This window comes from Sphingomonas sp. Leaf4 (assembly GCF_920939515.1).
Classification (GTDB): domain Bacteria; phylum Pseudomonadota; class Alphaproteobacteria; order Sphingomonadales; family Sphingomonadaceae; genus Sphingomonas.
Genome location: NZ_CAKLBB010000001.1, coordinates 1 through 56,197 on the forward strand (window position 1 = coordinate 1; position 56,197 = coordinate 56,197).

53 protein-coding genes, 1 tRNA gene and 1 pseudogene (1 of these 55 cut by a window edge) are annotated in these 56,197 nt (G+C 67.8%); 34 read left to right on the forward strand and 21 right to left on the reverse strand.

Features of this window, described 5'->3' with window-relative positions; all coding sequences use genetic code 11:
- The coding region (locus LRA89_RS00005; RefSeq protein WP_329958497.1) for a transposase at positions 1-205 on the forward strand (205 nt) is incomplete at its 5' end.
- Between the two features lie 414 nt (positions 206-619).
- Here the strand turns inward: LRA89_RS00005 and LRA89_RS00010 are convergent.
- Together LRA89_RS00010 and LRA89_RS00015 are read right to left on the reverse strand one after the other, a co-directional pair.
- On the reverse strand, positions 620-1,375 hold the full coding sequence (locus LRA89_RS00010; protein ID WP_230635416.1) for a GPI inositol-deacylase: 756 nt from the start codon (positions 1,373-1,375) through the stop codon (positions 620-622).
- Positions 1,366-2,022 (reverse strand): TIGR02117 family protein, encoded by a 657-nt coding sequence (locus LRA89_RS00015; protein ID WP_230635418.1) that lies wholly within the window; start codon positions 2,020-2,022, stop codon positions 1,366-1,368. The genes LRA89_RS00010 and LRA89_RS00015 overlap by 10 nt, the downstream gene beginning before the upstream one ends.
- Before the next feature lie 21 nt (positions 2,023-2,043).
- Between LRA89_RS00015 and phhA the strand changes: the two genes are divergently transcribed.
- Complete coding sequence (gene phhA / locus LRA89_RS00020; protein WP_230635420.1) at positions 2,044-2,913, forward strand: phenylalanine 4-monooxygenase; 870 nt, start codon at positions 2,044-2,046, stop codon at positions 2,911-2,913.
- A 308-nt stretch (positions 2,914-3,221) separates the two neighbouring features.
- Here the strand turns inward: phhA and LRA89_RS00025 are convergent, their stop codons facing one another.
- The 3 genes from LRA89_RS00025 to LRA89_RS00035 form a co-directional block, all read right to left on the reverse strand.
- Complete coding sequence (locus LRA89_RS00025; RefSeq protein ID WP_230635422.1) at positions 3,222-4,157, reverse strand: 50S ribosomal protein L11 methyltransferase; 936 nt, start codon at positions 4,155-4,157, stop codon at positions 3,222-3,224.
- Positions 4,154-4,849, reverse strand: coding sequence for an SDR family NAD(P)-dependent oxidoreductase (locus LRA89_RS00030; protein ID WP_230635424.1), 696 nt, complete (start codon positions 4,847-4,849; stop codon positions 4,154-4,156). The genes LRA89_RS00025 and LRA89_RS00030 overlap by 4 nt, the downstream gene beginning before the upstream one ends.
- Positions 4,850-5,089: 240 nt before the next feature.
- Positions 5,090-6,439: a methyl-accepting chemotaxis protein gene (locus tag LRA89_RS00035; protein WP_056498450.1), complete on the reverse strand. Its 1,350-nt coding sequence runs from the start codon at positions 6,437-6,439 to the stop codon at positions 5,090-5,092.
- Positions 6,440-6,679: 240 nt separating this feature from the next.
- Here LRA89_RS00035 and sdhC point away from each other — a divergent pair, with 240 nt between their 5' ends.
- From sdhC to LRA89_RS00065, 6 genes are all read left to right on the forward strand, one after another.
- Positions 6,680-7,090, forward strand: a complete 411-nt coding sequence (gene sdhC, locus LRA89_RS00040) for a succinate dehydrogenase, cytochrome b556 subunit (protein WP_055757506.1) — start codon at positions 6,680-6,682, stop codon at positions 7,088-7,090.
- The gene (gene sdhD / locus LRA89_RS00045) at positions 7,090-7,476 is read left to right on the forward strand and encodes a succinate dehydrogenase, hydrophobic membrane anchor protein (protein WP_055757507.1); all 387 of its coding nucleotides are present in this window, start codon (positions 7,090-7,092) and stop codon (positions 7,474-7,476) included. Before sdhC ends, sdhD begins: the two co-directional genes overlap by 1 nt.
- Positions 7,476-9,281: a succinate dehydrogenase flavoprotein subunit gene (gene sdhA / locus LRA89_RS00050; protein WP_055757509.1), complete on the forward strand. Its 1,806-nt coding sequence runs from the start codon at positions 7,476-7,478 to the stop codon at positions 9,279-9,281. Before sdhD ends, sdhA begins: the two co-directional genes overlap by 1 nt.
- 471 nt (positions 9,282-9,752) lie before the next feature.
- The gene (locus tag LRA89_RS00055) at positions 9,753-10,322 is read left to right on the forward strand and encodes an ATP-dependent Clp protease proteolytic subunit (RefSeq protein WP_056498457.1); all 570 of its coding nucleotides are present in this window, start codon (positions 9,753-9,755) and stop codon (positions 10,320-10,322) included.
- A 66-nt stretch (positions 10,323-10,388) separates the two neighbouring features.
- Positions 10,389-11,300: an XdhC family protein gene (locus LRA89_RS00060; protein ID WP_230635426.1), complete on the forward strand. Its 912-nt coding sequence runs from the start codon at positions 10,389-10,391 to the stop codon at positions 11,298-11,300.
- Positions 11,290-11,934, forward strand: a complete 645-nt coding sequence (locus tag LRA89_RS00065; protein WP_230635428.1) for a nucleotidyltransferase family protein — start codon at positions 11,290-11,292, stop codon at positions 11,932-11,934. Before LRA89_RS00060 ends, LRA89_RS00065 begins: the two co-directional genes overlap by 11 nt.
- A 66-nt stretch (positions 11,935-12,000) precedes the next feature.
- On the opposite strand, the gene LRA89_RS00070 is transcribed toward LRA89_RS00065, so the two are convergent.
- Positions 12,001-12,858 carry a peptidylprolyl isomerase gene (locus LRA89_RS00070; protein ID WP_230635430.1) on the reverse strand — a complete coding sequence of 286 codons (858 nt, stop codon included), beginning with the start codon at positions 12,856-12,858 and terminating at the stop codon, positions 12,001-12,003.
- Positions 12,859-12,948: 90 nt separating this feature from the next.
- Here LRA89_RS00070 and LRA89_RS00075 point away from each other — a divergent pair.
- Together LRA89_RS00075 and LRA89_RS00080 are read left to right on the forward strand one after the other, a co-directional pair.
- A tRNA-Ser gene (locus LRA89_RS00075) sits at positions 12,949-13,039 on the forward strand.
- Positions 13,040-13,337: 298 nt separating this feature from the next.
- A pseudogene (locus tag LRA89_RS00080) lies at positions 13,338-13,454 on the forward strand (ATPase); the annotation flags it as partial.
- Between the two features lie 246 nt (positions 13,455-13,700).
- On the opposite strand, the gene LRA89_RS00085 reads toward LRA89_RS00080, so the two are convergent.
- Positions 13,701-16,574 (reverse strand): TonB-dependent receptor domain-containing protein, encoded by a 2,874-nt coding sequence (locus LRA89_RS00085; RefSeq protein WP_230635432.1) that lies wholly within the window; start codon positions 16,572-16,574, stop codon positions 13,701-13,703.
- Positions 16,575-16,760: 186 nt separating this feature from the next.
- Between LRA89_RS00085 and LRA89_RS00090 the strand changes: the two genes are divergently transcribed.
- From LRA89_RS00090 to eutC, 5 genes are read left to right on the forward strand one after another with little or no spacing between them, the layout of a single operon-like run.
- The gene (locus tag LRA89_RS00090; RefSeq protein ID WP_230768852.1) at positions 16,761-19,202 is read left to right on the forward strand and encodes a S9 family peptidase; all 2,442 of its coding nucleotides are present in this window, start codon (positions 16,761-16,763) and stop codon (positions 19,200-19,202) included.
- Positions 19,199-20,419 (forward strand): MFS transporter, encoded by a 1,221-nt coding sequence (locus LRA89_RS00095; RefSeq protein WP_230635434.1) that lies wholly within the window; start codon positions 19,199-19,201, stop codon positions 20,417-20,419. The genes LRA89_RS00090 and LRA89_RS00095 overlap by 4 nt, the downstream gene beginning before the upstream one ends.
- A 43-nt stretch (positions 20,420-20,462) precedes the next feature.
- Positions 20,463-21,350, forward strand: a complete 888-nt coding sequence (locus LRA89_RS00100; protein ID WP_230635436.1) for a proline iminopeptidase-family hydrolase — start codon at positions 20,463-20,465, stop codon at positions 21,348-21,350.
- Entirely contained in the window at positions 21,350-22,753 is a 1,404-nt protein-coding gene (locus LRA89_RS00105; RefSeq protein ID WP_230768853.1) for an ethanolamine ammonia-lyase subunit EutB, read from the forward strand. The genes LRA89_RS00100 and LRA89_RS00105 overlap by 1 nt, the downstream gene beginning before the upstream one ends.
- Positions 22,750-23,502 (forward strand): ethanolamine ammonia-lyase subunit EutC, encoded by a 753-nt coding sequence (gene eutC, locus LRA89_RS00110; protein WP_230635438.1) that lies wholly within the window; start codon positions 22,750-22,752, stop codon positions 23,500-23,502. Before LRA89_RS00105 ends, eutC begins: the two co-directional genes overlap by 4 nt.
- Positions 23,503-23,579: 77 nt before the next feature.
- Here the strand turns inward: eutC and LRA89_RS00115 are convergent, their stop codons facing one another.
- Entirely contained in the window at positions 23,580-24,257 is a 678-nt protein-coding gene (locus tag LRA89_RS00115; protein WP_230635440.1) for a FadR/GntR family transcriptional regulator, read from the reverse strand.
- 236 nt (positions 24,258-24,493) lie between these two features.
- On the opposite strand from LRA89_RS00115, the gene LRA89_RS00120 reads away from it, so the two are divergent.
- Positions 24,494-24,742: a helix-turn-helix domain-containing protein gene (locus LRA89_RS00120; RefSeq protein ID WP_055757535.1), complete on the forward strand. Its 249-nt coding sequence runs from the start codon at positions 24,494-24,496 to the stop codon at positions 24,740-24,742.
- Positions 24,743-24,795: 53 nt separating this feature from the next.
- Here LRA89_RS00120 and LRA89_RS00125 read toward each other — a convergent pair whose 3' ends face one another.
- The 3 genes from LRA89_RS00125 to LRA89_RS00135 are packed head-to-tail and all read right to left on the reverse strand — an operon-like array spanning position 24,796 to position 32,525.
- Positions 24,796-28,242: a glycosyl hydrolase 2 galactose-binding domain-containing protein gene (locus LRA89_RS00125; RefSeq protein WP_230635442.1), complete on the reverse strand. Its 3,447-nt coding sequence runs from the start codon at positions 28,240-28,242 to the stop codon at positions 24,796-24,798.
- Positions 28,242-29,564, reverse strand: a complete 1,323-nt coding sequence (locus tag LRA89_RS00130) for a GntP family permease (protein ID WP_230635444.1) — start codon at positions 29,562-29,564, stop codon at positions 28,242-28,244. The genes LRA89_RS00125 and LRA89_RS00130 overlap by 1 nt, the downstream gene beginning before the upstream one ends.
- Before the next feature lie 45 nt (positions 29,565-29,609).
- Complete coding sequence (locus tag LRA89_RS00135) at positions 29,610-32,525, reverse strand: TonB-dependent receptor domain-containing protein (protein ID WP_230768854.1); 2,916 nt, start codon at positions 32,523-32,525, stop codon at positions 29,610-29,612.
- Between the two features lie 479 nt (positions 32,526-33,004).
- Here LRA89_RS00135 and LRA89_RS00140 point away from each other — a divergent pair, with 479 nt between their 5' ends.
- The 12 genes from LRA89_RS00140 (at position 33,005) to LRA89_RS00195 (ending at position 41,365) form a co-directional block, all read left to right on the forward strand.
- Positions 33,005-33,451, forward strand: a complete 447-nt coding sequence (locus LRA89_RS00140) for an Rrf2 family transcriptional regulator (protein WP_055757541.1) — start codon at positions 33,005-33,007, stop codon at positions 33,449-33,451.
- Positions 33,452-33,590: 139 nt separating this feature from the next.
- Entirely contained in the window at positions 33,591-34,235 is a 645-nt protein-coding gene (locus LRA89_RS00145; protein ID WP_055758640.1) for an NADPH-dependent F420 reductase, read from the forward strand.
- Positions 34,236-34,318: 83 nt separating this feature from the next.
- A complete protein-coding gene (locus LRA89_RS00150) occupies positions 34,319-34,735 on the forward strand; it encodes a nuclear transport factor 2 family protein (protein ID WP_230635446.1) in 417 nt (138 codons plus the stop codon).
- Between the two features lie 130 nt (positions 34,736-34,865).
- Complete coding sequence (locus tag LRA89_RS00155; RefSeq protein ID WP_230635448.1) at positions 34,866-35,432, forward strand: carboxymuconolactone decarboxylase family protein; 567 nt, start codon at positions 34,866-34,868, stop codon at positions 35,430-35,432.
- Between the two features lie 4 nt (positions 35,433-35,436).
- On the forward strand, positions 35,437-36,642 hold the full coding sequence (locus LRA89_RS00160) for a DUF3734 domain-containing protein (protein WP_230635450.1): 1,206 nt from the start codon (positions 35,437-35,439) through the stop codon (positions 36,640-36,642).
- Positions 36,639-37,421 (forward strand): 3-hydroxybutyrate dehydrogenase, encoded by a 783-nt coding sequence (locus LRA89_RS00165; protein ID WP_230635452.1) that lies wholly within the window; start codon positions 36,639-36,641, stop codon positions 37,419-37,421. The genes LRA89_RS00160 and LRA89_RS00165 overlap by 4 nt, the downstream gene beginning before the upstream one ends.
- A gap of 22 nt (positions 37,422-37,443) precedes the next feature.
- Complete coding sequence (locus LRA89_RS00170) at positions 37,444-37,932, forward strand: hypothetical protein (RefSeq protein WP_230635454.1); 489 nt, start codon at positions 37,444-37,446, stop codon at positions 37,930-37,932.
- A gap of 207 nt (positions 37,933-38,139) precedes the next feature.
- The gene (locus LRA89_RS00175; protein ID WP_230635456.1) at positions 38,140-38,754 is read left to right on the forward strand and encodes a YceI family protein; all 615 of its coding nucleotides are present in this window, start codon (positions 38,140-38,142) and stop codon (positions 38,752-38,754) included.
- 65 nt (positions 38,755-38,819) lie between these two features.
- Complete coding sequence (locus LRA89_RS00180) at positions 38,820-39,395, forward strand: cytochrome b (protein WP_230635457.1); 576 nt, start codon at positions 38,820-38,822, stop codon at positions 39,393-39,395.
- 13 nt (positions 39,396-39,408) lie between these two features.
- Positions 39,409-39,969, forward strand: a complete 561-nt coding sequence (locus LRA89_RS00185) for a YceI family protein (protein ID WP_230635459.1) — start codon at positions 39,409-39,411, stop codon at positions 39,967-39,969.
- A 10-nt stretch (positions 39,970-39,979) separates the two neighbouring features.
- A complete protein-coding gene (locus LRA89_RS00190) occupies positions 39,980-40,729 on the forward strand; it encodes an SDR family oxidoreductase (RefSeq protein WP_230635460.1) in 750 nt (249 codons plus the stop codon).
- A gap of 24 nt (positions 40,730-40,753) precedes the next feature.
- Positions 40,754-41,365, forward strand: a complete 612-nt coding sequence (locus LRA89_RS00195) for an NAD(P)-dependent oxidoreductase (RefSeq protein WP_230635461.1) — start codon at positions 40,754-40,756, stop codon at positions 41,363-41,365.
- 54 nt (positions 41,366-41,419) lie between these two features.
- Here the strand turns inward: LRA89_RS00195 and LRA89_RS00200 are convergent, their stop codons facing one another.
- From LRA89_RS00200 to LRA89_RS00210, 3 genes are read right to left on the reverse strand one after another with little or no spacing between them, the layout of a single operon-like run.
- A complete protein-coding gene (locus LRA89_RS00200) occupies positions 41,420-41,818 on the reverse strand; it encodes a nuclear transport factor 2 family protein (RefSeq protein WP_230635463.1) in 399 nt (132 codons plus the stop codon).
- A gap of 3 nt (positions 41,819-41,821) precedes the next feature.
- Positions 41,822-42,637, reverse strand: coding sequence for an MBL fold metallo-hydrolase (locus LRA89_RS00205; protein WP_230635465.1), 816 nt, complete (start codon positions 42,635-42,637; stop codon positions 41,822-41,824).
- Between the two features lie 31 nt (positions 42,638-42,668).
- Entirely contained in the window at positions 42,669-43,295 is a 627-nt protein-coding gene (locus LRA89_RS00210; protein WP_082467277.1) for a DsbA family protein, read from the reverse strand.
- Between the two features lie 77 nt (positions 43,296-43,372).
- On the opposite strand from LRA89_RS00210, the gene LRA89_RS00215 reads away from it, so the two are divergent.
- Positions 43,373-44,299 carry a LysR family transcriptional regulator gene (locus LRA89_RS00215; RefSeq protein WP_230635466.1) on the forward strand — a complete coding sequence of 309 codons (927 nt, stop codon included), beginning with the start codon at positions 43,373-43,375 and terminating at the stop codon, positions 44,297-44,299.
- A gap of 21 nt (positions 44,300-44,320) precedes the next feature.
- On the opposite strand, the gene LRA89_RS00220 is transcribed toward LRA89_RS00215, so the two are convergent.
- From LRA89_RS00220 to LRA89_RS00240, 5 genes are all read right to left on the reverse strand, one after another.
- Complete coding sequence (locus LRA89_RS00220; RefSeq protein WP_230635468.1) at positions 44,321-45,058, reverse strand: SDR family NAD(P)-dependent oxidoreductase; 738 nt, start codon at positions 45,056-45,058, stop codon at positions 44,321-44,323.
- Positions 45,059-45,120: 62 nt separating this feature from the next.
- Positions 45,121-46,146, reverse strand: a complete 1,026-nt coding sequence (locus LRA89_RS00225; RefSeq protein ID WP_230635470.1) for an Atu2307/SP_0267 family LLM class monooxygenase — start codon at positions 46,144-46,146, stop codon at positions 45,121-45,123.
- A 16-nt stretch (positions 46,147-46,162) separates the two neighbouring features.
- The gene (locus LRA89_RS00230; protein ID WP_230635471.1) at positions 46,163-46,771 is read right to left on the reverse strand and encodes an FMN-dependent NADH-azoreductase; all 609 of its coding nucleotides are present in this window, start codon (positions 46,769-46,771) and stop codon (positions 46,163-46,165) included.
- A 26-nt stretch (positions 46,772-46,797) separates the two neighbouring features.
- Positions 46,798-47,712: a pirin family protein gene (locus tag LRA89_RS00235; RefSeq protein WP_230635473.1), complete on the reverse strand. Its 915-nt coding sequence runs from the start codon at positions 47,710-47,712 to the stop codon at positions 46,798-46,800.
- A gap of 29 nt (positions 47,713-47,741) precedes the next feature.
- The gene (locus LRA89_RS00240; protein ID WP_230635475.1) at positions 47,742-48,047 is read right to left on the reverse strand and encodes a hypothetical protein; all 306 of its coding nucleotides are present in this window, start codon (positions 48,045-48,047) and stop codon (positions 47,742-47,744) included.
- A gap of 184 nt (positions 48,048-48,231) precedes the next feature.
- On the opposite strand from LRA89_RS00240, the gene LRA89_RS00245 reads away from it, so the two are divergent.
- A complete protein-coding gene (locus tag LRA89_RS00245; protein ID WP_230635477.1) occupies positions 48,232-49,146 on the forward strand; it encodes a LysR family transcriptional regulator in 915 nt (304 codons plus the stop codon).
- 153 nt (positions 49,147-49,299) lie between these two features.
- Here LRA89_RS00245 and LRA89_RS00250 read toward each other — a convergent pair whose 3' ends face one another.
- Positions 49,300-49,533, reverse strand: a complete 234-nt coding sequence (locus tag LRA89_RS00250) for a hypothetical protein (RefSeq protein ID WP_230635478.1) — start codon at positions 49,531-49,533, stop codon at positions 49,300-49,302.
- Between the two features lie 23 nt (positions 49,534-49,556).
- The gene (locus LRA89_RS00255) at positions 49,557-49,931 is read right to left on the reverse strand and encodes a hypothetical protein (protein WP_230635479.1); all 375 of its coding nucleotides are present in this window, start codon (positions 49,929-49,931) and stop codon (positions 49,557-49,559) included.
- 294 nt (positions 49,932-50,225) lie between these two features.
- Here LRA89_RS00255 and LRA89_RS00260 point away from each other — a divergent pair, with 294 nt between their 5' ends.
- The 4 genes from LRA89_RS00260 to LRA89_RS00275 all read left to right on the forward strand — a co-directional run.
- Positions 50,226-50,855: a TetR/AcrR family transcriptional regulator gene (locus LRA89_RS00260; RefSeq protein ID WP_443024919.1), complete on the forward strand. Its 630-nt coding sequence runs from the start codon at positions 50,226-50,228 to the stop codon at positions 50,853-50,855.
- A gap of 141 nt (positions 50,856-50,996) precedes the next feature.
- Positions 50,997-53,312 (forward strand): TonB-dependent receptor, encoded by a 2,316-nt coding sequence (locus LRA89_RS00265; protein ID WP_230635483.1) that lies wholly within the window; start codon positions 50,997-50,999, stop codon positions 53,310-53,312.
- A 3-nt stretch (positions 53,313-53,315) separates the two neighbouring features.
- Entirely contained in the window at positions 53,316-54,614 is a 1,299-nt protein-coding gene (locus LRA89_RS00270; RefSeq protein WP_230635485.1) for a spinster family MFS transporter, read from the forward strand.
- A protein-coding gene (locus tag LRA89_RS00275) for a carboxylesterase/lipase family protein (protein ID WP_230635486.1) crosses the window boundary here: on the forward strand, positions 54,611-56,197 show its 5' portion. 45 nt of this gene lie beyond the right edge of the window; the window shows 1,587 of its 1,632 coding nt (coding positions 1-1,587); the start codon lies at positions 54,611-54,613; the stop codon falls past the right edge of the window. The genes LRA89_RS00270 and LRA89_RS00275 overlap by 4 nt, the downstream gene beginning before the upstream one ends.

Sequence of the window (56,197 nt, forward strand, 5' to 3'; positions counted from 1 at the left end):
CGGCGCGGCGGTCATCATCTCGCAGCACCCACGGCGCATAGGCGCGCGCAAGATCGACCCCGCCATCTACGCGTGGCGGCACCTCATTGAAAACTTCTTTTGCAAGCTCAAGGAGTTCAAACGCATCGCCATGCGTGCCTGCAAAACAGATCGCAGCTTCGAGGCCATGATCTACCTCGTCGCAGCCGTCATCAACTCACGTTGAATCCCCACAGGCCCTAGGCGCGCCCGGCCGGCGGCGCGGAAAGCGCCGTTCGACGACACGGGCTTTGCCCGTGGCGGGGCTTGGGTCGGTCGGAACGGCTGTCCGGGCAGGAGCCGCTATCGTCGGCGTGTATGGATTCCGGCCTTCGCCGGAATGACGGGTGGGGTCGGGCGCGTTGCGGCGGGGCGGTCCTCCGGGTTTCAATTCCCGCCAAAGTTTACAAAGTTTACACTCGCCATGGTTGGTTCCGGACGGCAGTGGCGTGGCGGTTGCGGGCCGACCCACCCCCGACCCCTCCCTTGTCAGGGAGGGGAGATGCGCGGGCAAAGTTTACAAAGTTTACACTAACGGCGCAGTTGTTGCGAACCATTCGCGGGTACGACCATCGACGATGTCCAAAGAGCGCGGCGGGGTTCAGTCCGCCGTCCCCGCCACGATGGCCGATGTCGCCGCTGTAGGACAGTTCGCGCCAAGCGCCTGCGCCACCGCGCGTAGGATCGCGGGGCGGGTTTGGACGCCGTAATGGCTGCTCGGCACATGGACCGCGTGGCAGCCGGGTTCGCCCGCGACATGGCAGCACAGGCCGTTGACGAGGCCATCGCTGGCGCTCCAGATCGCGGTGGCGGGGACGGGCAGGGGGCGGCGGACCTCGTCGGCGAGCGCGAGGAGCGCGGGATCGTCGACCGATTCGCCGCTGATCCATTCGTAGAGCCGCCACACCCGGGTTGCGCGCGCCGGGCCGGCATAGGGGCTGGCGACCGTCACCACCTGTTCGACCGACGCGGGCACGCGATGCGCGGCGAGGCGGGCCATGATGCCGCCCATGCTGACCCCGACGAGTGCGACCGGGCGGCCGCTCGCCTGCGCCAGATGGTCGATCCGCGCGAACAGGGCGGCGCCATCCGCGCCGATGCTGCGCTGGCCGAAGTTGCGGCCCAGTCCCCAGCCGTGCGGAGCATGGCCGAGGCCGCGCAGGAACCGCCCCATCAGCAGCATCGAGCGATCACTGTTGAACAGGCCGGGCAGGAGCAGCACCGGACCACCGTCGCCGCGCGGCGCACCGTCCAGCGCGGCGCGCCACCGGAACGGGGTGCCGGCCAGCGCCCATGCGGCGCGGGGCGTTTCGGCGAGGAACTGCCGGAGCGAGGGCGGCCCGTGAATCACAGCCATGCCGTAACCGTCACCGGAAACGGCGTCCATGCCCCCATCGGCACGCCGGACGCGCGCAGCGCAGCGCCGGTCCAGCTATTGCAGGTCATGACGGCGCTGTAGCGGCCGCGCGCGGGATAGAAGGCGTCGGATGGGCCATAGCCGGCGATCGGCGCATGGCCCGTCGCGAAGCTGGCGCGGATGTGCGCGGCGAGGCGGCGGTACTGGTCGGGCGACAGGGTGAGCGGATAGACACCGCGCTGTCCGGCGGGATCGGGCAGAGCGTCGACGTGCATCACCACCGCGTCGCTGCCGATCGCGGCGGCGAGGATGGTGGCGGGCTTCACATCGGCCCACGTCGGCGTGCCGAGATAGAAACCGCGCTCGCCCCAGCCGAACGAGCGCCAGGCGTGGCCGGCATGGCGCGAATCGGCGAGGTCGCCCGGCCGTACCAGATCATCGAAATTCACGTCGCCGATGCGCGCGGGCACGACGATGCCGGTGTGGATGCCGTTATCCTCGACATAGATGCGGATGCCGCGCGCCGGGGTGGTGCCGCCGGCAGGAATCGCGCCGCCGGCCAGCCCGGCGAGCAGGTAGATGCCGGGAAGGAGCAACAGGCCGCCGAGCATACCCGAACTCCGGCGCAGCAGTTTCCGTATCGTCATGGCGCATGCTACAATGCGGGAATGGCAAGCGAAACCCATGTACTCGACCGCCCGCCCGAGGGCGCCAACGCCGACTGGACCATCCCGCAGGGATGGGACGGCTATAGTGCGCAGGATCATGCGACCTGGGACACGTTGTATGCGCGGCAGATGGCGTTGCTGCCCGGCCGCGCCTCGGCGGCGTTCCTGCGCGGGCTGGATGCGCTGAAGCTTTCGGAATCGGGGATTCCCGATTTCGAGGAACTGTCGGACCGGCTGGAGGCGCTGACCGGATGGCGGGTGGTGGCGGTGCCCGGGCTGGTGCCCGACGACGTGTTCTTCACCCATATGGCCAACCGCCGCTTCGTCGCGGGCAATTTCATCCGCCGGCCCGATCAGTTGGACTATCTGCAGGAACCCGACGTGTTCCATGACGTGTTCGGTCATGTGCCGATGCTGGCCGATCCGGTGTTCGCCGATTATCTCGCCGCCTATGGCCGGGGAGGTCTGCGCGCGCTGGGACTGGGGTCGCTCAAGCAACTGGCGCGGCTGTACTGGTACACGGTCGAATTCGGGCTGGTGCAGGAGGATGGCGAGTTGCGCATCTATGGCGCGGGGATCGTGTCGAGTGCGTCGGAAACGCGCTTCTCGCTGGAGGATGCCAGTCCCAACCGGGTGATGCTCGACCTCGCGCGGGTGATGCGCACCGAGTATCGGATCGACGATTTCCAGCAGACCTATTTCGTCATCCCCTCGTTCGAGGAATTGCTGCGGCTGACGATCGAGACCGATTTCGCGCCGGTTTACGCCGCGATCGGGCATGCGCCAGCGGTGGCGGTGGATGTGGTGTTGCCCGAGGATGTGGTGGTGACGCGGGGCACGCAGGCGTACGCTCTGGGGAAGGTTGGGTAGGGTTCACGCGGAGGCGCGGAGACGCGGAGGGGGTGTGCGGCAGTCGTTGTGTGCCTGCTCTATGTCCCCTCGTCATTCCCGCGAAGGCGGGAATCCATAGCCGCAGCGGTTGCGCTTCCTGCCGCGACGTCGGCGTGTATGGGCTCCCGCCTGCGCGGGAGCGACGATTTGGGTCGGGTGGATCGGCCACTTGCGCGCTCCCCTCCCTGACAAGGGAGGGGCTGGGGGTGGGTCGGCCTGGGGCTGGCGGAACCGTCCCTCGCGGGCCGACCCACCCCCGACCCCTCCCTTCCAGGGAGGGGAGAAGGCTATAAGTCCAGTGCCCAGCCGTCGCGGCCCTTGGGGTCGATCGGGGCGGTGGGGATGTAGCGTTCCCGGCCGGCGGTGAGGCGGAGCACGCTCCAGTCGCCGCGGCGGTCGACCTCTTCCAGTACCGTGCCGCAGGCGGCATAGGCGGCGACGACCGCGTCGCGCTGGGTCTCCAGCAGGCCGGCCAGCACGATCGTCGCGCCCGGCGCGGCGATGGCGGCGACTTCGGGGGCCATCGAGATCAGCGGACCGGCGAGGATGTTGGCGATCAGCAGGTCGTAGGGCGCGGCGTCGGTGATCGCTTGCGCCAGTGCGCCGTCGGCGACGATCAGCTCGACGCGCTCGGAGCGGTTCAGCGCGGCGTTTGCGGCGGTGACGTCGATCGCCACCGGATCGATGTCGGTCGCGATCACCCGTGCCTGTGGCCACAATTCGCGCGCGGCGAAGGCGAGCAGGCCGGTGCCGGTGCCCAGATCGATAACGTTCGCGAACGACCGGTCCGCCAGCGAATCGAGCATGGCGAGGCAGCCGCTGGTCGTTTCGTGATGGCCGGTGCCGAACGCGCGGCCGGCGTCGATCAGGAACGGCCGGGTGCCCGCCGGGTGATCGCCGTCCCACGCGGCGGTGTGGACGAAGAAGCGGCCGACGTGGAGCGGTTCGAGCCCCGCCTGGCTCATCGTCACCCAGTCCTCGTCGCCCAGTTCGGTGAGCGTCGGCACCGCATTGGCGGCGCTCGGCACCAGCGCGGCGATCGCGGCGACCGCCTGCTCGTCGGGCCAGCCCTCGAAATAGGCGTCGAGCCGCCACGTCTCGGTATCGTCCTCGACCGTCTCGGTGGTCATCAGCACGGGCGCGGGATCAAACCCGTAATCCTCGGCGGCGTCAATCGCCTCGGCCTCGGCGCGGGTGCAGGGGAGGGTGAGTTTCCAGCTCATCGCACGTAGCTCGCGCCGTTCACGTCGAGTACCGCGCCGGTCATCGACGGCGGGGCGTCCGTCGCGCAGAAGCGGGCGATGGCGGCGACCTCGTCCGGCATGGCGACGCGGCCGAGCGGAATGTCGGCGAGCAGCTTGTCGCCGCCCCGGCTTTCCAGATAATCCTCGGCCATGCCGGTCATGGTGAAGCCGGGGCAGATGGCGAAGGCGAGGATGCCGTCCTTGGCATAGGCGCGGGCGATGGTCTTGGTCATCGCGACCATGCCGGCCTTGGATGCGGCATAATGCCAGTGCGCCGGGCTGTCGCCGCGATGCGCCGCGCGGCTGGCGATATTGACGATGCGGCCGGGAGTGCCGCTTGCCTGCCAGTGGGTGACGGCGAGGCGGCTCAGTTCGGCGGCGGCGGTGAGGTTGATGCGCAGCGTGCGCTCCCAGCCGGCGACCCAGTCGGCATGGGGCAGGTCGACCGGGTTGGCGTCGAACACGCCGGCGTTGTTGACGAGTACGTCGATCCGCCCGTCGAGGGCGTCGAGCGCGCGCGCCCAGAGGTCGGCGGGGGCGGCGGGATCGGCGAAGTCGGCGGCGAGCGGCCCGCTGGTCGACTGGACGGCGAGAGCGTGGTCGGGGCGGAGCGTGTCCGCGATCGCCGCGCCGATCCCGCGCGACCCGCCGGTGAGGAGGATGTTGGCCATGGGGCGGGGGTGTAGGGGGAAACCGCAGGGCTTGGAACCGGAGAGTGCGGTTCTGCGACCTTGTCGTCACCCCGGACTTGTTCCGGGGTCCACTTCGCCGCGCACGATACCCAAGAAGGCGCAAGCGACATCGCCGGTGGAACCGTGGACCCCGGAACAGGTCCGGGGTGACGATAGTGGTACAGGTGTCGCGTCGATCACATCCCCCATCCCCGCCTTTGCCGGGAGGAGGGTCGCGCCTTACGCCGCTACCTTGCCGATGAAGTCGACCGCGCTCGATTTCAGTGCGCCCAGTTCCTGGTCGAGCGAGGTGAAGCCGTCGCCCACCCGGTCGATTTCGGAGGCGACGGTTTCGGTGTCCTCGCGGATCGCGGCGATCGTCGACGACATCGAATCGGCGGCGAGCGCGGTTTCGTCGACGGCGGCGGTGATCGCGGTGACGGTCTGCGCCTGCACCTCCATCGCGTGGCGGATGCGGATCGCGCTTTCCTGCACCTCGGTCACGGTCGCGCGGATCGAGGCGTTGGTTTCCACGGTCGAGCGGGTCGCGGCCTGGATCGCGGCGATCTTTGCGGCGATGTCGTCGGTCGCGCGCGCGGTCTGGCTGGCGAGGCTCTTCACCTCCTGCGCCACCACCGCGAAGCCGCGACCGGCATCGCCCGCGCGCGCCGCCTCGATCGTGGCGTTCAGCGCCAGCAGGTTGGTCTGCCCGGCGATGTCGCGGATCAGGCCGAGGATCGATTCGATCGACTTGGCGTGATCGGAGAGGGTTTCGGACATGCCGACGGCGGTGCCCGCCTGTTTCGAGGCGCGGGTGGCGATCTCGGCCGCCGCCTCGACCTCGGTGCGCGCATCCTCGATCGCGCGGATCAGGCCGGCGGAGGTCGCCGCCGCCTCGCGCATCGCGACCGCCGACTGTTCGGCGGCGGCGGCGACTTCGGATGCCTTGCCGAGCATTCCGCGCGCGCTGGCCGAGGTGCGCCCGGCATGGACGCGCAGCGAATCGCTTTCCGAACTGGCGCGTTCGACCGTCGCGCCGATGTTGTCGCGGAATTCATGCGCCAGCCGGTCGCGCCCGACCTGGAGATCATGCTGGAAATAGGCGTTGTAGAGCGAGACGAAAATATCGATCTCGATCGAGCGCAGGCGGAAGAGCAGTTCGGCCGCCTCGCGGAAGGTTTCCTCGTCGGTGATCGCCCGGCGCAGCACGTCGAAGGTGGCGCGCGCCCCGGCATCGGTCATCGACAGCACGGCGGTGAGCGACACGTCGCGCGAGAAGGCGGTGGCGATGGTACGCTCGATCGACTGGACCCAGGCGATGCCGGTCAGGTCGGTGAAGCGGTTGCGCAGATAGTTCACGCCTAGCTGCACCATGCGGTCGAAGTCGGTGTGCAGGCTGGGCAGCGCGCCGACGCGCTGCGCCTGATCGAAATGGCTGGTGGCGATGCTGCGCGCTTCGGGTTCGATGACGCTCCACAGCGCGCGCGAGCCGAGCACGTCGTCCTCGCTGATGTTGAAGATGCGCAGGCGTTCCTGCAGGTCGATCGTCCCGCTCACGCTTTCGGCTGCCGGAAGCTGTCTGGTCGCCACCTGTCCTGATCCCCTGTGCCCGCCCACGCAACCGTGGGACATCTGCTCCTTGCCGGAGTACCGCCGGAAGGGTTAACAGCGCGTTGCGTCGCTTGCCTCGAGCGGGCCGGCACCGCGCTGATCGGGCGTTGCCGGAGCAGTCCATAGAGTACCGGACTCGCGCAACGACCCTTGCATCGGGGACGCGGGTGCGTAGATAGGCCACAATATTTCAAGGCCCCGAGCCAAAGGAATCCGAATTTGGCAACCGTCCGCCCCAAGAACCGTCCCACCTCGCCCCATCTTCAGGTCTGGCGCTGGGGTCCGAACATGCTGGTGTCGATCCTGCACCGCGCGACCGGCGTGGCGATGGGCACCGTCGGCCTTGCGCTGTTCGTGTGGTGGCTGGCGGCGCTGTCGGGCGGCGAGGAGAGCTATGCCCGCTTCCTGTCGTGGTTCACCGGGCCGCTCGCCCCGGTCGGCTATCTGTTCGGCATCGGGCTCAGCTATGCGCTGTTCCAGCATGTCGGCAACGGCGTGCGTCACTTCTTCATGGATGTCGGCGCGAATTTCGAATTGAAGGGCAACCGGCAGAGCGCCATCGCGACGATCGTGTTCGGCGTCGCGGCGACCGTCCTGCTGTGGGCGTGGCTGATCGTGGGGAAGCAGTAATGGGCAATGGTACGAGCATCGGTCGCGTCCGCGGCCTGGGGTCGGCCAAGACCGGCGCGCATCATTTCTGGCAGCAACGGCTGACCGCCGGCGCCAACCTGCTGCTGATGACGTGGCTGATCCTCAGTCTCGCGCTGTTGCCGGGCCATGATTACAAGACGATGGTCGACTGGGTCGGATCGGCATGGGGCGCGGTGCCGCTCCTCCTCCTCGTCACCTCGGTCGTCTATCACGCCAAGCTGGGGCTCCAGACGGTGATCGAGGATTACCAGCATGACGAGACCAAGGTCGTGCTGATGATCGCGCTGAACTTCGTCTATGGCGCGGCCTGGCTGCTCGCCGTCTTCTCGATCCTCAAGATCGCTTTCACCGGGACGCCCGCATAATGGCCACCGACGCTTACAAGATCATCGACCACACCTATGACGCGGTGGTCGTGGGGGCAGGCGGATCGGGCCTGCGCGCCACCATGGGCATCGCCGAGGCGGGCTTGAAGACCGCGTGCATCACCAAGGTGTTCCCGACCCGGTCGCACACCGTCGCGGCGCAGGGCGGCATCGCCGCCAGCCTCGGCAACAATTCGCCCGATCACTGGTCGTGGCACATGTACGATACCGTCAAGGGATCGGACTGGCTGGGCGATCAGGACGCGATCGAATATATGGTGCGCGAGGCACCGGCGGCGGTCATCGAGCTGGAACATGCCGGCGTGCCGTTCAGCCGCAACGAGGACGGGACGATCTACCAGCGTCCGTTCGGCGGCCATATGCAGAACATGGGCGAAGGCCCCCCGGTGCAGCGCACCTGCGCCGCCGCCGACCGTACCGGCCACGCCATGCTCCACGCGCTGTACCAGCAGTCGCTGAAGTATGACGCCGACTTCTTCATCGAATATTTCGCGCTCGACCTCATCATGGAGGACGGCGTGTGCCGCGGCGTCATCGCTTTGTGCATGGAGGACGGATCGATCCACCGCTTCCGCGCCCATTCGGTGGTGCTGGCGACCGGCGGCTATGGCCGCTGCTATTATTCCGCCACCTCGGCGCATAGCTGCACCGGCGACGGCGGCGGCATGGTGCTGCGCGCCGGCCTGCCGCTGCAGGACATGGAATTCGTGCAGTTCCACCCGACCGGCATCTATGGCGCGGGCGTCCTCATCACCGAGGGTGCGCGCGGCGAGGGCGGATACCTGACCAACAAGGACGGCGAGCGGTTCATGGAACGCTACGCCCCCTCGGCCAAGGATCTCGCGTCGCGCGACGTCGTCAGCCGGTCGATGGCGATGGAGATGCGCGAAGGGCGCGGCGTCGGCAAGGACGGCGACCATATCTTCCTGCACCTCGACCATATCGATCCCAAGGTGCTGGCCGAGCGCCTGCCGGGCATCACCGAAACCGGCAAGATCTTTGCCGGCGTCGACCTGACGCGCCAGCCGCTGCCGGTGACGCCGACGGTCCATTACAACATGGGCGGCATTCCGTGTAACTATCATGGCGAGGTCGTGACCCGGCGTGGCGACGATGCCGACGCGGTCGTGCCGGGGCTGTTCGCGGTCGGCGAAGCCGCCTGCGTGTCGGTTCATGGCGCCAACCGTCTGGGGTCCAACTCGCTGATCGATCTGGTGGTGTTCGGCCGCGCGACCGGCCTGCGCCTCAAGGAGACGTTGAAGCCCGGCACGCCGCACAAGCCGCTGCCCGAGGGGTCGGCCGATCTGGCGCTGGCGCGACTCGACAAGTTCCGCAACGCCAGCGGATCGACGCCGACCGCCAAGATCCGCCTTGCGATGCAGAAGACGATGCAGAAGCATTGCGCCGTGTTCCGCGACGACGCGCTGCTGAACGAGGGCGTCGAGCTGATGGACGGCATCTATCGCTCGATGGCCGATGTGAACGTCACCGACCGGTCGCTGGTGTGGAACACCGACCTGATCGAGACGCTCGAACTCGACAATCTGCTGTCGCAGGCGGTGGTGACGATCAAGTCGGCGCAGAACCGCAAGGAAAGCCGCGGCGCGCATGTGAACGAGGACTTCCCCGATCGCGACGACGCGAACTGGATGAAGCACACCATCGCGACGTTCGACGGCTGGGGCGGCAAGACGGGGACCACGGCGATCGATTATCGCCCGGTGCACGACTATACGCTCACCGACGAGGCGGAGTATATCAAGCCGAAGAAGCGGGTGTACTGATCCGGGTTTTCCTGGGGCTTGTCGAAAGGGCGATCGGTTGTTGGACCGGTCGCCCTTTTTTCGTTTGTGCGCGATGGCTGTGAAGAAAAAGGAAGTTGGGTTCGCGCGGAGGCGCGGAGGCGCGGAGCAGGTGCGTTCGTGGCACCCCCCTCCCTGACAAGGGAGGGGCCGGGGGTGGGTCGGCCTGCGAGGAAAGGTAGGCGCTCCACAACCGGCCGACCCACCCCCAACCCCTCCCTTGTCAGGGAGGGGAGCATGTTGGGAAGGCATTCCATAGAAAGGCGATCCGGCCCGGCACGAGGCGAGGCCACGAACGTGATCTCTCCGCGTCTCCGCGCCTCCGCGTGAACCCATCCTGCCTTCTTCGCGCCCTCGCGTGAAACAAATCTACCAACGCGACACCATAAATCGGAACCTTACCCCCATCCCCCGGTTCCGCCGCAGACTTTCACGCGAAGGGGGACGCCCACCATGACCACCACCACGATCAACGACTATCCGCTACTTGCCCGCCCGCACGTTCATCTTGCCGGCCCGGTCGATCATGCGATGTACGACAGCTTCCGCCAACAGGTGCTCGACGCGCCGACCGACGGGCCGCTGGTCGTGTCGATCTCGACGCTGGGCGGCGACCCGGAGGTCGCGCGGGCGATGGGCGACGATATTCGCCTGCTGCGCGACTATACCGGGCGCGAGGCGCTGTTTCTGGGCAAGGTCGCGGTCTATTCGGCGGGGTCGACGTTCATGTCGGCGTTCCCGGTCGACAAGCGGTTCCTGACGCGCGGAACCCGGTTGATGCTGCACGAGCGGCAGATGACCAGCACCCTCGAACTATCCGGCCCGCTCAAGATGCTGGTCGCCTCGCTCAAGGCCAAGCTGCACGAGATCGAAACCTCGGTCGAGATCGAGGAGGAGGGGTTCCGTGCGATCGTGGCGGGGTCGCAGGTGCCGATCGAGGAACTGATCGAGAAGGCGCCGGCCAACTGGTACATCGGTGCCGAGGAAGCTAAGGCGCGCGGGCTGGTGCTCGACGTGATCTGATGCCGGTGGCGGATCGTGGCAGGCCGCCGATGCGTTATGCCCCGATCCGCCGTTTCCGGGAATTCTATGGCCGACAATGACTCCGTTCTCGCCGCCGCCCGTAGCTGGGCCGGGGCACCGCTTGCGATCGCGACCGTCACCTCGACCTGGGGATCGGCGCCGCGCCCGCGTGGCAGCCATATGCTGGTGCATGGCGACGGGCGGTTCGAGGGATCGGTATCGGGCGGCTGCGTCGAGAGCGACATTCTCGCCACCGCCGCCGAGGTGATCGCCGGCGCGCCGTTCGTCGTCAAACGCTATGGTGTCGCCGATGCCGCCGCATGGGACGTCGGCCTGCCGTGCGGGGGCGAGATCGAGGTGATGGTCCAGCCGGTTTCGCCGCATGGCTTCGATCCGGCGCTGTTCGAAGCGGTCGAGGCGGCGCGGGCGGACGGCCGGGCGATCGATCTGTCGACCGACCTGTCGAGCGGTGTGACCACGCAAGGCGCAGCCGGGGCGTTCGTCAACCGCTATGATCCGCCGCGCCGGTTGCTGATCGTCGGCGCGGTGCAGATCGCGCAGACCTTGTGCGGGCTGGCGCGCGAACTGGGCATCGCGACGACGCTGATCGATCCGCGCGCACGGTTCCTGACGCCAGAGCGTTTCCCCGGCGTGACGCTCGACGATCGCTGGCCCGACGAGGCGCTGGCGGCGCTCCGTCCCGATGCGGCGAGCGCGGTGGTGACGCTCAGCCACGACATCAAGATCGACGATCCGGCGCTGGTCGCGGCGCTCAAGGCCCCGACCGGCTATGTCGGCGCGCTGGGGTCGCGGCGCAGCCATGCCGCGCGGCTCGAACGGCTGGTGGCGGCGGGGATCGGCCCGGACGATCTGGCGCGGATCGACGGCCCGGTGGGACTTGATATTGGGGCGATCGGCCCGGCCGAGATCGCGCTGTCGATCGCGGCGGCCATGGTGAGGAGCTTTCATGCGCGCTGAGGACACCGCCCTGATCCTGCTGGCCGCCGGGCGATCGCGGCGGTTCGGCGATGCCGACAAGCTGGCGCAACCCTTCCTGCACAAGCCGGTCGCGTTCCATGTCGTCACCGCGCTGGAGGCGATGCCGTTCCTCGGCCGGATCGCGGTGATCGACGGGACGACCCTCGACTTCGGCTCGCGCGGGTTCGAGGTAATCGTGAACGAGGACCCGGCGGCGGGCATGTCGCGATCGGTGAAGCTGGGCCTCAGGCGCGCGCGCGAACTGGGCGCGCAAGGGGTAGTGATCGCACTGGCCGACATGCCGCGCATCACCGCCGCGCATGTCTATCGCCTGCTCGACGGCGCGATCGGCGACGATGCGGTGGTGGCGTCGAGCGACGGGGTAAAGCCGTGCCCGCCCGCCGTGTTCGGCAAGGGTCGGTTCGACTTCCTCGAATCGCTGGAGGGCGATGCCGGCGCGCGTGATCTGGTGCGCGCCGGGCGGCATGTCGTGACCGCGCCGGCCGAGCTGATCGACATCGACACCCCCGAGGACCTCGACCGGCTGCGGGCGATCGCCGAAGCGCCGGACGAGCATGATGCGATCACCCTGCCGCGTGCCGAGCCATGGTGGCGCGACGAGCAGTTGCGGTAGGGCGTTTGATCCGCTCGCGCGGATACGGTGCCGGCCCGCTCTGATCCAGATCGTCCGGATCGGTCGTTACGGCACCCGGCGGACCGGCGGCATCGCGTTGCAGATGTCGGCCCCGCCGGCAGGCACCATGAAGAACGGTGGCTCGCGGTTCTCGCGCCCCTGTATCCAGCGCGCATAGCGGGCATTGTCGGCGGCGCGATATTCGAGGCGCGGCCGTGCGGCGGCGGGCAGATCGCCGGCGAGGCGGATCGAGACGATCGGCGTCGGGGTCTGGTCGGGCGCGTAGAAGCCCATCGTGCCGGTGCCGCGTGGCAGCGAAGAGAGATATTCCATCCCCTCCACCACCCGCCCGATCAGCGCGACGTTGCGATCGAGCGCACGCGGCGCATGGCCGATCACCGCATAGAGTTCCGCGCCGCTGCCGGTGCTGGGCGCCATGTCGCGCCCGACACCAACCATGCCGTAGCAATGCGCCAGCCAGCCGCGCTGTCCATCGCCCGCCACCGGCCAGCCGTCGGCGCTATGGCCGCTTTTCGCCGCATAGGGGTCGCGCCGGGTCATGGCCGTCACCGCGTCATAGCGGGGGCTGTCATATTCGGCCGGGGGATTGGCGACGACGCCGGTGGGCAACGGCTTTTTTTCGGTCACGTCGCCCCATTGCGCGACGTAATTGTCCTGGATGCGATAGACCGAGGTGCCGTCCCACCAATGCGCGGCGGCCAGCCGGCGCACGTTGGCGATATGCACCGGCGCATAGCGCGGGGCGAGGCGGATCACGATCCGCCGGTCGCCCGCCAGCGTCATCACCAGCAGTTCGTCGTCGGGGATCGCCCGCCAGTCGGCCGCGACCGGATCGGCCGGGGTGGGGGCGGGGGCGGCAGGGGCGGCCTGAAGCAGGGCGGCGAGAGCGAGCAGGGCTGACATGGGGCCGATCCTGCCATGGCGACGCGCGCCCATCAACCGCCCTTGCACGACGCGGCCAAGCCCCCTAGGGAGCCATTCTTCCGGCAATGCGGAGCGGTGGCCGAGTGGTCGAAGGCGCTCGCCTGGAAAGTGAGTATACGGCAAAACCGTATCGAGGGTTCGAATCCCTCCCGCTCCGCCAAGACCGTGCTGTAAAGCGCTGCAATTGCTTGATTTTTGCCAGCGCGAGCCATCCGCTCCCACGTTTGTCCCTACATCGTGCGTTGGCTTGCCTGCCGTACAAGCTCGATCGCAACATCGAATAGCGGCCATGCTTCTGTCCGTTGTTGTTGCCACGTGGCGAGCGCGATCGACCGCCGTGGAAACGGCAGCGGCCATTCGGCCCGGCGTCGTTGGGCGCAGGGGTAGCGTTGGTGGCCATGCGCCAACCTCCCGCTTATGAGTGGAGCAGGTGGATTGGCAGAGGCTGGTCCCTGATCCGCCTCGGCGAGACTGGTGCGCTTGCGGCCCGGCTATCCTGGCTCAAGGTCGTGGTCCTCGACGAGCTCGGCTATCTGCCATTCGCCCGCTCGGGCGGACAAGCGCTCTTTCCGCTGGCGCATCCCTGCGTCGCCAGTGTCCTGCCGGGGATCGACCGTCCCGAACGGCGCGCGCAGACGCTCGCCTGCTATCGCTTCGCCATTCCCGACGCCTTCCGGCAGGCGCTGGCGGTGGCGGGGGTGATGCGAAGCGACGCACCGCTCCCCGCATCGGGACAGGGCAGGGGAAAGCGACGATGCAGGCCGCCGTCCCATGACGGCCTGCACCGGCGGCGGCGGAACCGGTCCGCCGCCGCCGTCCGGTCAGTAATGGATCCGCGCACCGACGAAGAAGGTGCGACCGATCACGTCATACACCCCGGCCTGATTGGCCAGTTCGAAGTTCGCGCCGCCCGCTTCGGCACCGGGAATACGCGGCGGCTTGCGGTCGAAGGCGTTGTTCAGGCCGCCCGACAGGTCGACGCCCGGCAACAGCCGGACCCATGCCGAGAAGTCGTTGTAGAACACGTCGGGCGTATAGCGCTTTTCGTACAGCGCGCTGGTTACCGAAGGGCTGGTGCGCATCGGCGAGAAATGCCGCAGCGTCCAGTTCGCCCCCCAGCTATCGGCGGTATAGGCGGTACGGACGACGCCCTTCCACGTCGGCGAACCGAAGACGCCGCGATATTCGGTGGTCGTCGTCGGATCGGTCGGGTCGAGCGTGTACTCGCGCTTGAGCAGCCGGGTATAGTTCGCATCGACCGACAGCCTGCCCGACACGCCGGCGATGCCGAGCCGGTCGAGCGCGGTGGCATATTGCAGGCCGAAATCGATGCCGCGCGTCAGATATTTGGCGAGGTTCAGCTTCTGCGTGACGACCGACAACAGGTTGTTGTTGGCATCGCGCTGGATCAGCGGACAGAAGATGTTGGTCAGCGTCGGCTGGTCGACGCATTTGTTGATGAGCGTCTGTGCCGGGAAGGCGTCGATCGAATCGCGCAGGTCGATGTTGAAATAATCGACCGTCAGCGACAGGCCGGGGATGAAGCGCGGTTGCAGCACCGTGCCCACGGTCAGCGTGCGCGCCGTTTCGGGCTTCAGGTCGAGGTTCCCCTTCGAGATGATGTCGCGGTAGACCCAATAGGTATTGCGATCGCCCGGATTGATCGTCGCGCAGTTCTTCGGGGTATATTGCGTCTTGTCGACGCGGTTGGCGAGGTTCCACGTCTGGCACGGATCGGTGATCCACATGCCGCCGATGCTGCTGGCGGTGTAGAGTTCGCCGATGTTGGGCGCGCGCACCGCCTTGCCATAGGTCGCGCGGAAGCGGATGTCGCGGAACGGGGCCCATTCGCCGCCGACCTTGTAGGTCGTGGTATTGCCAGCGGTGCTGTAATCCGACAGCCGCACCGCGCCGTCGACCGACAGCGACCGGAACCCCGGCACGTCCTTCAGCAAGGGAACGTGCAGTTCGCCATAGGCTTCTTTCACGTCATATTTGCCGAGCAGCGGCGTGGCGGTGATGCCCAGCGTCGGATCGTAGCGCGCGTTCTTTGGGTTGAACTCGTCCGATACGCCGATGTCGTTGCTTTCCTTGCGATATTCCGCGCCGATCACCGCTTCGACGCTGCCGCCCGGCAGGTCGAACAGCCCGCCCGACACATAGCCCGACGCCACCTGCTGCTTCATCACCGAGCGCGACCAGCTCGACGAATACTGGACATAGTCGATCATCTGCTGCGTCAGCGGCAGCAGCGGATTGATTGCGACGCAGCCGTTGCCCGGCGCGGTCAACGTGCTGCGGCATACCGCCTGCCCGTTGGCGCCGGTGGTCGAATTGAGACCGAGGGTCCAGCGGCGGTTGGAGGTATTGTTGATCCGGCGCACCTGCTGTTCGGTCACGCCATAGGAATAATAGGTCGAATAGTTCCAGTCATGGGCGAGGAGCCGGAAGTCCCCCTCCGCGCCGAACGCGCTCTGGAAGGTTTGCCGGCGATACAGGGTCGAGGGCGTCCCGAGCTCCATCATGCGACGCGCGAAATACAGGCCGTTGGCGGGCAGCGCGCCGCCGTTGGCGGCGAGGATCGCCGGGGTGATGAACGGGCTGTCGCGCGGGACCGAATTGGACCCGAACGCGGTCAGCGGCGCATAGGCCGCCTCCGACCGGTTCTGCGACAGGGATGCCAGCGCGAAGAGCTTGAGTGCGGGCGACACCTCGAAATTGCCGCTGAACCGGGTCGAGAAACGCTCGCTGGGGACCGCGAGATACCAGCCGTCGTAGCGGCCGTGATATTCGCCGCCCGAATTGGTGACGAGCGTGCCGAGCGCTTCGCTGTTGGTGTTGCTGACGGTGACCGGCACGGCGTTGGTGAAGCCCTGCGATCCCAGTTGCGGGGCGCGCAGCGTGCCGTTCGGGTTGATCGCATAGAGTTTGCCGCCGAGCACGACCTGCGGCGAATCGGACGAATAGATGTTCTGGTTGTCGTCCGAGATGTAATATTTCTGGTTCGCGTTGGCACGGGTGTAGAACGGATAGCCGCCCGCCGTCCACGGCCGGTCGGCGCCGGTGACCGATCCGGGCTGCTGCTCGTAGAAGCCGTACAGCGTCACATTGCCACGTCCGTCGGCGAAGTTGCGCCCGGCGGTGAGATCCATGCTGTAGATGTCGAGGTCGCCGCGGGTCGACGCGCCGTAGCGCAGGTTGGCGTCCACCCCCTGGAAATCACGCTTGGTGATGAAGTTGGCGACGCCCGCCACTGCGTCGGCGCCATAGAGTGCCGATGCACCGCCGGTCACGACCTCGACCCGCTGGATCAGGCTGGCGGGAAGGTTCGACAGGTCGACCGCCGATGTCCCCGGAACCGAAGGCACCTGCCGCCGGCCGTCGATCAGCACCAGCGTCCGCTGCGTCCCCATGCCGCGCAGATCGAGGGCGTTGACGCCGGCGTTACCGGTACGGTTGCTCGTCTGGTTGGTCAGCGTGACCGCCAGCGCTGGCAACTGGTTGATGACGTCGGCGATCTGCGTCGCGCCGGTTGCCCGAATCTGGTCGGCATCGACGACCGCGACGGGCGACGGGCTGTCTGCTGCGATGCGGCGGATGCGCGATCCGGTGACGAGAATTTCCCCCTGCTCGCCTGCCTTGTCGTCGACCGTCGCCTTGTCGTCGGCGACCGGCAGCGCCTGTGCCAGCGCCATCGTCGGCAAGGTTCCTACGGTCGCTCCCCCGAGCAACAAGGCATATCGAAACGTCGCTTTCCTATTCATATTGTCCCCCAGATGTATTTCGTATATAAAATACATAACTGTATTTATGTCAATAGGAATATGGTGCAACGCAATATCCATGCCCCCACGAAGGGGTGCAAGATCGGATCATGCGACGTGGCGAAGGGGATCGAGACGGTGACAGGCGGCGGGTATCAGGCAATGGCGCGGACGCTGTGCGGGACGGCACTGGGCGGACTGGCGCTCGCGACGGCGACCATGGCACCGGCGCGGCCGTCGGGCAGCGGCGTCCAGGCGACGGCCGGGGTGCCGCGACCCGTGGCGTCGATCGCCGAACGCTATGCGCTGGCCGACCGGTTCCAGCGTCCGGCGGCCAACGCGCTGTTCGCCGATGGCGATGTCCGCGCGACCTTTACCGACGACAGCCGGTTCCTGCTCTACTGGACTGGCGTTCCCGGACGCCGCACCTTGCGGCGGCTCGAACTGGCGACCGGAACCCTTGCCCCGCTGACCGACGAGGCGACGCTGGCGCGGTTGCTGGCGGCGGCGATCGCCAAACCGGTCGATGCCGAAGAACTGTCGATCGAGGACCCGGTATTCGAGTCGGCCAAGGGCGTGTTGCGGTTCGGCGCGTTCGACAAACGCTGGCAACTGGCGCCCGACGGCACGCTGGCCGAAGCGCCGACCGGCGCGCCCGACGGCGAGGGCGCGGTATCGCCCGATGGCCGGTTCGAGATCGTGGCGCGCGACTTCAACCTCTTCGCCCGAGATCGCCGATCGAAGCGCGAGGTGGCGCTGACCACCGACGGCACGCGCGAGCAACCCTATGGCCGCAGCATACCGCAACTGGCCGACATATTGAAGGCGGGGACCGAAGACCCGGTCATGCCGGTATCGGTCGCATGGTCGCCCGACAGCCGCACCATCGTGACATGGCGGCTCGACACGCGCGGCGTGAAGAAACTGAGCATCACGCAGGAAAACCCGCCGGGCAGTTTCTACCCGCGCTCGTTCCAATATATCTATCCGCTGGCGGGGGCCGAGAAACTGCCGCAGGCGACCCGCTTCGCGGTCGATGTCGAACGCGCGCTCAAGCAGCGGCGGGCGCGGCTGGTGCCGCTGGCGATCCCGTCCGAATTGATCCTCTATCCGATGCCGCCCGACCTGGGCTGGCACGACGGCAAGCCGCAGATGGCGTGGACCGAGCGCGGCTATGGCCAGGTCCTCGTCTATCGCGCCGACCCGGAAACCGGCGCGGCGCGGATGATCGCGCGCGAGGCGGTGCGCCCGCTGGTGACGGTAACGAGCAGCTTCTTTCGTGCCGCGCCCGAACTGGGCGGCGTGCTCAGCGTGTCCGAACGCAGCGGCTGGGCGCAGCTCTATCTGGTGAAGCCCGATGCGCCCGATGGTGGCACCGCGCTGACGACCGGCGCATGGGAAGTGATCGGCATCGAGCATGTCGATGCGAAGCGCGGCAGCATCCTGCTGACCGGGGTCGGGCGCGAGGGGGATCGCAATCCCTATTACCGGGCCGCCTATCGCGTCGGCAGCGACGGCGCGTCGCCGCCGGTGCTGCTGACCCCCGAACCGCTCGACCATGACGTCGCCGTGTCGAAGGACGGCAGATGGATGGTCGACGCAATGTCCGGCCCCACCATTCCTACCCGCACCGTGGTGCGCGACGCGGCGGACGGGCGGATCGTCGCTGAACTGGCGCGCGCCGACGACAGCGCGCTGCGCGCCACCGGCTTCGTGATGCCCGAGACGTTCCGGGGGGTGGCCGCCGACGGGCGCACGCCGATCTACGGCATGATCTGGCGACCGGTCGGGTTCGATCCCACCCGGTCCTATCCGGTGATCGAGGAAGTCTATACCGGCCCGACGACGACGCAGGTGCCGACGACATGGACCGGCGCGGTCGCGGCGCGACAGGCGTCGCTGGCGCAGGTCGGCGCGATCGTCGTGTCGGTCGACGGGACCGGCACGTCGCGGCGGGGACAGGCGTTCCGCCTGCCCGCCTATCGCAATCTGGGCGAGGTCGGGCTGGACGATCATATCGCGCTGATCCGCCAGATGGCGGCGCGCTACCCCTATATGGATGTGAGCCGGGTGGGGGTCTATGGCGGGTCGGCGGGCGGCTATGACGCCGCGCGGTTCGTGCTGCGCCGCCCGGCATTCTACAAGGTCGCGGTGGCGTGGGCGGGCAACCACGAACTGCGGCTCGACAAGGCATGGTGGCCCGAAGTGTCGATGGGCTATGCCGACCAGGCGACATGGGACCGCAATTCCAACCTGTCGGTCGCGGGCAACCTGCGCGGCAAGCTGCTGCTCGGGCATGGCGACATCGACGACAATGTGCCCGTCACCGAAACGATGCGGCTTGCCGACGCGCTGATCCAGGCGGGACGCGACGTCGACCTGCTGATCCTGCCCAACAGCTCGCACCGGCCGAACCGGCCGTTCTACTGGCGCAAGATGCGTGACTATTTCGTCCGCAACCTGCTCGACGAGGCACCGCCGCCGTTCGCGCCGCCGGTCGCGGCCCCGCCGCCCTTCGCGCAGCCGGCACCCGCCACCGCGACGGCGGGTGCGCGATGACCGCGCGACGCACGCTGCCCGTGGCGCTGATGGGCCTCGCGAACCTGACCTTCGGTGCCTATGGCGCATTGTGCCTGATGACGGTGCCGCAACTGCTGGCGGCGCGCGGCGTGGCGCAGGTGACGATCGCGTCGATCACCGCGCTGGCGCTGGTCCCGACGTTCTGCGGGTTCTTGGTCGCGCCGATCCTCGATGTGCGCTTCAGCCGTCGCGCCTATGCGATCTGCTTCGGGCTGCTCGCCGCCGTCATCGCCTTCGTGGCGATGCGCAATCTGGGTTCGCCCGAAGTGCTGACGCCGTTGCTCGTGACCGGCTTTCTGGCGGCCAATCTCTATTACAACGCGCTCGGCGGATGGCTGGGCACGATCGTGCCGAAGGGGCAGGAAGGGCGGCTGGCGGCGGGCTTCACCGTCGGCAACGTTGCCGGGTTCGGGATCGGCGCGATCCTGTTCATGACGCTGCTGCGCGGCCTGCCGCCGGTCGTCGGGCCGCTGGCCTGCGCGATCGCCATCGCCCTGCCGATGGTGTTGCTGGCATGGATTCCGGCGCCGGCGGGCACCCGGCGCGGCGCGCGCGAAAGCTATGCCACGCTGCTGCGCGAACTGGGGCTGCTGATCCGTCGCCCCGTCGTCCGGCGCACGCTGTTCCTGTTCTGCCTGCCCGCCGCCTCCTTCGCACTGACCAACAGCCTTGGCGGGCTGGGCGGCGAATTCGGCGCGTCGGAACGCTTCGTGTCGGTCGTCGCCGGCATCGGCGTCACCGCCTCGGCGATCCTCGGCACGCTGTTCGTGCCGGCGCTGGTCCGGCGCATCGAACCGCTGTTCATCTATCTCGCGATCGGCGCGACCGGCGCGTGTTTCACCCTGTCGCTCTCCGCGCTGCCGCATACCCCGGCGGTGTTTGCGCTGGCGCTGATCGGGCAGAACATCTTTCAGGCGGCGGCGTTCGCGGTCGAGAGCACCATCGTGTTCCGCAGCATCGGCGAGGATAATCCGCTGGCCGCCACCCAGTTCGCATTCCTCCAGGCGGCGACCTGCCTGCCGATCGCCTATATGCAGGCGCTCGACGGGCAGGCCTATGACCGCGGCGGGCTGCACGCGATGCTGACGACCGATGCCGGGGCGTCGCTGCTGGCGTGCCTGTTGCTGCTGCCGGTCGTGCTGGTCTGGCGCGCGCGGCGGCGGGCCACCGCGATCACCCCCTTGCCCGCGCGATGATGCGCGCGCACCCTTGCCCGTCCCTTCGCCGGAGTCTCCGCCGATGACCTTCGAGCCTGTTATCGTCGACATTCCCCTGTCGGACGGCCACCGCGTTACCGGCTATAGCTACGGCGAGGGGGCCGAAACGGTGATGCTCGCCAATGGCGGCCCCGGCCTGCCCGGCCTGTATCTGCGCGCGCCGCACGCCCGGCTGGTGGCGGCGGGATTTCGCGTCGTCACCTGGGACCAACTGGGGTGCGGCGCATCCGACCGCCCGACCGATCCCGCGCTGTGGACGCTGGCACGCTATGTCGCGGAGGCGGAGGAGGTTCGCGCGGCGTTCGGCGTCGAGAGGGTCCATTTCCTCGGCCATAGCTGGGGGACATGGCTCGGCACCGAATATGCCCTGACCCATCCCGACCGGATCGCCAGCCTGATCCTGGCCAACGGGGCGTGCGACATCCCGCATCTGGTGGCCGAACTCAAGCGGCTGAAGCTGGGGCTGGGCACCGAAACGGTGACGATGATGGCCGCGCACGAAGCGGCGGGGACGATGGACCATCCCGAATATCAGGCGGCGATGACCATCCTGAACTATCGCCATGTCTGCCGGTTGAAGACATGGCCCGAACCGCTCGTCACCGCGCTCGCCGACTGGAACACCGGCCCCTATCACACGATGCAGGGGCCGAACGAGTTCACCTTCACCGGCAACATGACCGACTGGAACCGGATACCGGCGATGGGCGCCATCGCCGCCCCCGCGCTGGTGCTGACCGGGGTGCATGACGAACTGACCCCGGCGTGTTCGGAACGGATGCATCGCGCGCTGCCCGATTCGCGCATCCATGTGTTTCCCAACAGCTCGCACATGCCCTTCTATGAGGAACCCGAGGCGTATTTCGCGGTGCTGATCGATTTCCTGACGTCGGTGGCGCGCGCGCGGTGATGCTGGCGGTGGACCTTGGCGGCACGCGCTATCGATTCGATGGTCTGGCCGCGTTGCTGGCCGCCGCCTCTCCCCATCGCTCGGGCGACGTACTGGCCGGCGTCGCCGCGCGCGACGCCACCGAACGGGTCGCGGCGCGGCATGTGCTGGCCGACCTGCCGCTCACCGCGTTCCTGACCGATGCGGTGGTGCCGTACGAGGTCGATGAGGTCACGCGGCTGATCGTCGACCGGCACGATGCCGCCGCGTTCGCGCCGGTCGCGCATCTGAGCGTCGGCGGGTTTCGCGATTGGCTGCTGGCCGACGAAACCGATGGCGCGACGATCGCCGCCGTCGCGGCCGGGATCACCCCCGAAATGGCGGCGGCGGTGTCGAAACTGTGCCGCAATCAGGATCTGATCGCGATCGCCGCGAAGATCCGCGTCGTCACCCGGTTCCGCAATACCATGGGACAGTCGGGCACGCTGGGCGTGCGGTTGCAGCCCAACCACCCGACCGACGACCCCGCCGGCATCGCGGCGGCGATGCTCGACGGGCTGTTGATGGGCTGTGGCGATGCGATGATCGGCATCAATCCGGCGCGCGACGATCCGGCGGCGATGATCGAGCTGCTGCACCTGATCGACGGCGTGCGCGACCGCTATGCGATCCCGACCCAAAGCTGCGTGCTGGCGCACATCACCACCGGCATCGCCGCCATCGAACGCGGCGCGCCGGTCGACCTGCTGTTCCAGTCGATCGCCGGATCGCAGGCGGCGAACACCGGGTTCGGCATCACCCTTGCCCTGCTCGCCGAAGGGCTGGATGCCGCGCGCGCGCTGAACCGGGGCACGATCGGTTCGCAGGTGATGTATTTCGAGACGGGGCAGGGATCGGCGCTGTCGGCCGAGGCGCATCACGGCGTCGATCAACAGACGATGGAGGCCCGCGCCTATGCCGTCGCCCGCGCGTTCGACCCGTTTCTGGTCAACAGCGTGGTGGGCTTCATCGGGCCGGAATATCTCTACGACGGCAAGCAGATCGTCCGCGCCGGGCTGGAGGATCATTTCTGCGGCAAGCTGCTGGGCCTGCCGATGGGGGTGGACATCTGCTACACCAACCATGCCGAGGCGGATCAGGACGACATGGACATGTTGTTGACGCTGCTGGGTGTCGCCGGCGTCAATTTCGTGATGGGCGTGCCCGGATCGGACGATGTCATGCTGAACTATCAATCGACTAGCTTTCACGACGCGCTCTATGCCCGCCATCTGCTGGGGCAGGGGCCGGCCCCCGAATTCGCCGGGTGGCTGCGGTCGATGGGGTTGGTCGATGCGGCGGGCGCGCCGGTCTGCGCCACGCTGGCCGATGGCGCGGCGCGGCTGCCGCTGCTGTCCGATCCCGATCGCGCGGGCCGACCGTGAGCGACGATGCCGCCCGTGATCCGGTCGCGCATGGCCCCCGGTCGACGCAGGCGCGGATCGGCCTTGGTCGCGCCGGACGCGGGATGCCGACGGCGGCGATGCTGGCGTTCCAGCTCGATCATGCCCGCGCGAGGGACGCGGTCCACACCCCGCTCGACGTCGCCGCCGTCACCGCCGCGCTCGGTGGATCGGCGGTGGTGGTGGACAGCGGCGCGGCCGATCGTGCCGCCTATCTGACCCGCCCCGATCTGGGGCGCTGCCTCGCCCCGGCGTCGGCGGCCGCGTTGGCGGCGCAGCGGCAGGGGGGATGCGATCTGGCGATCGTGCTCGCCGACGGGCTGTCGGCCGCGGCGCTGCACGCGCATGGCGCGGCGGTGGCGACGCTGGTCATGGCCGCGCTGGCCGACTGGCGGATCGCCGTGCCGGTGATTGCCCGACAGGGGCGGGTGGCGCTGGGCGATGCGATCGGCGCGGCGCTGGACGCGGCGATGGTCCTCGTTCTGATCGGCGAGCGGCCGGGCCTCAGCTCGCCCGACAGCCTCGGTGCCTATCTCACCTGGGCACCAATGGTCGGCCGGCGCGACAGCGAACGCAATTGCGTGTCGAACATCCGCCCGCCGCACGGCCTGTCCCATGCCGACGCCCGCGACACGATCGTCTGGCTGCTGCGCGAGGCGCGGCGGCGTGGCGGGAGCGGCGTGGCCCTGAAGGATCTGCGCCAGTCGGGTCTGGTGACCGGCGACGGGTGACGTCCGCTGGTGCCGCCGCCGTGGTCCGGCGGCGGCGGCACCAGCGTCAGCCCGCGCTATCGACAAGGTATTTTATGTCATGGCATCAATCGCTTGCGCCCTTGGCTCAGATGCCAGCGCATGGCGAGCGCGGCGTCGTCGGGGTCCTGCGCCCGGATCGCCTCGACGATCGCCTCATGCTCGGCCATCATCGCCTCGATCGCGCGGGGCGGGCGCGTGCGGGAGATGTCGACACCGGCCTTCAGAATGCGCGACACGTCGTCGTACAGATGGTCGAACACCGACAGGAAAGCGGTATTGCCCGTCGCCTCGATGATGGCGCGGTGCAACTGCCAGTCCTCGTCATGCGCCGGGCCGTCGGACAGCAGCGCCGCACGCAGCGCGCGCAACCGTTCTTCCAGAATGACCATCGATTCGTCCGACCGCCGCTGCGCCGCAAGGCGTGCCGCCTCGGCTTCGAGCACCAGGCGCACTTCGTACGTGCCGAGCGTCGCCGCCAGCCCGGCCAGCGGGATGTGCGCGCCCAGCCGGGGCGACGGCCGCCGCTTGACATAGGAACCGGCCCCGCGCCGCGACAGGGTGATGCCGTCCGACCCGAGCCGTACCAGCGCCTCGCGCACGATCGGCCGCGACATGCCGAACTGCTCGCCCAGCTGGTTTTCGGACGGCAACCGGTCGCCGACCTGAAGGTCGCTGTCGATGATGATCCCGACGATCGCGGCATAGGCGCGATCGGTAAGCCGGCTGTCGCTCATGGTACGGAATGCCGCAATCGGACACCGTGAAATCTGTCTGACCAAAATCGCGACATGGCCGCCTGAATCCCTCTTGATTGGTCAAGACAACTGGCAGTATACCGAAATCTGTCAGACAGACGGTCACTGGTTGCCCGGATTGGCATGACAGGATCGATGGGGGCGGCACCGGATGCCGTCACACCATCGGCAGTTTTCGGAGGAGGAGAGACGCCGTGCCGGTACGTCCGAACCATATGGCCGCCATCGCGAAAAAATACCGCGTCACGCCCGCTCCGCCGCTGACGCCGCGGCAGGTCAGGATCATGCAGGGCGTGCATTCGGGCCTCCTCAACAAGCAGATCGCCTATGATCTGGGTATCGCCGAATCAACCGTCAAAGCGCATATGACGCAACTGATGCGCCGGCTTCAGGTCAGCAACCGCGCGCAGGTCGCGCAGGCGGCACGGGCGATCGCCGCGTCCCCCGCGCGCCTGTACGACTGAACGCCCATCGTCGTCGCGATACCCCTGTCGGGCGAACCCATGGGCGACGCCGATCACGGCACGTCGGCGGGCGCGAGGTTCCAGCCGCGCAGGCGCACCCGTGCCGGGCCGCGCGCTGCGGAATATCGAACGCTCACCTGCCGCGTCTCGCCGGGCAGCAGCGACACATAATTGTCGGTGAAATAGGCCGGCAGTATCTGTTGTCCGGCGGTATCGAACAGGGTCAGCTTGGTCTGCAGCACCGGAACCCGGCCGGTGTTGGCCAGATCGATCGTGATGCTGCGTTCGTCCCCCGCCATCCCCGGCGTCGCCCGTGCCGTGACCATGCCCGCCGGCATCGCGACGAGCGCGCGCAGCGCGGCGGGGCTGGCGGCATCCCAATAGAAATTGTCGGACAGCCGCGTTCCATCGGTGCGTTCCGCCTCCAGCCGGACAAGGACCGGCGCCGCGCCGGCCGCCGCCGGATCGAGGAGGAACGCATCGACGATGCCGTTGGCGGGCACGTCGATCCGTCGCTCCTTCACCGACCATTCCCGATTGTCGAGGCCAACGATCCGCGCGCGCACCAGAACCCCGGTCAGCGGTGTGCGGGTCGTATTGACCATCACGACCCGGCGGTCGGGCAGGTTCATCTGCACATGGACCGGCTCCGCACCCTTTCTGGTGCCGTAGAACGAGCCATGCGTGTCATAGTCGGAGGAATAAATCTGGAAGTCGGTCGACGGCCACGCCGGGTGCGACATCCACAGCATCCGCGCGCTGTTGGTCTTCCACAGGCCGGCGTTCATCCCCTCGAAGATCGCGCGGTGCGATTCATAGTTCAGCATCTGCGCCTTGCGCTCGAAATCGGCGAGATCGGTGGCGGGGCCGAAACGGGTCGCCATCGCGTCCATGAAGCTGGTCACGGCGACGGCACGCTCCTGATGCCAGTCGTGATAGGCCCAGGTGTCGTTGATCGGCCACCGGTCCGCAGCGGGCACCGCCCGCTGCCATGCCTCCAGCGTGGGAAAGCTGTAGGTGCCGACCTCCACCGCGAAACCCCTGGCGAAATCGGTGAAATACCCGGCGGGCTCGCGCCAGTTGTACGGGCCGGACCCGGCGAAATTGATGATCCGCGAATTGCCCTTGTACATGCGGGTGCCGTCCTCGGCCCACACCATGTCCTGCAACGCGGTCTGCAGGATCGGTTGCGGCACGCCTTCGTTGCGGCCGATCCACATCACGATCGAGGGGTGGTTGCGGAACCGCCGCACCGTGTCGCGCGCATTGGCGAGGAACAGCGGCACGTCCTCCGCCTCGGCGTTGTTGTCCTGCGTCGATTCCCAGAAATCGTTCAGGATCATGATGCCGTAGCGATCGGCAAGGTCGTAGAAGCTGGCTTCGGTGCTCTGCCCCATCCAGTTGCGGATGATGTTCATTCCCGCATCGCGGTGCAGCCGGAAATAGGGGTCCAGCCGGTCGTGCCCGACCCGTTTGAGCATGTCGTCCATGCCCCAGTTGCCGCCGCGCCCGGCGATGCGGACACCGTTGACCCGCAGCGCGAGGTGCGGCGACAGGCCCTCGTCGCCGGTGATGGTCCGTACCGCCGGCGATCGTTCGGCACCGGGGAACAGCGAATTGGCCCAGCCGCCGGGCACCTTGCGCAGCCCGGCATGGCGTTCGTCGATGACCGGCGTACCCAGGTGGCGGGCACGGGCGAGGTCGACCTCGATCCGGCGCAGATCGCCGTGGCTGTCGAGCGACGACAGTTCGTACGTTACCTGCCGCATCCCAAAGCGCACCCGCGCCTCGTCCGACAGGCCGTTCGGACCGGTAATGCCCAGATGCAGGTCGTGCAGCGTCGGATCGCCATAGCCGTTCGGCCACCACAGCCGCGGATTGGCGACGCGAAGCGCGGGGTGGCTCGCGGGCGTCAGCGCGACCGTCACCGTCGCCGCCGGGGGAACGCGCACCGCCCGGGTCACGGTGACGTCGTCGAACGTGGCGCGGATGGTCGTGTCGAGCGGCACCGGCCCGTGGTTCGTGATCGGCACGGTGATCGCGACATCGGCGACGCTGGTGTCGCCGTTCGGCAGCGTCGTCACGACCTGCGGATCACCCAGCGTCAGGGTGCCGGTGGCGACCAGTTCAACACCCTGCCACAATCCGGTGTTGCGGTCGCGGACGGCCGGAATCCAGTCCCAGCCTTCGGATGCGGTGAAGGTCGGCCCGTCGATCATCATCGCGCCGCCGTTCTCGCCGCGACCGGCGGTCATCGACTGTTCGTGCGGGATGCCCGGATGCGGCGGCGGCGAGACGCGCACCGCGACGGCGTTGCTGCGTCCCGGCACCAGCATGTCGGTCACGTCGAACGCGCCGCGGATGAAGGCGCCCTTGATCGTCCCGGCCGCCGTGCCGTTGACCCAAATCTCGGCGGCATAGTTGATGCCGTCGAAGCGCAGCGTCAGCCGCTTGCCCGCCAGATCGGCGGGCGGCACGAATTCGGTGCGATACCAATAATCCTGCCGCGCGAGGCGTTCGGGGATCGCCATGTTGTTCAGCCCGATGCCCGGATCGGGATAGACGCCGCGATCGACCAGCGTGGTGAGCGCGGTGCCCGGCACGGTCGCGACGTGCCAGCGCGCGGCGTCGAAACCGGGGGTCGACAGCGCGGGGCCACCGGCGGCGACCGTGGGTCCTTCGGCCATGCGCCATCCGTTGACGGTAAATCGCCCGCCGCCCGCCGGGACGAGCGCGGCGGCGGATGGAACGGGGATCGCCCGTGGCGGCGAAAAGGGCGCGTTGCCCTTGGGAAGCGTCCACGCGCGTTGCGGCACCGCCTCGCCATATTGGTTGCGCACGGTCAGCGGCCAAGTGGGGCTGGCATCCTCGAACCGGATCAGCGCCTCGTCTGGAACGGCACGCGCCGCCGTGGCGATTTCGGCGGGAGTTGGCGCCTGCGGTGCGAAGGTCAGCGCGGCGACATGGCCGGTGAAGAACGGCAGGCCGGGCAGGCGCGGCCCGATCGTGACGAGCGCGGGTGCCGGCTCGATCGCCGCCCGCCCGGCCGCGACCTCGCGACCGTCGAGCAGCAGGCGGATGCGATCGCCGTCGCCGATGGCGATCAGGTGATGCCAGCGACCGGCGGCCAGCACCGGCCCGCCCCGGACGAGCGTGTCGCCGACCAGCAGCGCGGCCCGCCCGTCGACCAGCGCCAGCGCACGCGAGCGCGGCCCGGCGGCAGGGCCGACACCGCCGACGATCGCGCGACCGGCGGCGATACGCGCGGGCCTGATCCATGCGCTCAGCGTCCATTGCGGGCTGGCGGGCAGCGTCTCGCCCTCGGCATAGCCCTGCGCCGGGCGGGCGATCGTATCGGCCCCGGCAATGAACACCGCGTCATAGGGTCCGATCACGTCCATCTTCGGCCGGGCGAGGCGCGGCGAGGGCCAGTCGACCTGTTGCGCCGCCGCCGTCCCCGCCAGCAGCGACAGCAGGATCGCGCTCCCCATCGTCTTCATCACGCAATCCCCCTGAGCGCCATGTCGAGCAGCAGGACGAACACGAGGCCAAAGACGCCGACCAGCGTTTCCATCAGCGACCACGACCGGAACGTGTCGCGCAGCGACAGCCCGAAATATTCCTTGAACATCCAGAAACCCGAATCATTGACGTGGCTGCACATCAGGCTGCCCGCGCCGATCGCCAGCACCATCAGATTGGGATCGGTCCCCGCCGCTGTCGCCAGCGGATGGACGAGGCTGGCGGCGGTCAGCCCGGCGACCGTCGCCGATCCCAGCGCGATGCGGATGATGCAGGCGACCAGCCAGCCGGTGACGAGCGGCGGCACCGGCAGGCCCGACAGGCCACCGGTCAGCGCGACATCGGCCCCGCTGGCGATCAATACCTGTTTCAAGGCGCCCGCGCCTGCGATGATGAGCAGGATCGGCGCGATGTCGCGGATCGCGACGACGAATCCTTCCATGCCCTGCGCAAGCGATATTCCCCGGGCCGATCGCAGCGCGAGCAGCGCGACGACGATCGAGAGCAGCAGCACGACGAGCGGACTGCCGGTGAAGGTGACGACGGCATGCGCTCCGGGGGGCAGCGACAGATGGGCCAGCCCGGTCGCGCCGGCAATAAGTACCACCGGCAGCAGCGCGCAGGCGATGCTGCGCCCGGCACCGGGCAGCGGCAGGTCGTCGCCCGCCGGTGTCGCGAACAGCGGGGCCGGCACCGCGCGGATATGTCGCAGCGTCCGCGCGAACAGCGGCCCGGCGATGGCGAGCGTCGGAACGCCGACGATCAGGCCGTAGATAAGCGTCAGCCCTATATCGGCCCCGAACAGCGGCACCAGCGCGGCGGGCGAGGGGTGCGGCGGCAGGAAGCCGTGCGCGATCGACATGCCCGCCAGCAGCGGAATGCCGACATAGACCGCGGGCAACCCCGTCCGCCGCACGACCGAGAAGATCAGCGGCACCATCAGGACGAAGCCGACGTTGTAGAACAACGGGATGCCGACGACGAACCCGGTCGCCGCCATCGCCAGCGGCAACCGTTTTTCGCCGAGCAATGCGACCAGCGTTTCGGCGATCCGCTGCGCCGCGCCGCTGTCGGCGACCAGCTTGCCGAACACCGCGCCCAGCACCACGATCGCCGCGAGCGGCCCCAGCATGTCGCCGATGCCCTTCTCGATCGTCGCCGGGATCGCCGCCAGGGGTATGCCAAGCAGGATCGCGGCGACCAGCGCGGTGACGATGAACGCCACGAACGGGGGGATGCGCACCGCCACCACCAGCACCACCAGCAGGGCGATGACCGCCGCGATCGTCAGCAGCGTCATGTCGTCGGTCCGTTCATCATGGCATCCCCCGCGGTCCGTTCCGCATCAGAAGCCATAGCGCAACCCGGCGCGGAAGGTACGGCCAAGGACGTCGTACAGCAGCGGATTGAAGCCATAGGTGACGTTGGTCTGCGGCGACGGTTCGGGCGACCGGTTCAGCAGGTTGTCGATCTTGAAATAGGCGGTGAACCGGCTGGTCACATTGTACGACCCGCCCGCATCGAGATAGAAGGCGCCGGCCATGTGGTTGGTGTCGATCGTCGGATGATTGGCCGTCGGCAGCGGGCAGTTCGACCGGCATTCGACGAATTCGTTGCTGTACACGCCGTCGCTGAACCAGCGTTCGGTGAGCGACAGGCTGAACTGGTCGGTATCCCAGCTTTGCACGCCAAGGATCTTCCAGTCGGGGATCGATCCCTGGTTCACGCCCGCCAGTTCGGTCGAGATCGTGCCGGGAATGCCCGATGTGCTGCGATAATGGATCACATGCGTCGCCAGCGCGCGCAGCGTGAAGGTGCCGGGCAGGCCGATGCCGCCGAGCGGCCGGCGATAGCTCGCCTCCATATCGAAGCCGTTGGTATAGATCGATGCGAGGTTGAACGCCTGCACGTTGACGAAATTGCCGTTCGGCTGGTTGCTGTCGAGGAAGATCGAGTTGCAGAACTGCTGGATCCTGCTGACCAGGCACAGGTCGACCTGCTGCTGCCCGGCGAAGGCGGAGACGACGTTCTTCACCTTGATGCTGTAATAATCGATCGAGGCGTTGAAGCCGGGCAGCCAGTTGCTGCCCGACACGACGATGCCGCCGGTGGTGTTGCGGCCGACTTCGGGACGCAGGCCGGGGTTGCCGAGGTTGGTCTGCGTCACCGTCACCGTGCGGCCGCCGGCGACGCGCGGATCGTTGACGACGTTGTTGGTGATCGCGGGGGCGGCGAACAGCTCCGACAGGTTGGGCGCGCGCACGTCGCGCGAGGTGACGGCGCGCAGCCGCACGCCCTCGACCGGCGTCTCCCACGTGCCGCCCACCTTCCAGCTCGCGATCCAGCCCGACGTGCTGTAATGCGTCTCGCGGATCGCGGCGTTCAGGTTCGCCCGGCCCAGATCGTCCGAATCGAGCACCGGCACATCGACTTCGGCGAACCCTTCATGCACGTCGTACTTGCCGCCGCCCGAATGATAGTTGCCGGCATACCAGTTGTTGCCCGACACGGTGTTCATCAGCGGATCGGCCGGATAGTCGGCGCTGTTGGGCGATTCGGGATAGATGCCGTTGCCATAGGGGTCCGAGCGGACCTTGTACCATTCGCGACGATATTCGTAGCCGAACGCCAGCGAGATCGGGCCGGCCCAGGTCGATGCGGGCTGGCCGTTGATGCTGGCGCTGGCGGCGTGCTGGCTCGACCAGGTGTGCTGGAACGGCCCGACCTTGGGGATGATGTAATCGAGCGCGGCCTGGCTGTTGGTTACGTTGCCGATGACGTTGAACGGTACGCAACCCGACGCGCGCGCCGCCGCGCTGGCGCACACGATCGAGCCGTCGGCCGCGCGGACGGCCTGGATCGCGGCGTTGAAACGCGGGTTCAGCGAGATGTTGGAGACGTGCAGATCGGTGTAGTTGTGGCCATATTCGTAATAGGCGTCATAGCTCCACCGGGTGCCGAGCGCGGGAAACTTGCCGGTCGCGCCGATCACGCCGCGCAGATTGGTCCGCTTGGGCTTGACCGAGATGAAATCGGGGAAGTTGGCGAGGCTGGTGCCGAACTGGAAACTGGTGATGTTGTTCGTGACGCAGGCTGCCTGGATCGATGCGGGCACGAACGGATTGGAACACTGGATCGTCAGATTGGCGTTCTTGGCCGCACCAGCGTTCGGCGAATTTTCCGAACGGACCTGCGCGGCGTTGAACGTGGCATAGATCTCGTTGTCCGCCGCGACGTCGTAGCCGATCCGGGTATAGCCGACGAGGCGTTCCAGCTTCGACGCCAGCGTCGTACCCGCGCCGACCACGCCGCTGGTGTCGCCGCCCACGCAGAACGGCGTGATGCAGTTGGTCACGGCACCGGTGCCGGTCGGCGTGCCGTTCGATCCGTACTGGAACGCGAACGGCGCGCCGTTGAGGCCGAACGCGGTGCCCTGCAACGGACCCGAGGTAATCAGGCCGTATTTGGCATATTGGAACTGCTGCGCGTTCTGGATGACCGAAATCTGGGGCTGGCCGGCGGGCGTGCCCGCGATGCTGCGGACCTGAAACGCGGGCGATACATACCAGTCGCGGCCGTTGGCGCCGGTGATGCCGAAGCCGGGATTGGGCACCCCGCCCTCGCGGCCATATTCGCCGCTGACGACGACATGCAGCCGGTCTTCGAGGAAGCTGCCGCCCCATGCCGCCTGCGCGGTGACGCTGGCATCGTCGCCATAGGTGGTGACGCCGCCTTCGAGATTGGCCTTGAACCCGGTGAACCGCTTGTCGGTGACGAAATTGATGACGCCGCCGATCGCGTCCGATCCGTAGGAAGCGGATGCACCACCGTTCACCACGTCCACCCGCTGGACCAGCAGTTGCGGGAACTGGCTGACGTCGGGCACGCCGGTGACGTTGGCGCCGACGAAGCGCTGGCCGTCGAGCAGCGTCAGCGTGCGGATCGCGCCCAGGCCGCGCAGCGAGAACGAGCTCAGCCCCTGCGTCCCGCTCGACGTGGTGGCCACGCCGACCGCGCGGCCGGTGCTGCCCATCAGCGACGGCAACTGGGTAATGGCGTTGAAGATATTGGGCTGGGCCGAACGGGCAATATCGGCCTCGCCGATCACCTGCGTCGGGGTCGGCGCGGTGAAGCCGCTCGCGGTGATGCGCGATCCGGTGACGACAATATCGGCGGCGGGGGTGTCGGCGTCGGTCTGGTCGGTCGCCGGCTGGTCCACGGCCGGCGGCGCGACCGTCTGCGCATGGGCGACCCCGGCCATCAACAGGGTGATCGCCAGCGCGGTGCCGCTCACCGTCTGCCTCAATCCGTGAACGGACCGCGTTTGTTTCGCCTTGTCGAGCACAGTATCCCCCCGTGAATATATGTCGTTGGACGCGACGAGGGCATGGCGGAAGCGGCCGCGGACCTGTTGCCCATCGGCCTTGCGCTCCATCCGTCGACACCCTCGGCCGTCGACTGTGCTCCCAGTGTTGATCCCGGGCATGGACCTTGTCGACGGCCTTATGGTCGATGTTCGACCTCGGGCGGTTAAGGCACTGAACGATATGGCGTATCTGGATGAAACGGCGTTGCACGCGCCCGATTCGCCCCGGTCTGGAATGGTCCGGCACCGGCGGCGGAAGGGTTTCTGGTCCGGTTGCAACCGGAACCGCGACGACGGGAGCCCCGATCGCAAAAAAGCCGTTGACGACCCGGATTATATGTCATAGTGACGGTGACACACAGAGGGTTCAGCCTATGCCAACCAGCAGTCGTTTCGTCGTCGCCGTCCATGTTCTCGCCGCGCTTGCGGTGGGCGATGATGCGCCGATGCGGTCGGAAGATCTGGCGCATTCCGCCAATACCGGCGCGGTCGTGATCCGGGGCCTGCTGTCGCGACTGGGACAGGCCGGGTTGACGTCCTCGCAAATGGGATCGGGCGGCGGCGCGTTGCTGGCCAAGCCAGCAGCACAGATCCGGCTTCTGGATGTGTACCGCGCTGTCGAGGATACGGAATTGTTCACGTTCCATCGCCTGCCGCCGCTTGCCGGCTGTTCGGTCGGCGGGAATATCCAGGAGGCGCTGCGCCCCACGCTCGACAAGGCGCGCCAGGCGATGGAGGACGTGTTGGCCGAAGTGACGATCGAACAGGTCGCCGCCGAGGTCGCACGGCTCGGCAAGTTCACCATTCCGCTGCGGTGGTGACATCGGTTTTTGCCTGATATGTCATAGTATCAGTGACATATCGACATAATGTGCGTGCCGGCACCGGCACGCTGACGGGCCGGTGCCGGGGCATCGTTCCGTCATTCCATGCAACCCCGGTGACAAGAAGGATTTCATCATGACCATCGGTATCATCGGTTCGGGCGCTCTGGGTTCCAACGTCGCGCGCGCCCTTGCCAACAAGGGGCAGTCGGCGATCATCGCGAACAAGCGCGGCCCGGAATCGCTCCGGGATCTCGTCGCCGACCTCGGCGGCACGATCACCGCCGGCACGGTCGCCGAGGCCGCCGCCGCCGACATCGTCGTGCTGGCGATGCCGTGGGTCGCGCTGGAGGACGTGCTGGCCGGTCTGCCCGACTGGAACAACCGCATCGTCATCGACGGCACCAATCCCGTCCTGTTCCTCGATCCGGCGTCGCCCGAGGCGAACGATCCGGGCAATCCGCTGGCCGCCTATGGCATCAAGGCGGTCGACATCGGTGATCGCCATTCGAGCGCGATCGTCGCCGATCTGGTGCCCGGTGCGCGGCTGGTAAAGGCGTTCAACCATCTCGACGTCAACGTCCTGCCGCATCCCGAAGCCGCCGGCGGCCAGCGCGTGCTGTTCTATTCGGGCGACGATGCGGACGCCAAGGCGCAGGTCCGCGCGATCCTAGAGGCGACCGGTTTCCTGCCGGTCGATCTGGGGACGCTCGATGTCGGCGGCCCGCTCGCCTCGCTGCCGTTCGGGCCGCTTGCCACGCACAACTTCGTCCGCATCTGACCGGCCTTGCCCGTCGTCATCGCGTCGTCGCAGCGCGGCGGCATGACGATGGGCGCCCCCCGTACCCCGCAAGGATAGTCCCCATGACCACGACCGCCGCCCAACTGCTTCGCAAGAGCCTCGACACCTTCCTCGCCCACGACATGAAGGGCTGGTCCGACCTGTGCGCCGACGACGTCGTCGCCGAATTCCCGTTCGCGCCCGACGGTTCGCCTGCGCGGATCGAGGGCAAGGCGGCGCTGTATGAATATCTGCGCGGCTATCCCGACGCGATCGACATCAAATCGCTGCCGACGCTCAAGATCTACACCACCGACGATCCCGACGTCGCGATCGCCGAATGGAGCGCCTCGGGCAAGGTTCTGTCGAACGGCAATCCGTACGAGATGCGCTATGCGACCTTCGTCACGTTCCGCGATGGACGGATCGTCAGCTATCGGGAATATTGGAATCCGCAGGCGTTCATGACGGCGATGAGCGGCGCCAGCTTCGGCGGCTGATCGCGACAGCACCGGCGGCGGCGCGATGCGTCGTCGCCGGTGCCGATGATGACCGAAGCTTCACGCCCGGGTCACGCTGCGCCAACGCGGCATCGGCGATGGTCGGGGTGTTTGTGAAAGGATCCGTTTCATGCGACTTCCCCTGATCCCGCCGAGCGACCTGACGTCCGAACAGCGGCCGCTCTATGACGATATGCGAAAGGGGATTGCCGGCAACTTCAATGCTTTCCTGGTCGAACGCGACGACGGGGCGTTGATGGGTCCGTGGAATCCCTGGCTTCACGAACCGCGGATCGGCAAGGCGATCTGGGACCTGACGCTGGCGATGACCGCCGAGGCCAGCCTGCCCGACAATGTCCGGCAGGTCGCCATTCTCGTCGTCGGGGCGCGCTTCGATGCCGCGTACGAAATCTATGCGCATATCGCGGTCGCGGAGCGCGACGGCATGACGCTCGAACGGCTCGCCACGCTGGTCGCCGGCGTGAAGCCGACCGACTTCGCGCCCGACGAAAGCATCGCGTATGATTTCGCCTATGCGCTCGTCCGTGGCGGCGTCCTGCCCGAACCGCTCTACCGCCTGGCGGTGCAGACCTTCGGCCAGCATGGCACCAGCGAGCTGATCTATCTCGTCGGGTTGTACAGCCTCGTCTCGACGACGCTCAACGGCTTCAATGTCCCGGTGCCCGAACGTGAGTAGGGGTATGCGGCACGGGACGCGCGCGCCGGCCGCCACCGCCTGCGCCACGGCGACGCCGTTCCCGAGCATCGCGCTGCTGTTGCAGGGGGGCGGTGCGCTCGGTGCCTATCAGGCCGGCGTCTATCAGGCGTTGTCGGAACACGGGATCGAACCGACCTGGGTCGCGGGCATCTCGATCGGCGCGATCAACAGCGCGATCATCGCCGGCAACGCCCGCGAACACCGGATCGATCGATTGCGCGCCTTCTGGGAAGGGGTGTCGGGCGGGTCGAGCGGCTGGGCGGACTGGATGCCGCATCTGGTCCATGACCATCATGTTCGCGGCTGGGTGAACCAGATCGCGGCGGGCGGAACGGTGATGAACGGCGTGCCCGGCTTCTTCGCGCCGCGCTTTCCCCCGCCGCCGTTTCAGACCGCCGGCACCGCTGGCGCGACCAGTTGGTACGATACCAGCGCCCTGCGTTCGACGCTGGAGCGGCTGATCGATTTCGACCGGATCAATTCGCGCGACATGCGCTTCAGCGTCGGCGCGGTGAACGTCCGCACCGCCAACTTCGCCTATTTCGACAATGCCACCGACACGATCCGCGCCGACCATGTCATGGCGTCGGGCGCGCTGCCGCCGGGGTTTCCGGCGGTGGAGATCGACGGCGAGCAATATTGGGACGGCGGCATGGTGTCCAACACGCCGCTCGACTGGGTGCTGTCCGCGCCCTCCGATCTCGACACGCTGATCTTTCAGGTCGACCTATGGAGCGCGGCGGGTCTCGTGCCGCGCGATCTCGCCTCGGTCGCGGTGCGGATGAAGGAAATCCAGTTTTCCAGTCGCACGCGGGCCGCGACCGACACGTTCCGCGAGCTGCAGACCTATCGCGCGGCGTTCAACACGCTGTTCAACCATCTGCCGGACGCGCTGAAGAACAGTCCCGAGGCGCAGTTGCTGGCTGGGGCATCGGACCCGGCCGCGTACAGCATCGTCCAGCTCGTCTATCGTTCACCCACGTACGAGGGTGATTCGAAGGATTATGAATTCTCGCGCCAGACGATGGAGGATCATTGGCGCACCGGATACGAGAATGCGCTGACGACGCTCGCGCATCCCGAAATATTCGTGCCGCCGACCGAGCCGCCCGGCGTCGCGGTCCATGATTTCCTGACCCCCCGGGGCGGGGCGCAGCCCCGTTCCGCAACAGCGAAAGATCCGACATGACTCTTCAGGACAAGGTCGCCGTCATCACTGGCGCCGCCAGCGGCATCGGCAAGGATATTGCCAAGCGCTTCCTCGAGGCGGGCGCGAAGGTCGCGATCGCCGACCTGAACATCGACGCGGCAAATGCCACCGCGCTGGAGTTCGATCCCGATGGCACCCGTGCGATGGGCGTCGCGATGAACGTCACCGACGAAGCGCAGGTCGACGCCGGTATCGAGGCGGTCGCCGCCCGGTTCGGTGGAATCGACGTGCTGGTGTCGAACGCGGGTATCCAGATCGTCGCGCCGATCGACCAGTTCGCCTTCGCCGACTGGAAGAAGCTGCTTGCCATCCACCTCGACGGTGCTTTCCTGACGACGCGCGCCTGTCTGCGCCACATGTATGCGCAGGGGCGCGGCGGCAGCATCCTCTACATGGGGTCGGTCCATTCGAAGGAGGCATCGAAGCTGAAAGGCCCCTATGTGACCGCCAAGCACGGGCTGATCGGACTGGCCAAGGTCGTCGCCAAAGAGGGTGCCGAACATGGTGTCCGCGCCAACGTCATCTGCCCCGGCTTCGTCCGCACCCCGCTGGTGGAAAAGCAGATTCCGGAACAGGCCAGGGCACTGGGCATCAGCGAGGACGCGGTGATCCGCGACGTGATGCTGAAGGAAACGGTCGATGGCGAGTTCACGACCGTCGACGATGTCGCGGAAACGGCGGTATTCCTCGCCGGTTTCCCGACGAACGCGCTGACCGGCCAGTCGATCGTGGTCAGCCACGGATGGTTCATGCAGTGATGCGCACGCCGGTCGCGACGCGATGACCCCGTATCTGCCACTCCTCAGCGTCACGGTCGGCGCGATCCTCGCTACCACCGGCGGGTTCATTTCCGGCCGGTTGGCAGCAAAGGTCGAGCAACGTCGCCGCGCGCGGTTCGCGGCGACGATCGGGCGCGAGGTGCTCGCCTCGCTGCAGCATGTCGTCGTCCTGCTCAACGACGTCCATGATCGGGGCGATCCGTTCGGGCGGCTGACGATGCGCCTGATCCGGTCCGCGCGCCGCGAGGTCGAATTATACGAGCGCAACCGGGAGGCGATGTTCGAGGTCGGCGACGACGAGCTTCGGTTCCAACTGCACGATCTGATGACCCGGCTGGCGATCACGCTCGATTTCCTCATCGATGAAAGCCAGGACAAGGAAAGCGAGGTGGCCCGTCACGCCGTCGCGATGGCCGAGGCGTTCGACGTCTTCCAGCGACATTGCGCTGACATAGCGCCGATGATCGGGCGTTTGCAGCGCCATATCTGACGGGTGCCGTTCACCCGGCGCCGCATGGCCTCGGTCATCGGCTGGCCCGTCCCCGAACACGCCGGCACCGGCGGATGCCGACACCATTCGATTATATCGAACCTATCGGTCGAAACTAATCGGGTGGTCGGGACGCAGCCGAACGATCATTTGAGGCGCAGCAACGGTTCCGCGATCGGACGGCGGGCCGGATGAAGGGGAATAGCCATGAAGCATGTCATCACCGCAGCGCTGTCGATGGTTGCGCTCGCCGCCGCGTCGGCTACCATCGCGCAGACCGCGCCTGCCGCCGCCCCCGCCACGGTGAAGGCGGGCACCTACACCGTCGAAACCTATCACACGCTGGTCCGGTTCGGTGTGAACCACTTCGGCATCAACGAATTCTTCGGCACCTTCCCCGGTGCGACGGGCACGCTGACGATCGATCCGAAGAACCTCGCGACCACGAAGCTCGACGTGACCGTGCCGGTGGCGACGGTATCGACCACCAACGCGACGCTCGACAAGGAACTGGTGAGCGCCGACTGGCTCGACGCGGCGAAATTTCCGACCATGCGCTTCGTGTCGACCGGGGTGACGCGGACCGGCCCTGCGACCGCCAACGTCGCGGGCAAGTTGACGCTGCACGGCGTGACCAGGCCGGTCGTGCTGAAGGCGACGTTCAACGCCGCGGCCACCAACCCGATGAGCAAGGCCTATACGCTGGGTTTCAAGGCAACCGGCGTCATCAAGCGCACCGAGTTCGGCGTCAGCAAATACGCTCCCCTCGTCAGTGACGAGACGACGTTGACGGTCAGCGCCGCGTTCGAACTGAAATCCTGATTTCCCGTTCAACCCCACCCCGTCCGGCGCGGCCGGTCGGGGTGGGCCAGCTCGAAAGCCTCGCCATGCGCACCCGCTACTCCATCGTCGCCATCCTGCTTCACTGGGTGATCGCCGTGCTGATCCTCGCCAATCTGCTGCTCGGCTGGCAGATGGGGTATCTGACCGGCATGGACCAGTTCGCGATGTTCCAACTGCACAAGTCGATCGGCATCACCGTGCTGGTGCTCAGCGTCGTGCGGCTGGCGTGGCGGCTGCTCAACCCGCCGCCGCCGTCGGTCGCACCGATGAAGCCGTGGGAGCACCGGGTCGCGAGTGCCACCCACTGGTTTTTCTATACGCTGATGATCGGCATGCCGCTGACCGGGTGGGCGATGGTGTCGGTCAGCCCGTACAACATCCCGACCCTGTTGTGGAAAACTATCCCGTGGCCGCATATCGGCTTCCTCCATGCGATGGACGCCGCCGGCAAGGCGCGGGTCGAGGCGGTCGGCGGCAATATCCACCTGTACCTCGCGCTGGGCGGCGCGGCGCTGATCGCGCTGCACGTCGCCGCCGCGCTCAAGCATCAGTTCATCGCGCGCGACGGGGTCCTTGGCCGGATGGTGCCGGGCCTGCGCAGCACGCCCCATTCGCTCTGAAGGAGTCCTTCCCATGCGTTACCTTCCCCTTGCCGCCATCGCCCTGATCGCCGCCCCGGCGGTCGCCGCGCCCGCCCCGTCGTGGACGATCGACAAGACCCGATCGCAGGTCGGCTTCGTCGCCAGCATGGGCGGGCAGGCGATCAACGGCAGCTTCAAACGCTTCGACGCGCGGATCGCGTTCGATCCCGCCAACCTGCCCGGATCGAGCGTGACCGCGGTGATCGACACCGCGTCGGCCACCACCGGCGACGCCTCGCGCGATCAATCGCTGCCGACCCCCGACTGGTTCAACGTCAAGGCGTTCCCGCGCGCGACCTTCGCATCGAAGGCGTTCAAGAACCTCGGCGGCAACCGCTACCAGGCGGCGGGCACGCTGACGATCCGCGGCGTCGCGCGGCCGGTGGTGCTGCCGTTCCAGCTCGTCATCGCCGGCAATGTCGCGCAGATGCGGGGCACCCTGACGATCGACCGGCGGTGGTTCGGCGTCGGGCAGGGACAGTTCGCCAGCCCGGATTCGGTCGCGGCGAACGTGAAGATCAACATCGCGATCCATGCCCGCAAGGCAGGGTAAGGACCTGGTCATGAAGCAGAGCGGCAACACCATCCTCATCACCGGCGGGGGATCGGGCATCGGCGCGGCGCTGGCGCATCGGTTCCACGACCGTGGCGACACCGTCATCATCGCCGGGCGACGACAGGCCGCGCTCGACGACGCGGCGGCAGGGCGCGGGAATATCCACACGATGACGCTCGATGCGGACGATCCCGCCGCGATCGCGACGTTCGCGCGGGACCTGACCGCGCGCTTCCCCGCGCTGAACGTCCTTATCAACAATGCCGGCATCATGCGTGTCGAGCCGCTCGACACCGCGCGCGACCTGACCGATGCGGCGGCGACGATCGCCACCAACCTGCTCGGCCCGATCCGCATGACCGACGCGCTGATCGACCATCTGGTCGCGCGCGGCGACGGGGTGGTGGTCAACGTCACCTCGGGGCTGGCGTTCGTGCCGCTGGTGACGACGCCGACCTATTCGGCGACCAAGGCGGCGATGCACTCCTATACCGTATCGCTGCGCCATGCGCTGGCGGGGAAGGTCGAGGTGATCGAACTGGCGCCGCCCGCGGTGCAGACCGAACTCACCCCCGGCCAGTCGACCCGCGAAGGCTATCAGCCGCTCGACGACTTCGCCGACGAGGTGCTGGCGCTGTTCGCGCAGGACCCGACCCCGGCCGAGATCCTCGTCCAGCGCGTCCACCCCCTGCGCTTCGCCGAGCGCGACGACCGGTTCGCGGCGACGCTGGAGCGGCTGAACGGCGCGGCGCACTGATTTTCAACCACAAGGACTGACATCATGACGAAGGTCGCACTCATCGGCGCATCGGGACAGGCCGGCTCGCGCATCCTGCAGGAATTGTCCGACCGCGGGCATCACGTCACCGCGATCGCGCGCCACCCGGACAAGATCGCGGCGCTGCCGAACGTCACCGCGCAGCGCGGCGACGTGGCCGATGGCGGCGCGCTGGCGGCGCTGTTGCGTGGGCATGACGCGGTGGTCAGCTCGGTGCATTTCTCCGTCACCGATCCCGCCGCGCTGATCGGCGCGGTCCGCGCGTCGGGGGTGCAGCGCTATCTGGTGGTCGGCGGCGCCGGCAGCCTGGAGGTCGCGCCCGGCGTCCGCCTGATCGACTCGCCCGACTTCCCCGAGGCGTACAGGGCGGAGGCGAGCGCGGGCGCGGCCTTCCTCGACCTGCTGCGCGGCGAGACGGAGCTGGAGTGGACGTTCCTGTCCCCCTCCGCGATGTTCGTCGCGGGCGAGCGGACCGGCGTGTTCCGGCTGGGCAAGGACACGCTGCTTACGAACGACGGGGGTTCGAGCATCTCGTTCGAGGATTACGCCATCGCGCTGGTCGACGAGATCGAACGCCCCGCGCATGTCCGGCAGCGCTTTACGGTCGGGTATTGAACGGGCGGCCGATACGACCGGCGACCGGCGGCATCGCGGCCGCCGGTCCGCCCCTCAGCGATCCGGCGACAGCGCCGCCATCACCGTCGCGCTGTCGACATATTGCTCCATCGTCACGATCCTGCCGCCCTCCAGCCGATAGAGGTGCGCGAAGGTCGCGGTCATCGCCTTGCCGGTGGCGCGGTACGTCCCCGAATAGACGCCGAACGCCGCAACGCGATCGCCATCCTCCAGATAGGTGTGGACCTCGGCCTTGTACCCCTCCCACTCGGTGCCGAGCCGGTGGAACACGCCCGCAACGATCGCGTCGTAGCCGACATAGGTGCCGGCATAGGGGAACCCCGCCGCCTCGGTCCAGGTCGCGTGCGGCGCCAGCGCGGCCTTCAGGTTCGCGCCGTTCTGCTCGGATGAGCCTTCATAGGTGGCGCGGATGATGTCCTTGTTGCTCGCCATGGTTCAGCCCCACGCCATTTCGCCGGTCGCGACCTTCGCGCCGACCTGTAACGCCACGCCCATTCCGGCATCGGGATAGCGCGCGGTCATCGCCGCGATCAGCGCCGCGCTGTCGGGCTGCTTGGCCAGTTCCTCCTCGAACGCGCGCAGGTAATCGCGGGTATAGGTCAGCGCGGCCGCCCCGGTCGGCGCGTCGGGGGTCATGTGCCCCGGCACCACGACCGCGGGATCCCGCGCCAGCATCGCGTCGAGCTGCGCGATCCATGCGGCGCGCCCCGCCGCGCTGTTGGTGTCGGCGGTCCAGACATGGACGCCCGAGAACACCAGCACCCCGCCGACGATCGCCGCCAGCGACGGCACCCACAAATAACGGCGGTTGGCGAGGCCGTCGGCGGCGACGATCTCGACCCGCTCGCCATCGACGGTCAGCACGGTGTCGGCGAACGGCGTCGGCATGACCACGTCGTCCAGCGTCTTCGGCCCGTTGTCGCCGAGCTGCGGCCCCCAGGTCGCGAGCTTCTTCTCGACGTTCGCCTCGATCGCGGCGATCGTCTCGGGCGCGGCCAGCACGCGCGCGTCGGGGAACGCCGCCGTGATCGGCGCCAGGCTGAAGTAATAATCGGGGTCGCTCTGGCTGATATAGATGGTGGTCAGCGTCCGCCCCGTCGCGGCGATCGCCTCGGCCAGTGCGCGTCCGTCGGGCAGGGTGAAGCCGCCATCGACCAGCACCGCCTCGGTCGCGCCCCACAGCAGCACCGGGGCGCGGAAGAAGCCGTGCTCGCCGGCGGGGAAGGATTGCCAATGGAGGGTGTCGGTCATGGTCTGTCTCCGGTGAGGATGTGAAAGCGGATCAGGCGGCGAGAAGCGACAACGGGTCGCGGTACAGAAGGTTCGTGTCGATCGGGGTCAGCGTGTCGCCGTCGATCCGCAACAGCGCGGGGACGCCGCGCAGGCCGTGCGTGCGCAGGATCGACCCGGCACGCTCCAGCCGCTGGCGGGTGGCGGCGCGCAGGTCTGGCGCGTCCGCGACCAGTGCGACCGCCGCCGGCTCCAGCCCGGCGGCGCGCAGCAGGTCCGCCAGCACGCCGGTGTCGGCAATATCCCGCCCATCGCGATAGCGCGCGCGCTGGATCAGGTCGAGCAGCGCCAGTTCGCGGTCGGGCGCGGTGCGCGCGACCGCGGTCAGCGCCAGCGTCGCGGGGCCACTGTCGAGCCGCACGTCGTCGCCGCCGGTGATGCGCGCGCGATAGGCGTCGCCGAACGTCGCGCCGGTGGCGGCGCCGATCGCACGGTCGCTGGTCAGGATGTGGGTCGCCATGCCCCGGTCGAGCGTCCGTGCGCCCGCACCGGCGAACAGGCCGGTGGGCAGCGGCTCGACCGCCGCGCCGGGCTGCGCGGCCAGCGTCGCGATGGCATCCGACGCGCCGTAGCACCAGCCGCACATCGGGTCGAAGAGGTAAAGGAAACGGGTCGTCATGTGACGGTTCTCCATGCTGGTGGAGATATGCGCGCAACCGATTGCCGGCGCTAGATCGACAATATACCCCATGTCGTATGCCTACAGCATACAATCCCCGTGTCGTCGCCGGCCACGGTATCAACAACCTGAAACGCCTCGCCTATTTCGCCGAGGTGGTCGAAACCGGGTCGTTCACCGCTGCGGCCGCGCGGCTGGGAATCACCAAGGCGGTGGTCAGCAGCCAGGTCGCCCGGCTGGAACAGGCGTTCGAAACCACGCTGCTGGTCCGCACGACCCGCAGCGTCCGGCCGACCGAGGAAGGGCGGATCTTCTACGAACGCTGCGCCCGGATCCTGTCGGAAGCGCAGGCGGCGTTCGACGGGCTGGCGGCGGGGGACGGCGCGCCGACCGGGTTGTTGCGGCTGACCGCGCCGCTCGATTACGGCGTCGCGATGGTGGTGCCGGCGATCGCCGTATTCCGCGAACGCTTCCCGGCCTGTACCGTCGATCTGGTGCTGAGCGATGCGACGCTCGATCCGGTCGGCAGCGACATCGAACTCGCGATCCGGGTCGGCTGGCTGACCGACAGCGCGCTTCGCGCGCGGCGGATCGGGACGTTCGGGCAGGTGCTGGTCGCCAGCCCGGACCATGGGGTCGCGCCGGACGCGACGCCCGCGGACGTCGCCGCGCTGCCGTTCGTCGCCAACGGCAACCTCGGTGATCCGCTCGGCTGGACGTTCCGGTCGGATAGTGGCGCGGCGCAGGCGGTACGCTTCGCGACGACGCTGGCGATCAGCGCGACGATCGGCGTGCTGCAGGCGGCGTGCGACGGGGCCGGGCTCGCGATCCTGCCCGATTTCGCGGTGGCGGACGATCTGGCGAGCGGGCGGCTGGTGCGGCTGCTGCCCGGCTGGCAGCTCGATCGCGGCGGCGTCCATGCGGTGATGCCGGGGACGCGCTTCCGCCCCGCGCGCGTCACCGCCTTCCTCGACATCCTCGCGGAGCGCGAACGGCGGCGCTGACGCCGGCCGGGCGGCAAGGGCTCAGGAAATCTTGTACTGCCCGCCATCGACCGGAAGCGCCTGTCCGGTGATGAAGGCGGCATCGTCGCTGGTCAGGAAGCAAACCGATCCCGCGATGTCGGACGGCTCGGCGAAGCGCTTGATGGCCTGATGCTGCCAGGTCTGGCGTTTGGCTTCCTCGGGCATGTCCTGCGTCAACCGGGTGTTCGTGATCGCTGGCAGGATCGCGTTCACGGTGATGCCCGAATCGGCGACGTCGTTGGCCAGCCCGCGCACGAAGCCGATTACCCCCATCTTGGACGCCATGTAATGGCTCATGCCCGTGATCGCGAGGCCGATCGAGTTGGACGATATGTTGACGAAACGGCCCCAGCCGTTCGAGCGCATCTGTGGCACGAACTGCTTCGCGCTGAAGAAATGGGAGTCGAGATTGATGCGGAACATCCGCTGCCACGTCGCATAGTCGAGATCGTCGATCGCCTTGGGCGCGCCGATGCCCGCGTTGTTGACGACGATGTCGGTCCGGCCGAACCTGGCACGGACCTGCTGGTCGATGCGTTCCCAGTCCGCTGGCGACGACACGTCTGCGGTGGCGATCAGCGTTTCGCTGCTGATTAGCGCGGCGGTTTCGTGCGCCGCTTCCCTATCCAGCAGGACGAGCCTGGCGCCGCGCTCGGCGAGCTGGATGGCGATCGCCTGGCCGATGCCGCGCGCGGCACCGGTGACGATGGCGACGCGACCTTCGTGGCTTGGTTTCATCATCCTGTTCCTTCAAGGCGAGGGGCGATCGTTCGGAACGGTCGAAGCGATCGGAAAACGCGCTAACCGTGCAGCCGTGGTCGCACCGCCTGCCCGAGCAGCTCGATCGAGCGCAGCATCGCCGGCTGGTCGCGCGCGGCCGAACTCATCTGGAACGTCACCCGGTCGATGCCGCCCAGATCGCGGTCGGCCTGTTGCAACTGAGCGACCACCGTGTCGGGGCTGCCGATCAGGAAGGCACCGCGCGGCCCGGTCATCTGGTCGTATTGCGCGCGGGTCGCCGGCGGCCAGCCGCGCTCCGCGCCGACCTTGGTGAACATATATTGCCAGCCGGGGAAGAAGGCGTCGCGCGCCGCGCCATCGCTGTCGGCGACGAAGCCCAATGCGTGGACCCCGACCTTCAGCGTCTCCGGCGCGTGCCCCGCCGCCCCCCCGGCGCGGCGATACAGGTCGACCAGCGGGCGGAAGCGCGCGATCTCCCCGCCGATGATCGCGATCATCAACGGCAGGCCGAGCGTGCCGGCGCGCACGAACGACTGCGGCGTGCCGCCGACGCCCAGCCAGACCGGCAGCACCGGCTGCTGCGGGCGCGGATAGATGCCCTGTCCGCCGAGCGACGCACGGAATTTGCCCGACCAGTGGATGCCGGCGCGCTCGCGGACCCTGAGCAGCAGGTCGAGCTTCTCGGCGAACAGGGCATCGTAATCGTTCAGGTCGAACCCAAACAGCGGATAGGCCTCGACCGACGATCCGCGCCCGACCACCATTTCGGCCCGGCCGCGCGAGATCAGGTCGAGCGTCGCGAACTCCTGGAACACGCGCACCGGATCGGCGGCGCTCAGCACGGTGACCGCGCTGGTCAGCCGGATCGTCTGCGTCCGCGCCGCCGCGGCGGCGAGGATCACTGCGGTCGCGCTGTCGAGATAGTCGGCGCGGTGGTGTTCGCCGACGCCGAACACGTCCAGCCCGGCGCGATCCGCCGCGACGATCTCATCGAGCAGGAACGCCATGCGGTCCGCGTCCGAGATCGGCGGCTCCTCCCCCAGCGCGGCGGAGGTGGCGGCGAAACTGTCGATGCCGATTTCCATGATGTGTCCCTCCCGATCAGGCGGTCAGCGCGGCGATCGCCGCCTCGGCCTGCGCCATCCCGGCCGCGCGCTGGTCCGGGCCGACCGACAGCCCTTCGGCGACGATCGCCTCGGCGGTCAGGCCGATGAAGCCGAACGCGGTCTTCAGATGCGTCTCGGTATGTTCGAACGACGCGATCGGCGATTCGCCGCTGTAGACGCCGCCGCGCGCGATCGTCAGGAGGATGCGCTTGCCCGGCACCAGCCCGACCGGCTTGCCGTCGATATAGTTGAACGTCTTGCCGGCGACGAGGATACGGTCGATCCACGCCTTCAACTGGCTGGGCATCCCGAAATTGTAGAGGCCGGCACCGATCACGACGATGTCGGCGGCAAGAAATTCCTCCAGTACCGCCGCGCCCAGCGCAATATCGGCCTGCACCTCGGGCGTGTGATCCGCCTCCGCGCTTCGCAGCGCCGCCAGATAGCCACCCGACAGATGCGGGATCGGGTCGGCGGCGACATCGCGATAGGTGACGTGCAGGTCGTCGCGGCCGGCGGTCAGTTGCGCCACCGTGGCGGCGGACAACTGGCGGCTGGCCGAATAGGCGCCGAGGATGCTCGAATCGATGTGCAGGATGTTCATGGCGTGGGTCCTTTGAAGAAGGTGGATCAGGCGGCGCGGCGCAGCGGCGTTTCGGGGAGGGGAATGAAGTCGACCTCGTCACCGGGCACGCCGGGGAAGCGGCGGTGGCGCCAGTCGTCGGCCGCCTGGTCGATGCGGTCCTGCCGGCTGGAGACGAAGTTCCAGAAGATGTGGCGCGGCCCGTCGAGCGGCTCGCCGCCCATCAGCATCAGCCGGGTGGGGCCGTCGGCGTGGAGGACGATCTCCGCACCGGGGCGGAACACGACCAGTTCGTCCTTGCCGAAGCTGCCGGTCTGGCCCTGAACCGCGATCCGGCCCTCGACGACATAGACCGCGCGTTCGATGTGGCGGCTGTCGACCGCGAACCGCCGCCCCGCCTGTAATACGACATCGGCATAGAGCGTGTCGGAGAACAGCCGGGTCGGGGCGGTCCGCCCGCCGAAGCTGCCCGCGAGCAGACGCAGTTCGAGGCCGGTATCGCTCAGCACCGGAACGTCGCCCGCCGCGACATGCTGGAAACCGGGATCGGTTTCCTCCAGCGCTTGCGGCAGGCCGAGCCACGCCTGAAACCCGAACATCGTTTCGGTCCGCGCCCGGGTTTCGGGTCCGCTGCGTTCGGAATGGACGATGCCGCGACCCGCGGTCATTAGATTGACCTCGCCGGGGCGGATCGTCTGCGCATAGCCCGCGCTGTCGCGATGCTCGCTCTCGCCCGCGATCAGATAGGTCAGCGTGCTCAGCCCGATATGCGGGTGCGGGCGGGTGTCGGCGCCCTGGCCGGGGCCGAGCACGACCGGGCCGAACGCATCGAGAAACACGAACGGCCCGACCATCCGCCGCTTCGCCGACGGCAGCGCGCGGCGGACCGAGAAGTCGCCAAGGTCGCGCGTGGCGGGCAGGATGATCTGTTCGACCGGACCGGTCTGGGAGGCGAAGGTCATCGGGGGTCTCCGGTGGAAAGGATCGGGGATCAGTGGATCGACAGCGCCGCCAGCGCGGCGACCTGATGCGGGTTGAAGCCGTGCGCGATCAGCGTCGGCGCGATCGCATCGGCCGGGCGGCGGAAACGCCGCGTGTCCTGCAGAAAGGCGCGGATCGCGGCGGTGCGCGGATCGACCGGCGATGCCGCCGGCGCCTTGCCGGTGAGGACCGTGCGCACCATCCGCGTAACCGTGGCGAACAACGGCACCGGCGCATCTTCGTCCAGCGCCAGCGCGGCGGCGACGGTGGACCATTCGGTGGTGGTCAGGGGCGGCAGGTCGGGCTGGCGGGGCATGGGACGATCCGGTGTGGTGCGTTGCGTTGACCCCGAGATACGCCGGCATGGCGTTCGCAAAAACCGGCCAAGTTTCGATCGGTTCGTTCGATGAAATCGACATGTCTGGCGTGGCCGCACTTGGCGGCGTGGGGCCGATCGCCTAATCCGACCTGCCGCAAGCGCAGTACAGGATGGAGGCACCATGAGTTCGGAACCCGGCATCCCGACGCTGGATCAGTTGCGCGTGCTGGTGACGGTGGTCGACGTCGGCAGCTTCGCGGGCGCGGCGCGCAAGCTGAACCGCGCGACCTCGGTCATCAGCTACACGATCGCCAATCTGGAGGCGCAACTGGGCGTGCGGCTGTTCGACCGCGAATCGACGCGCAAGCCGCAACTGACCGACGCCGGGCGGATGGTGCTGGGCGAGGCGCGGCTGGTGGGGAGCGGCATCGACGCGCTGCGCGCCAAGACGAAGGGACTGTTGCAGGGGCTGGAATCCGAACTTCACGTCGTCCTCGACACGTTTTTGCCCAAGGAGCGGGTGGTCGATGCGCTGACCGCGTTCTTCGCGACCTTTCCCACGGTTTCGCTGCACCTGTCGATCGAGACGCTGGGCGCGGTGACGCAACTGGTGATGAGCCGCCGCGCGAGCATCGGCGTCAGCGGGCCGCTGGATACGATGGACGGGATCGAACGGATCGCGATCGGCGCGGTGCGGCTGGTGCCGGTCGCGGCGGCGACGCATCCGCTGGCGCTGGCCGGGCGCAATCCGCCCGGGGCCGGGCGCGCGCATATCCAGCTCGTGCTGACCGACCGGTCGCCGCTGACCGAGGGGCGCGATTTCGCGGTGATGAGCAGCCGGACGTGGCGGCTGGCGGACGTGGCGTCGAAGCATATGCTGCTCGCCGCCGGGATCGGCTGGGGCTATATGCCCGAACCGATGGTGCGCGACGACCTGGCGGCGGGGCGGCTGGTGCTGCTCGACATGCCCGACGCGCCGTCCGGCGATTATGCGATGCACGCGATCCACCGCAGCGACACCCTGCCCGGTCCTGCCGCGGCGTGGCTGATCGAGCGGCTCAGGACGCAGAGGCCGGACGCGGTATCGACGGGATAGGCCGTCTGGAAACGCGCGCCGGCGCGGTTTCGGGCGGGCTTCACGATCAGGATCGCCTGTACGGGCACGCCGCGCCCGGCTGATCGATCGCGTCCGGCCACGGTCGCCTTGCGTCGCTTTGATGCCGGGCACCATCGCAGGGAGCGGCCAATGTCACCGCCGCCGCGCCTTCCCGTTCGTGAGGACAAGCATTGCCATCGCAACGATGAGCGTGACGATCGCTGCCGGTATCGGATCGCCAAGGACGTCCAGCATCCAGCGATAGATGCCGATGGCGGCGCCCAGCGCGGCGACGAGGCAAAGGACATTGGCGATCAACGAAACGGGGTCGATGTCGCCCGGCCGATGGCGATGTCGTGGCGTAGCCTGAACGGGAATTGCACGCATTGTCTCGCTCCTCGACGCGGGTATCAGCAGGCGCTGCGAACCGGGACCATCCGGCGGATTTCGTCGATCGCGCCGCGCACGAAGCCGGCGGCGATCAGGCGGGCGGTTTCCTCGATCGGCAACCGGTCGCCGCGCAGACGGGCCATCACGACATACCGCCGCAGCGCTTCCAGCCGCGGATCGGCAAGGCGGTTGGCCGGCTTCCAGCCGAACAGCCACCCCAGTGCCCGGTCGATCCGGCCCGGCGCGCGCAGGCTCCGGCGGCTGTCGCCCCTCGCGGCCAGGATCACCTGGCGCTCGATCGGGGCGACGAGCGGCACGGTCGCGGGACGCGGCAGGATCGCGACGTCCGCAAGGGCGGAACGGGGAAGATCGCGTGCGAGATCGAGAAACGCCATGAGGAAAGTCCCTTTCCGCCAGTCGGGCTGGCCGTCGGTGCAGGACCGAAATGGGCCAATTCCTTCGATCGAAACAGACGAATAAGATCGAAAGATACGTTCGATATTTTCGAACCGACGGCGGCGGGGTGGCAGCGTTGGACAAGGTGTGGGATGGTGTCGCCGAAGCGGGGGCCGGGCGGCGCGGATGGCCAGCGCCGCTTGACGACGGATCGGCGGTACTGACAGGACAGGGGCGTGACGACCGCCAAACCGACCCAACGCGCCTCGCGCAAGGCCGAACAACGTGCCGATATGATCGAACAGATCCTCGACGTGGCCGAGGCGCTGTTTTCGAAACACGGCCTGTACGGGGTAACGCTGGCCGATGTGGCGCAGCAGGTCGGCGTGCATCGCACGCTGCTGAGCTATTATTTCCGCGACAAGAAAGAGCTGTTCGACCGGGTGTTCGCCCGTCGCGCGGTCGTCACCAGCGAGACGCGGATGCGCGCGCTGGACGATTATGAACGCGCCGCGGGCGATGCCCCGACCGTGGAGGGCGTGTTGCAGGCGTTCCTCGATACCGATCTCGACCTGTATATCCAGGGCGGGGCGGGGTGGCGCAACTATGCGGCGCTGGGCGCGCAGGTCGCCAACACGCCCGAGTGGGGCGCGGAGCTGATGGACGATTATTTCGATCCGGTGGTCCTGCGGCTGATCGACATTCTCCAGCGCGCGATGCCGCATTGCAGCCGGACCGATATTTTCTGGGGCTATCACTTCGTGACCGGCTCGCTGATGCTGACGCTGGCCCGGACCGGGCGAATCGACAAATTATCGGGCGGGCTGTGCCGGTCGGAGGATTTCATCTCGGTGAAACAGCGCATGGCGCGCTTCATGGCCGCCGGTTTCCGCGCGATCTGCGATGGTCCCAAGTCGTTGTAGAGCGGTAAGTATCCTCATGGCGACGGGCGCTGCAATAATACTAACGGTCGCGATAGTGAACGTTGACATTGCCGCCGGACCTGCGATGATCGGCTGATCGAGGACCGGCGCGAACAGCCGGCTTCGCTCAGGAGAGTGAGCATGCGGGTTTCCCTGTATGCGTCGGCATGCGCCGGCGCCCTTGCCGTCATGTCGGTGTCGTCGGCCCATGCGCAGGACAGTGCCCCGCCGCCGGGCGAACGGACGTCCGACCCGTCGGGCCAGACGGCACGCACCGGTCGTGCCCCGGCGGACATCGACGATCCCGCCGCCGAGATCGTCGTCACCGCGACCCGCCGCGAGGAACGTATCCAGGACGTGCCGATCAGCGTCACCGCGTTTGGACAGGGCGAGATGACCCGCAAGGGCATCGTCGGGTTCGAAGGGATCGCCCGCGAAACGCCGGGCGTGGTGCTCAATCGCCCGACCCAGAATTTCAACAATTTCACGGTGCGCGGCATCGCCACCAACGGCTATGGCGCGAATCTGCAAAGCACGGTCGCGGTGTATATCGACGAACTGCCGGTCTCGACGATCGGCAACACGACCGTGGTCGACCCCAATCTGTTCGATGTCGAGCGCGTCGAATTCCTGCGCGGACCGCAGGGCACGCTGTTCGGATCGGGATCGCTGTCGGGCGCGATGCGCATCTTGACCAAAAGCCCCGACCTCAACGACGTCGATACCGCGGCGGTGGTCGATCTGGGCCTGACCGGCAAGGACAGTTTCCGCCAGCGCTACAACGCGATGGTCAACGTGCCGATCGTCGAGGACAGGCTGGCGGTGCGCGCGGTCGGTTTCTACCGCGACGAGGAAGGCTATCTCGACAATGTCGGGACCGGGGTGAAGAATTCGAACACGCTGATCGACTATGGCGGTCGCGTCATCCTGCTCGCCAAGCCGACCGACCGGCTGTCGGTCCGCCTGCTCGCCTCCTACGAGAACAGCGATCCCAAGGATTCGTCGCTGACCAGTCCGTCGCTGGGTCGCGAAAAGCGCGTGTCGGATCAGCCCGATCGCTTCACCGGCGTTCAGACGATCCTGAATGCGACGATCGACTATGACTTCGATTTCGCGCGGCTGACCAGTTCGAGCACCTATTCGGATTTCGACCAGAAATTCTACGCCGACCTCGCCAATACCTTCGGCGGCGCGATCGCGTTCGGCCTCGACGCCAATGCCTATGACAAGGTGTTCGTGCAGGAAACGCGGCTTGCCTCCAGCTTCGACGGGCCGCTGCAATTCGTGCTCGGCGGCTTCTATCTCGATCGTCGTCGCGACGTCGATTTCTTCTACCGCTCGTCGCTGCCGTTCCTGCAGGCGCGCGGGATCACCGGGCTGCCCGATCAATATTACCAGAAGCAATATACCTATCAGAACAACCGCGAACTGGCCGGTTTCGGCGAAGTGACCTATCGCTTCTCGCCCCGATTCTGGCTGACCGGGGGCATGCGCTATGGCCGGATCACCGCGCAGGCGTTTACCGAAGCGGGCGGGTACAACAGCAATTATTTCGTCGCCGCGCTGACCGGGCGGCGCGGGCCGTTGACGCTGACGCCGTACGCCGCGGCGACCGGACGCGAGGCGCGGGGATCGAAGCCGTCGTACAAGGCGAGCGCGAGCTTCAAGCCGGTCGACCACATCACGACCTATGCGACGTTCGCGACCGGGTATCGCGGGCCGGTGGTCAATGCGTTCGCCGGACGGGTCAGCACGGTCAATCCGAGCGATCTGGTGATCCCCGACGGGGCGTCGTCGGACGACCTGAAGAGTTACGAGGTCGGCGCCAAGGGACGGTGGCTCGACGGACGGGTGACGATCAACGCCGCCGCCTATGTCATCGACTGGAGCAACATCCAGGTCCAGGCCAATCGCATTTCGGATTCGGTACAGTTTGCCGCCAATGTCGGCGCGGCGCGCAGCAAGGGGTTCGAGGTCGAGATGGGCGTGATCCCGGCCACCGGCTTCCTCCTCGGCCTCAACGTCGCCTACAACGATGCGAAGATCACCCAACTCACGGCGGCGGAGGCGGCGATTTCGGGCGCGGTGCTCGGCCACCGGCTGTCGGCCCCGCGGTTGCAGGGGTCGTCGTCGATCACCTACGGCTTCGACGTGGCGCCCGACTGGAATGCCAGCGTCGCGGTCAACGCGCAATATGTCGGGTCGTACAACAGCTCGTTCCCGAACGTGCCGGGCAATCCGCGCGCGCGCCTGCCGACCTTTGGCGAAACCGACGAATATCTGAACCTGAACCTTGCCGCCGGGCTGCGCCATGGCGACTGGTTCGGGCAGCTTTATGTCGAGAACCTCACCGACGACCATTCGGTGACGTACATCCACCCGGAAGCCTTTTTCGCGAGCCGGTTCGGAACGCTGCGCCCGCGCACGATCGGCATCCGTCTGGCAAAGGGCCTCTGAGCGGTGGCGACGATCGCTGCGGCCGGTGCCGCCGTGCCGCCCGCGAACCGCCGCGCGTGGTTCGTGCTTGCCATCCTGTGCTTCGTCTATGTGCTGAATTTCCTCGACCGGCAGTTGCTGGCGATCCTCGCCAAGCCGATCCGCGACGAACTGGGCCTGACGCATGGCCAGATCGGGCTGATAAGCGGACTGTATTTCGCGCTGTTCTATTGCGTGTTGTCGATTCCGGTGGCGTGGTTCGCCGATCGCAGTAACCGGGTGCGGGTCGTGGCGCTTGCCTGCGCATTGTGGAGCGCGGCGACCGCCGCCTGTGGTCTTGCCGGCAACTACGGCCAGTTGGCGGGCGCGCGGATGATGGTCGGGGTCGGCGAAGCGGGAGGCGTGCCGCCGTCCTATGCGATCATCTCCGACTATTTCCGCCCCGGCACGCGCGGCACCGCGCTTGGCCTCTATAATCTGGGGCCGCCGATCGGCAACGCGCTGGGCGTGGCGTTCGGCGCGTCGATCGCCGCCGCCTATAGCTGGCGCGACGCCTTCATGGCGCTGGGCATCGTCGGCGTCGCGACCGCGATCGTCGTATTCCTGACGGTCCGCGAGCCCAAGCGCGGCGGACTGGACGGAGCGAGCGGCATCGCCACCGAACGCGCGCCGTTCTGGCCGACCTGTCGCATGTTCTTCACCCGTCGCGTGCTGCTGCTCACCGCGCTCGCCACCGGTGCTAACCAGTTCATCACCTATGCCGCCGCCAATTTCATCACCCTGTTCCTGATGGAAGAAAAGGGGATGACGCTGAACGAGGTCGCGGTGTGGTACGCGCTGCTGGTGCTGGTTTCGATGGGCGGCGGCATCTTCCTCGCCGGGCGGATGGTCGATCGCTTCGTGCCGCGCGACCGGCGGGCCTATGCCTATATCCCCGCCGTCGCGCTGGTCGTCGCCGCGCCGTTCTTCGCCGGATTCATCGCCGCGCCGGGGTGGCAGTTGGCGATGGTGCTGCTGGTGCTGCCGATGGGGCTCAATTATTTCTACCTCTCGCCCGCCGTCGCGTTCGTGCAGGAATCGGTGCCGCCCGCGCAGCGGGTGATGGCCGGCGCGCTGCTGCTGCTGGTCATGAACCTGATCGGCCTCGGCCTTGGCCCCACCTATCTCGGCGCGGCGAGCGACTGGTTCGCGAGCGCGGGGCATGCCAGGCCGTTGCAGATGGCGTTCTACACGCTGCTCCCCTTCTATGCGGTGGCGGTGCTGCTGTTCCTCGCGCTCGCCCGGGCGATCGGTCGCGAGACGCTTGCCGGAGCGGTCGCATGACGCGCGCTTTCGCATTCGGCGCGGCGATCGCCGCATTGCTGACGACCGGTGCGGCGGTCGCCGCCGGCCCGGTCGCCACCTTGCCGGCGGGCAGGGTCGAGGGGGTCCGCCTTGGCGAAACCGATGTGTTTCGCGGCATCCCCTTCGCCAAGGCACCGGTCGGCGAGCTGCGCTGGCGCGCACCGGTGCCGGCGGCCGAGTGGAGCGACATCCGCAAGGCGACCGAGTTCGCCGATGCCTGTGTCCAGCCTGCACCGCGCATGGGCAGCATCTATGCCGATCCGCCGCGCCGGATGAGCGAGGATTGCCTCGCGCTCAACGTCTGGCGACCGCGCAGGCCGGGCAACCATCCGGTGTTCGTGTGGGTGCATGGCGGATCGCTGATCGCGGGCTATGGTCATGAGGCGATGTTCGACGGAGGAAAGCTCGCCGAACAGGGGCTGGTGGTCGTGTCGATCAACTATCGCCTCGGCGTGCTTGGCTATCTCGCGCATCCGGCGCTCAGCGCGGAAAACGAACAGCGCCTGTCGGGCAATTACGGGCTGATGGATCAGGTCGCGGCGCTGCGCTGGGTCCAGCGCAATATCGCCGGTTTCGGCGGCGATCCCGCCAATGTCACGCTGGCGGGCGAGTCGGCGGGGGCGCTCAGCACCCTGTATCTGATGGCGTCGCCGGCGGCACGCGGCCTATTCCACAAGGCGATCGCGCAAAGTGCCTATATGATCTCGACCCCCGAACTGCGCGCGACCGCGCACGGCACGCCATCGGCGGAGGCCGAGGGCGTGCGCGTCGCGGCGGCGGTCGGGGCGGGCGACCTTGCCGCGCTGCGCGCGATGCCGGCGGCGACGCTGGTGCAGAAGGCGGCGGCGTCGGGCTATATTCCGTGGGGCAGCGTCGATGGCGTGTGGCTGCGGCGGCAACTGGTCGAGACGTTCGATCGCGGCGAACAGGCGAAGGTGCCGATCCTGACCGGGTTCAACGCCGGCGAAATCCGCTCGCTGCGGTTCCTGTTGCCGCCGGCCCCGGCCGACGCGCAAGCCTATGTCGCGACGATCGGTGCGCGCTATGGCGATCTCGCCGCGCCGTTCCTGAAGCTGTATCCCGCCGCGACGATGGCGGAGTCGATGCTGGCGACGACGCGCGACGCGATGTACGGCTGGACCTCCACCCGGCTCGCGCTGCGCCAGACGGCGGCTGGGCAGGACGCCTATCTCTATTATTTCGACCATGGTTATCCGGCGGCCGACGACAACGGGCTGCACGCCTTTCACGCCGCCGAAATCCCCTATGTGTTCGGCACCGCGCGCGACATGCCGCCGGCGTGGCCGGTGGTGCCCGACACCCCGCGCGAGCGGGCGCTGTCGGCGGCGATGATCGGCTATTGGACATCGTTCGCCAAGACCGGCGTTCCGCGGGCCAAGGATGCGCCGGCATGGCCGGCATATGGCGAAGGCGCGCGGTTCATGGCGTTCGCGGGCCAGCCGCGCCCGGGCGCGTACCTGTTCCCCAACATGTACGCGTTGCACGAAGCCGCGACCTGTCGTCGCCGCGCGGCGGGCGATCAGCCGTGGAACTGGAATGTC

Bases quoted from the DNA above. Each gene is read 5' to 3' on its own strand.
- LRA89_RS00010 (WP_230635416.1), bottom strand. From the start codon at position 1,375: ATGGCTGTGATTCACGGGCCGCCCTCGCTCCGGCAGTTCCTCGCCGAA.
- LRA89_RS00015 (WP_230635418.1), bottom strand. From the start codon at position 2,022: ATGACGATACGGAAACTGCTGCGCCGGAGTTCGGGTATGCTCGGCGGC.
- phhA (WP_230635420.1), top strand. From the start codon at position 2,044: ATGGCAAGCGAAACCCATGTACTCGACCGCCCGCCCGAGGGCGCCAAC.
- LRA89_RS00025 (WP_230635422.1), bottom strand. From the start codon at position 4,157: ATGAGCTGGAAACTCACCCTCCCCTGCACCCGCGCCGAGGCCGAGGCG.
- LRA89_RS00030 (WP_230635424.1), bottom strand. From the start codon at position 4,849: ATGGCCAACATCCTCCTCACCGGCGGGTCGCGCGGGATCGGCGCGGCG.
- sdhD (WP_055757507.1), top strand. From the start codon at position 7,090: ATGGGCAATGGTACGAGCATCGGTCGCGTCCGCGGCCTGGGGTCGGCC.
- sdhA (WP_055757509.1), top strand. From the start codon at position 7,476: ATGGCCACCGACGCTTACAAGATCATCGACCACACCTATGACGCGGTG.
- LRA89_RS00055 (WP_056498457.1), top strand. From the start codon at position 9,753: ATGACCACCACCACGATCAACGACTATCCGCTACTTGCCCGCCCGCAC.
- LRA89_RS00060 (WP_230635426.1), top strand. From the start codon at position 10,389: ATGGCCGACAATGACTCCGTTCTCGCCGCCGCCCGTAGCTGGGCCGGG.
- LRA89_RS00065 (WP_230635428.1), top strand. From the start codon at position 11,290: ATGCGCGCTGAGGACACCGCCCTGATCCTGCTGGCCGCCGGGCGATCG.
- LRA89_RS00070 (WP_230635430.1), bottom strand. From the start codon at position 12,858: ATGTCAGCCCTGCTCGCTCTCGCCGCCCTGCTTCAGGCCGCCCCTGCC.
- LRA89_RS00085 (WP_230635432.1), bottom strand. From the start codon at position 16,574: ATGGCGCTGGCACAGGCGCTGCCGGTCGCCGACGACAAGGCGACGGTC.
- LRA89_RS00095 (WP_230635434.1), top strand. From the start codon at position 19,199: ATGACCGCGCGACGCACGCTGCCCGTGGCGCTGATGGGCCTCGCGAAC.
- LRA89_RS00100 (WP_230635436.1), top strand. From the start codon at position 20,463: ATGACCTTCGAGCCTGTTATCGTCGACATTCCCCTGTCGGACGGCCAC.
- LRA89_RS00105 (WP_230768853.1), top strand. From the start codon at position 21,350: ATGCTGGCGGTGGACCTTGGCGGCACGCGCTATCGATTCGATGGTCTG.
- LRA89_RS00115 (WP_230635440.1), bottom strand. From the start codon at position 24,257: ATGAGCGACAGCCGGCTTACCGATCGCGCCTATGCCGCGATCGTCGGG.
- LRA89_RS00120 (WP_055757535.1), top strand. From the start codon at position 24,494: ATGGCCGCCATCGCGAAAAAATACCGCGTCACGCCCGCTCCGCCGCTG.
- LRA89_RS00125 (WP_230635442.1), bottom strand. From the start codon at position 28,242: ATGAAGACGATGGGGAGCGCGATCCTGCTGTCGCTGCTGGCGGGGACG.
- LRA89_RS00130 (WP_230635444.1), bottom strand. From the start codon at position 29,564: ATGACGCTGCTGACGATCGCGGCGGTCATCGCCCTGCTGGTGGTGCTG.
- LRA89_RS00135 (WP_230768854.1), bottom strand. From the start codon at position 32,525: ATGGCCGGGGTCGCCCATGCGCAGACGGTCGCGCCGCCGGCCGTGGAC.
- LRA89_RS00140 (WP_055757541.1), top strand. From the start codon at position 33,005: ATGCCAACCAGCAGTCGTTTCGTCGTCGCCGTCCATGTTCTCGCCGCG.
- LRA89_RS00145 (WP_055758640.1), top strand. From the start codon at position 33,591: ATGACCATCGGTATCATCGGTTCGGGCGCTCTGGGTTCCAACGTCGCG.
- LRA89_RS00150 (WP_230635446.1), top strand. From the start codon at position 34,319: ATGACCACGACCGCCGCCCAACTGCTTCGCAAGAGCCTCGACACCTTC.
- LRA89_RS00155 (WP_230635448.1), top strand. From the start codon at position 34,866: ATGCGACTTCCCCTGATCCCGCCGAGCGACCTGACGTCCGAACAGCGG.
- LRA89_RS00160 (WP_230635450.1), top strand. From the start codon at position 35,437: ATGCGGCACGGGACGCGCGCGCCGGCCGCCACCGCCTGCGCCACGGCG.
- LRA89_RS00165 (WP_230635452.1), top strand. From the start codon at position 36,639: ATGACTCTTCAGGACAAGGTCGCCGTCATCACTGGCGCCGCCAGCGGC.
- LRA89_RS00170 (WP_230635454.1), top strand. From the start codon at position 37,444: ATGACCCCGTATCTGCCACTCCTCAGCGTCACGGTCGGCGCGATCCTC.
- LRA89_RS00175 (WP_230635456.1), top strand. From the start codon at position 38,140: ATGAAGCATGTCATCACCGCAGCGCTGTCGATGGTTGCGCTCGCCGCC.
- LRA89_RS00180 (WP_230635457.1), top strand. From the start codon at position 38,820: ATGCGCACCCGCTACTCCATCGTCGCCATCCTGCTTCACTGGGTGATC.
- LRA89_RS00185 (WP_230635459.1), top strand. From the start codon at position 39,409: ATGCGTTACCTTCCCCTTGCCGCCATCGCCCTGATCGCCGCCCCGGCG.
- LRA89_RS00190 (WP_230635460.1), top strand. From the start codon at position 39,980: ATGAAGCAGAGCGGCAACACCATCCTCATCACCGGCGGGGGATCGGGC.
- LRA89_RS00195 (WP_230635461.1), top strand. From the start codon at position 40,754: ATGACGAAGGTCGCACTCATCGGCGCATCGGGACAGGCCGGCTCGCGC.
- LRA89_RS00200 (WP_230635463.1), bottom strand. From the start codon at position 41,818: ATGGCGAGCAACAAGGACATCATCCGCGCCACCTATGAAGGCTCATCC.
- LRA89_RS00205 (WP_230635465.1), bottom strand. From the start codon at position 42,637: ATGACCGACACCCTCCATTGGCAATCCTTCCCCGCCGGCGAGCACGGC.
- LRA89_RS00210 (WP_082467277.1), bottom strand. From the start codon at position 43,295: ATGACGACCCGTTTCCTTTACCTCTTCGACCCGATGTGCGGCTGGTGC.
- LRA89_RS00215 (WP_230635466.1), top strand. From the start codon at position 43,373: ATGCCTACAGCATACAATCCCCGTGTCGTCGCCGGCCACGGTATCAAC.
- LRA89_RS00220 (WP_230635468.1), bottom strand. From the start codon at position 45,058: ATGAAACCAAGCCACGAAGGTCGCGTCGCCATCGTCACCGGTGCCGCG.
- LRA89_RS00225 (WP_230635470.1), bottom strand. From the start codon at position 46,146: ATGGAAATCGGCATCGACAGTTTCGCCGCCACCTCCGCCGCGCTGGGG.
- LRA89_RS00230 (WP_230635471.1), bottom strand. From the start codon at position 46,771: ATGAACATCCTGCACATCGATTCGAGCATCCTCGGCGCCTATTCGGCC.
- LRA89_RS00235 (WP_230635473.1), bottom strand. From the start codon at position 47,712: ATGACCTTCGCCTCCCAGACCGGTCCGGTCGAACAGATCATCCTGCCC.
- LRA89_RS00240 (WP_230635475.1), bottom strand. From the start codon at position 48,047: ATGCCCCGCCAGCCCGACCTGCCGCCCCTGACCACCACCGAATGGTCC.
- LRA89_RS00245 (WP_230635477.1), top strand. From the start codon at position 48,232: ATGAGTTCGGAACCCGGCATCCCGACGCTGGATCAGTTGCGCGTGCTG.
- LRA89_RS00250 (WP_230635478.1), bottom strand. From the start codon at position 49,533: ATGCGTGCAATTCCCGTTCAGGCTACGCCACGACATCGCCATCGGCCG.
- LRA89_RS00255 (WP_230635479.1), bottom strand. From the start codon at position 49,931: ATGGCGTTTCTCGATCTCGCACGCGATCTTCCCCGTTCCGCCCTTGCG.
- LRA89_RS00260 (WP_443024919.1), top strand. From the start codon at position 50,226: ATGATCGAACAGATCCTCGACGTGGCCGAGGCGCTGTTTTCGAAACAC.
- LRA89_RS00265 (WP_230635483.1), top strand. From the start codon at position 50,997: ATGCGGGTTTCCCTGTATGCGTCGGCATGCGCCGGCGCCCTTGCCGTC.